Source organism: Marinobacter excellens LAMA 842 (assembly GCF_001574445.1).
GTDB classification, from domain to species: Bacteria; Pseudomonadota; Gammaproteobacteria; order Pseudomonadales; family Oleiphilaceae; genus Marinobacter; species Marinobacter shengliensis.
This window is the reverse complement of sequence record NZ_LOCO01000025.1, coordinates 1-57,671: the sequence shown is the minus strand read 5'-3', so window position 1 is coordinate 57,671 and position 57,671 is coordinate 1. Positions and strand designations below refer to the sequence as shown.

The following is a 57,671-nucleotide window of genomic DNA, read 5'->3' as shown; positions in this document are numbered from 1 at the left end:
AGGTAATGCCGGCGAAAGCCTCCACCCACTCCTCAGCCTGGGTGCGGTCATTCGACAAAGCTGCAATCAGGGATTCATCTCTTTCCAGCACCCTGTCCAAAAGCGACTTACCGGCAAATGTCAGCCTTAGAAATTTATAAACATCCAGAGCGGCAGCATTTCCAACCACATCTGCATTAAACGACTCACCCAGAGAACTGGTCCCTACAAGACCGCCTGCGTTGAGCTCGCCCGGCGGTCTATAGAGACTGGAGCCTTTCGCATCCGGGTGGGTGGCTTTGAGGGAATGGGTGACTAACTGAATCTGAGCCACACGGCGTGCAGCATCGGCGACCCAGTTTTCGAATCGGAACTGTTCATTTAATTCCTGACGCTTGGGGTCGTCTTCTGAGAGCTTCTCAAGTTTTCCCTCAAGTCGGGCCTGGACAAACCTCTCCATGAGCATACGCAGACTCTGGGAAACCTCTGATTTGCTGGATTTGGACATATTTGTTGGCTCGCTGTTTTCGACACCCAGATTTGTGGAATGTCTGGTACACTTAATCTTGCTTACGGGCCTCACAACCCAAAGCATTGGGGCGGGCAAAGCCCGCCCCTGAGTATCTTCTAACAAAGTGTTTGCCAAGCACCGTTCTTCCTCCTTACCCACGCCCAATAATCCGCGGGTGATCTGAGCCCTCCAGGACTCGTATAGGAGATAGCCCCGATGATGGGTGAGAGCATCATCGGGGCCGCCAAGAACAAACTCTACTCCTGGCGCACACAACCTGTCAAATCTTTAATACCACATTATATTATCAAAGCATGAATGATTCATTCTGGATTCTGAGGTAGACTCCCGCTACTGCCGAACAGGCAGCTTAGAAATGTCACAACTTCAATACGACGTCTTCTGCCGAGCAGGCAGCAGTGGGCCGGCCACAGTGACCGGCCCACTATTTAGCTTGAGAAAACCCAAGCACCGGGTGATATCGCCACCCCTGTTCGCTTTCCCTAAGGGTGACAACCCCAAATTTCCGTGCACAGGCCTCCAACTCCATATCGAGTTCCTCAGCCAATGCGACCAAGGCTTCCATGTAATCCGACTCTCCCCAAGGCTCAACGCCAGCCCCCAGCAGTGTCTCTACTGCAATTCTGTGATTCTTCTTTTCCATAGGAATCAAAAGATCGGGACCAGCCCGGCTACTGGTATCCACCTGATGCAACTCGTAATCCTCACCGCTTTCATCGGGCATCAACACCAATTCATTCTGAACGGTCGTATTTTCCCTGAACGGCTGATGCTGTGGGCAAACACCGGTTAAGGTTCCATGGGGGAGCGACCACCATGAATAGGCCCTGAACGGCGGAAGTGGCTTTGGCGCGTCGGCCTTCATTCTTTGCCGGCGCGTAGTTGGTTTGTTTGTGGATGCCACTTCCTCCGATGAAACCTCCACAGGCAGAAGCATCAGGTCGGCAAGCCGGGCATGCTCCAGGTCGATAAGACTATCGTGGGGTGCAAGAGGTGAGCGGGCCATTATGCGAGGACGGGCATCAATGGCGGCCACTTCATCACTTGTCAGCAATTCGGTCAGGTGGTGGGAATTAAGTAGCCACTTGCCTTCCGACTCGAACCCAGGGCGGCAAAACGCCGGATCCCCCGGACTTCTCAGGTGCTTAATATTCACATCGAAGACACGAATATTGGTGGCCTCCCACTTTTCAGTACGATGTCTGCGAACCCGCCCCGCAAGCTGAATCAATGACCGCATGGAAGAAGGCTCAACAATCGCCCAGTCGTAGTCATGATCCCGACCAACCTCAGTGACAGGGGAGCCCAACACGATAAAGATATGGTCGGGTTCATCCGACGAATCCAGGCGTGACCGGATGTCGGTAATATCGAACACCCGTTGCGGCTTTCTTCTATCCAGTACGTTGTCCAATTGCTGCTCAATGGATGATCGAATCAACAATGGGTGCTGGGAATGATAAACACAGAGATGGATGCGAGGCGCCTCTGGGGAATCGCTGTTAAAAATATTGATGGCAACGTCAATCAGGGGCTCTATATTGGCCATCCGGACCAGACCGAAACTGACCCTTTTCCCGGATTTCGGATCAGAGGAATGATTGGCTTCATGCAATGCCACGGCATGGCGGACCACGTCATCAGCCACCGACCGACAGATTGCCTTCAGATCTCTTCCGTCCGCACTCAAAGGGACCACCTCGCTACGGCGCCTGACAGCGGACTCACCCAATTTTCTATATCTACTCTTCACGAATGCGCCGTGGGCTTCACTGAAACTATTACGCTCCGCGCAGTCAGCATGATGCCGGTCGAATTCATCAAACCAAGCACAGCAGATATTCACGGGCTGTCCAGGGATACCCCGGTTTTTCTGGTACTGCAACCGCCCATCCCGATAAGCATCAAACAGGCCTTCGATCAGGGCCGGGGGCAGTGTGGCGGAGGACAGCAACACGCGCGAGCCCAGAAGGCCAGCCCAATGAACCAACCGGGTCAACGCTGGTAAGTCGTTCATGTCAAAGTCGTCTGGCTCATCCAGTACCAGATCGCTACTCATCAACCGGATCATGGGAGCTATCTGGTGGCCGCCCCTTAGGCTCTCTGTAGCAGGAATCAGATGATCGACGGTACAGGTGAGAATCGGAGCCGAGATAAGCGCTCTGACGTGATTGTCCTGGCCGGTTCGGCGCAGTACCGGATGGGCCTCGAAGTTGCCCTCAAAATGCACATAGGTGTCGTCGTCCAGCAGGGGCTGGGATGAAGCCGAACCGGTTTTCTCCGCCTCGCTCTGCTGATGCTCGAACAGAGTCCGGTTAGCGGTCCCTCCAACCCGAATAGCCAGATCGTCATCACCGAGTTTCATCAGGTCCCGATAGGCCTTACCCGTTTGCAGGGTCAGTGTTCTGAGGCCCAGTGCAATGGAAAACCGAGCGCCTCGTTGCGGATCCGCCAGGGCATACATGATACGGCCATTGGCGAGAGTCTTGCCGCAACCTGTTGAGGCCATGTTAACGCCGAAGAAGCCCTGGTCCACGCTGCGACTACGCAGCCCCTCGGCAAGGTCAAAGGCCTTGTCCTGCCAGCGAAAACGGGCATGGTCACTCCTTTTACGAAACCCCTTATGGCGCGCCAGGCTAGGCAGGCTATCGGTCAGGGATGGTAGTGACCGGCAAATGGCTCCTGCATGATGCTCCACACCCAGCAAATGTTCATCCAGCGGTTGATTAAGCTCCCCTGTTTTACGGTTGGTGTTAGCGTAAAGCCGGTAGTGAGGGTCGCCTGCCGTGCGCAGCTTCGGATCTGTCAGGCTGGAGTAATGATGGTCCGCCAGCATCAGCGACATTCGAGCCACATGCATCACGTAGGGATAATCCAGCCAATCGGTTTCCAGCATTCCTTGCCGGTTCATCATTCGTATTGCTACAGAGGAAGCGCGCTCACACCATTTCCCGGTACTGACCGGAAGCCCTTCTTTAAAATTCCAGTAGGGCTCAAGTTCGCTTGGTCGTGAATCACGAACAATCTCGTTCCAGCCCGGTCCGATTTTGCTCACCACATCACGCAACAGCCCAGAGCCAAAACCTGGAACCTTTTTTCCCAGCCGATCCTGCTCACCATCAGGCCTTTGACCAGGCAGAACTGGCAGGCGATGATGGGTAAGCACAAGCCAGCCCACTGCTTTTGCTAAAGGTGGCAATTGTTGGAATGGCTTTGACGTATCGTTGTCGAGACCATCCCGTTGCAGGTTCCGCAGCCAGGAATGCTTGTCATCATCTGATGGGTTTGCGAGTCGTTTCAGCCAACCAACATCGTCGTCACTGCCAACGAACGCCTGGAATAGCCTCAGCGACAGCCACTCGTGACGATAGCGATTCTTTTCCATAGGCTTGGTGCTGATTAAGCGCTGCTGGAAAGCCTGGCAGGCTTTACCCAGGTCGTGCAGCAATGCGGCCAGAGCCGTCAGCAGTCGAATTTCCTCGCCCGTGTGCCAATCGTTTTCATCCCCTGCCCGCAGGATGTTGCGGCTGGTACTGTTGGTCGGCACCACGCCCCGGGAGCTGAATTTTTTTGCGTCCCCTACTATCCAGATCAGCTCACTATGGTCTTTTCCCCGAATCCAGTGGCACGCGACCGCTGTATTTTTTCTCGCTTTCTTTCGCAGGAGACGGCGAAGGGTGTCTAATCCTGCTTGAGTAATCGGAGTTTGCCATGTCCGCTCACCCTTGCGCTCAGCAAATTGATCCAGAATTCGGCGAGTTTCCGGCAACGCATTGCCCGAACACTGCGAAACAAACAGCACATTCATGACTTGTCCGCCTTCGTGGTAACCGCCACGTCTTTAAGAGTGTCGATCATGAAATCCAGCGATTCAGAGCGAGACAAAGCCTCTATGCATGCCTGACGAAACTCCTGCTCCTCATCCCCTCTCATGGCAGAAACAAAGGCCTGTGGCAGGATAACAGCGTCTTTAACCAGATCGGCTGCATCGAAGACAAGTCCGCCCCTACGGGTTTTTCCGTGCAGAACGGCCAAGCCGTGGGGCAGCCCGAGAACCCAGGTTGCCGTTGCACCAAGGCCGTATGCTAGGTAATTGCCGTGATCCAGGAAGCGGTTTGCCGGGTCAACACTCCCTCCGCGTTTGGCCCGCACGAAGGATCCGTAATCGACTGCCTGGGAAGCCATCTTGAACAGTTTTTTGGTCAACCTGGCCTCTTCTGTGAGTAATGCGATGTTATCCGCCGCCTCAAATACTCCATCCTTTGCTGAGTCCAGTATTGGATCAAGCGTTTCCGGCTGTATGGAAAACCCACTTTCCGAAAGTAACCGGTTATTAATCCAGTGCGCTCTTATGCGGTTCAACCTAGCGATCTGGAATGCCTTGGCTGCTATCAATCTCAGTTCATCATCAAACCAGAAGCCTACCCACGCCTGAAGGTACTCGGTTGGTCTGTACTCACTTTGTGGGGAAAACCACGCCACCTCAATATCGACTTCGTTCGCAGAGAACAATGGTGTCCCGCCCCCACCGCAGAACCCAACAAGTACACCCGCTTTGGCCAGCTCCCGCATCGCAGCCTGGGTAATCGACGTTCCGGTTCCAAGTAACACTGAAGTGGTATTGGCAATCGGAATATTCCAGTAAAGAGACCTACGTCCTTCCTCGGTGACGAACTCCACACGCCCGCCGTTAACCAATACCCGGCAGTACTCCAGGTAGTAAAGGTTGGCTCTTTTTGATTGCAAGATCGTTTTTAAGTCGCTGGAAGTCAGGTCGTCCATTTAATAATCATCCGGTCGGGCTACTTGTTTACCAAACATAACAGCAGTACTGCCCCAACCACTGCACCACCGAAAAAAATCCTCAGTAGATCTCTGCCATTCTGCGAACCCTGGTCACCACTTCACGCCTGAGGCTTTCCGGCGCAACAACCTCAACATCCGGCCCATAGCGCAATATCTCCATAACCAACTCACGCTCATCAGAGTAGGGAACATGAAGGTGGTAGCTGCCACCCTGCCACTCACTTTTTTGTTCTTCATGCCAGATTTCTTCGGCCACCCAGCGGGCCGCATGCTCGGTAAACTTCAGGTGGGCGATTTGTGTTGCTGCACCCCCGAATATTCCGAACCCAGAGCCCGCAAAGGCGTCCAGGTCATCTTTCAATGCTTTTTTGGATGGATCAGCAGAAACGGAGGGGGCAGACATTCGGTCCAGTGAAAACAACCGGAGGGCATTTGCTTCGTCACAAATAGCCAGCAAATACCAATTAGAGCGGTAATGCACTAACCGCTGGGGGTGCACGGTTCGCAGCTTGTCTGTGCCCGTGCTTCTGGAGAGGTAATGGAAGGTCAGGCATTTGCCCGCAAGCGTTGCTTCGGCAACCGGATCAAAAATCTGGTGTTCCGCTGAGCGGGTCTGGATTGGTTGGATTCGAATGCGCTCGCTGATGGTCTCTGCATCATGGCCGGATTCACCCAACAAATCCCGGATTCTTGTCCTCAGCGGAGCCAGGCGATTAGTGATAAGCCCGGGCTGGACGTTCTCCAGGAGGTACTCGCAGGCTAGCAGGGCATACAGCTCTGCTGGATTCATCCAAAACCCTGGCAGCTCAAATACAGGCGCTTCCGGTTCATAGTGGTGGCCGTTCTCTTCCCGGCAGTATTCGATTGGAGCACCCAGGGAGTCTCGCAGGTACTCGAAGTCTCGGGTGATGGTATTCCGGCTGGCCTCCAGTTCTTCCATAAACCTGCGCATGGGAACTGGCTTTTTAGCACTGCGAAGTAATTCGTGGATTCGGTAAATGCGGTAAAAGCGACTCACTTGCTCTCCTTGCTGAACATCCCTCCTCAAGCAAGATTAGCTACATATCCATTCGGGTGCCACTTTAGGTTACAAACGCTCACCAACGCCCCTGCAACGTCGCCACAATCTTCCGGCTACCGGCGTTATCCCGGTGTTCACACACATAGATACCCTGCCAGGTACCCAGGGCCAGATGGCCGTGACTGATGGGCAGCGTCAGTGACGGGCCGATCATCACACTCTTGATGTGGGCCGGCATGTCGTCCGGGCCTTCCATGGTGTGCTCATAATGCGGAGCATTCTGGGGCACCATAACGTTGAAATGGCGCTCCAGATCGCCCCGGACATCGGGATCGGCATTCTCGTTGACCGCCAGGGACGCGGAGGTATGCTGGATGAACAGGTGCAGCAGCCCCACTTCGCAGTTGGTCAGTTCCGGCGCCTGGGCCAGAATTTCATTGGTGACCAGGTGAAAACCCCTGGGCAGCGGGGCCAGTTCGATGGTGTTCTGGTGCCAAATCATAGTACCAACTCCGGTTATTTTTGCAGTTCGTCCCAGGGGTGTACGGGCACTACCGCGTCTTCCGACACTTCGCTCTCGAAGGAGCTGCGGAAGTAGTCCATGGCTTTTTCAGCTTCGCCCAGCTCGTCGAAGCGGGCGATGTGATAGATGGCCTCGCCTTCGTTCACCAGTGGCAGGTTGTTCACACAGATCACAATGCCGGAACAGGGGGACGTGATCGCCACCTCCGACTCACCAAAGGGGTCCGCCACCATGGCCAGTTTCTGACCTTTACGCACCTTCTGGCCGAGGCTGGCCACGGGGCGCATGATGCCGTCCATATCCGCCCGCACCCACTGTGAATTAGCCGCAGTTTCAGAGCGCTTTCTGGGCGCCCTCGGGCCTTTCTTGGCAGGCACCATTTCCAGTTCCCGCATCACCCGGATAATACCCTTCACACCGCTGGCGATAACAACATCATCAAAGCGCAAGGCCTCACCGCCTTCAAAGGTGATGACAGGAATATCCAGGGAATCGGCGTAGGCCCGCAGGCTGCCTTCCCGAAGACCCGCATTAATGATGATGGGGGCGCCAAAGGCATCCGCCATTCGGGAGGTTTCCGGGTTCTTCAGCTCGGCCCGGATTTGCGGCAGGTTGAAGCGGTGAATGGCGCCGGTGTGCAGGTCGATAATGTGGGTGACCTTTTCCATAATTTGGGTGCGCAACAGGTAGGCAATGCGGCCGCCCAGCGAACCGGTTTCCGAGCCCGGGAAGCAACGATTCAGGTCCCGGCGGTCCGGCAGGTAACGGGTGCGCTGCACAAATCCGAAGATGTTAACGATAGGAACTGCCACCAGCGTGCCCCGCAGGTGCCGGAGCGCGCCGTTTTTCAACACCCGGCGGATGATTTCCACACCGTTGATTTCATCGCCATGAATCGCACCACACACCATCAGCACCGGGCCGTCACGGCGGCCGTGCACCACTTCCACAGGAATGTGCAGCGGTGTATGGGTATAGAGTTTGGCCACCGGGACTTCCACAGTCTCACGGGTACCGGCTTTTACCTGTACGCCAGCGATTTCAAACGGTGCTCTTGCCATGCGCGCTTATCCCCTGCCCCGGGTTTTGGTTTTCCAGGGTTTGTAGTTCTTTTCTGTCCAGTTAATGATCATGCCTGCCACGTTCTTGCCGGTGGCATTCTCGATGCCTTCCAGGCCCGGCGAGGAGTTTACTTCCATCACCAGCGGGCCACGGCTGGAGCGCAGCAAGTCCACACCCGCCACGTTCAGGCCCATGGCCTTGGCGGCGGTAATAGCGGTGCGGCGCTCTTCCGGGGTAATGCGGACCAGCGAGGCCGTACCGCCCCGATGCAGGTTAGAGCGGAACTCACCCTCGGCGCCCTGGCGTTTCATGGCGGCAATCACCTTGTCGCCAATCACAAAACAGCGAATGTCAGCGCCGCCGGCTTCCTTGATGAACTCCTGCACCAGGATGTCTGCCTTCAGGCCCATAAAGGCCTCAATCACTGATTCTGCCGCCTTGCGGGTTTCCGCCAGCACCACGCCAATGCCCTGAGTACCCTGCAACAGCTTGATCACCACCGGCGCGCCGCCCACCATTTTCAGCAATTCCGGCACGTTGTCCGGCTTGTTGGCAAAGCCGGTGACCGGCATGCCCACGCCCTTACGGGCCAGCAGCTGCAGGGAACGCAATTTGTCCCGGGAACGGGTAATGGCCACGGATTCGTTCAGCGGAAACACCCCCATCATTTCGAACTGGCGCAGTACCGCAGTGCCGTAGAAGGTGACCGAGGCACCAATCCGGGGAATCACCACGTCGAAGTCTTCCAGCACTTCTTCGTGATAGTGGATCAACGGGTTCGCAGAAGTGATGTTCATGGAGCAATGCAAGGCATCGATCACCTTCACTTCGTGGCCACGGTTAATGCCTTCCTCCACCAGACGCCGGGTTGAGTACAGGTGACGGTTTCGCGACAGTACCGCAATTTTCATATTCAGGTCCTTAATGCCGGCTTACCGGCCAGGTAGGAAGCTTCAGGGTAGATCAGGGACCGGCCCGCCATGGCGGTACGGCCCAGCAACATCCGGAACCGCATGGAATCCCGGTTGGTCAGTGTCATTTCAATAGGCCAGCTCTGATCGCCCACCACCAGGGTGGTCTCAATCACCAGCCGCATTTCTTTGTGCCCTCCGGAATCCGATACCGTTCGCTCATCAAGCACTTTGGCATCGCATTCCACCACCTGGTGCAAATCGTTCTGAACGGGGTGTACCCAGAATTTCACCCGGCGTTCTCCGTTCTCCGTGTAGGGTTCGGTGCGAAAGGTGTGCAGGCACGATGTGCGCGCACCGGTATCCACTTTCGCCTTGATTCGGCCAATATCCAGATCCGGCAGGGCCACCCATTCCCGCCACCCCAGAGCGATCTTGTTATCCGCCTGGATGGGTTGAGTGCTCTTGATTGCTTCAGTTGTCTCGCTCGACATCCGGGGAGTCCTTATCTTTCTGTTGTTCCGGGCCCATCAGTTGCACACGGAAGGGCGCGGAATGGCTACCGGCGTATATGCTGGTATGGGGGAACGGAATCTCGATACCCTGCTGATCCAGTGTTTTCTTGATGGCCACCATCATGCCGCCACGGCCCTCGAAGAATTTGTCTTTGGGTACCCAGAAGGAAAATTGCAGATCCACGGAGGACGCGCCAAAGCCCGTTACCAGAACAAAAGGCTTGGGTTCTTCAAGGCATACCGCATTTTTCTCCGCCAGCTCCAGCAACAGATCACTGACACGCTCTACATCTTCCGCGTAGGCAATACCCACCGTCAGATCAATCCGGCGAATGGGAAAGCGGGAGCGGTTCACCAACCGGGTCTTGATCAGGGTTTCATTGGGGATTCGTACATACAGGTTGTCCGGTGTGCGCAGTTTCACACTCAGCAAGTCAATAGAAACGATTTCCCCGATAGTGGCATCCACCTCGATAAAGTCACCAATCTCGAAGGGTTTCTCAATGACCAGGAACAACCCGCTGATGATGTTGGAGGCTGAGGTTTGCGAGGCAAAACCGATGGCGACGGTCAGAATACCGGCGGCACCCAGGACAACCTCGAGAGAAAAACCAGCCTCGCGCAGCGCTGCCATGGCGAACAACATGAAGATTGCATAGAAGAACAACCGGCGAATCATCACCATGTGATGGCGAGACACCCGGCTCTCAACCATACGGCCAACGCTGCGGGCCACCAGTGAACCCAGAACGATACCCAGAGCCAGCAAGAATCCGGCGGACAACCACTGCCCCCAGGCAATCCCGTTGATCACCTGTGTTATGGTTGCCTGAATTGCTTCCAACACGTAACTGCTCCTGTAGCGGCTGTTAGCCAAACATATGGTCGAAGGCGCGAACCAGCCTTCGGCCCCGGGCAAGCTTTTCCCGGGCCGGAGCGATGGCTTCGCAAGGGCCAGCCTCAGCAACCACAGACGACGCTATCTGCAAGCTGGCAGAACTCATGTCCGTTTCGCATTCCACCGTGATACCGGGTGTCCACAGCTGCCCTTTCTCGTTGCGATACAGAGACAACAAGGGCGTAGGCATGCTGAAACGCTCCAGCAGGAGCGGTTTCTCCCGACTGTTGATAATGGTGACCGGAGTAACCGCCCGCCAGGGCCTTTTGGGTACCGCTTCCAGCGCTAATCGCCCGTATGTCGACGAGGCGTAACACAACTCGCCTTCACGGGTATTCCGGCCAAGCCAGGTCAGGGAAGGTGGCGCCAGCGGGATTTCCGCCAATTCCAACCGCTCTTCACCCACGCAGACTTTCATCCAGAGTGCGGTGCCCACATAGAGAACGCAACGGGCGCCGGGTGGAATTGTCAGGGGCTGAAAGGGACGAATCACCGTTGGCAGACTGGCCATGGCCGGATAAAAGTTCACCATACCTTTGTCACTGGCCCGAACGAAACGCTGAACCGCAATGTCGGCAGAGGGCAATGTATGGCCGATGGACTCAAGCCAGTGCTGGGGATCGGACTCGACGTCTATCTTCTGCTCCCGGATTTGCCATTCAAGGTCCAGCAAAGTCACCCATAACCGAGTGTGACCAAGCTGGTGCTGCTGTGTCTGGCCGGAAGCCAGTTGGTATGGGTGTGCCCAGACACCATCGCGCTGGCTTTCGGTAACGTCAGTCATGCCGAAGAAAAAACTCCTTTTGGGGTAACCGGCTAGTCTGCTTAACTATAATCCAATCCGGTAGTTACAGCGAATATACAAGCCAATGATTTATCGCCTGTAATTTCACCTATGCCACACACTCAAGGGTACGCATTCTGATGACAGAACTGGTCTGGTTCCGCAACGACCTCCGCCTGGCCGACAACGCCGCCCTGACTGCCGCCTGCGCCCGCAGCAAACCCGTGAAAGCCTGTTTCCTGATAACGCCACGGCAATGGCAGGAGCACGACTGGTCCGCTGCGCGGGTGCAATTCGTGCTTGAACACGCCAATGTCCTGGCCCGCCAGCTGGCCAAGCTGGGCATTACCCTGTCATTTCTTTACGCGGATACCTTTACTGAAAGCCTCGACAAGCTGGAAGCATTCTGCAAACAACACCAGATTGCAGGCCTGCACTTCAACGAAGAGTACGGCATTAATGAGCGGAGACGGGACAAGCAGGCCCATGACCGGCTGACCGCCCTCGGCATCCGGGTGGCCAAGTACCGGGATCAGACCGTGGCCCCGGTGGGCCAGATTCTGACCCAGCAAAACGAACCCTATTCCGTTTTCACCCCGTTTTCCCGCCGCTGGCGCAGCTGGATTGAGGAAACCCAGCCCACGCTGTACCCGGCACCATCGTCCATGGGGCCAGCAGTAGAACCCGAGCAAACCGATACCCTGCCGGCACCCTTCAACGATGCACCCGAGCCACTGGTGGCCACAGGCGAGGACGCTGCCCATAGTCAGCTCGAGGCATTCCTGGCCGAACGGGCGAAAGACTATAAAGACAACCGGGACCTCCCCGCAGAGGATGGCACCAGCCAACTCTCGCCCTACCTGGCCAACGGGGTGCTTTCCGGCCGCCAATGCCTGATTGCCGCAAGGCAGACAGGTATCACGGGCGATGGCATCGAAACCTGGATTAACGAAATCGCCTGGCGTGATTTCTACATCAACATCCTCTACCACTACCCGAGAGTGAGCATGGGGCGGGCGTTCAAGGAAGAAACCGAGGCACTGGTGTGGAATCAGCCGGGGGACCACTTCGAAGCCTGGAAGGAAGGCCGCACCGGTATCCCGATTGTGGATGCCGCCATGCGTCAGCTGAAAGCGACGGGGTGGATGCATAACCGCCTGCGGATGATCACCGCCATGTTCCTGACCAAGAACCTGTTTATCGACTGGCGATTGGGCGAAGCCTGGTTTATGCAGAACCTGGTGGATGGGTTTCTGGCATCCAACAATGGCGGCTGGCAGTGGAGCGCTTCAACCGGTACCGATGCAGCACCTTATTTCCGGGTGTTTAATCCGGTAACTCAGAGTGAGAGGTTTGACCCGAAGGGAGAGTTTATTCGGGAATGGGTGCCTGAGCTGGCCAGACTGGATAACAAACGGATTCACGATCCTTCCAAGGGCGGAGTTATCCCGAAAGGCTACCCAAGACCGATCGTCGATCTGAAAGAGAGCCGGAAAGAGGCCATTGCGAGATTTCAGGCTTTGAAAGATTGAGACTTTGGAGTCTTGTTGCCGGTCAGGGTTGGGGACGGCCTTTCCAAAACACGCCGTGAATACGTCCCTGTAGGCTCCGCTCCGCCATCCATGGCTCCGCAGGGTTTTGGAAAGGCCGTCCCCAACCCTAACCTACCTTTGAGCTAGCCGGCACAAACCGGGCAATCGGGGTCCTTCGCCAGCTTCATTTCCCGCCATTCCATTTGCCAGGCGTCCAGGATTAGTAAACGGCCTACCAATGGCTTACCGACTTCAGAGATCACTTTGATGGCTTCCATAGCCTGGGCTGAGCCGATCATTCCCACCAGGGGAGCAATAACACCAGCCTCGGAACAGGTCAGATCCTCATTACCTTGCTCAGGATACAAACAGTGGTAGCAAGGGCTTTCAGGATGCCGGGGATCGTAAACAGACAACTGCCCTTCACCACGAATGGCAGCACCGGATACCAGCGGGACCTTGTTGGCGACCGAGGCCCGGTTCAACGCAAAACGGGTATTGAAGTTATCAGTACAGTCCAGCACCAGCGTGGATTCAGCAACCAGCTGTTTGAGGTCGTCGCCATCCACCCTCCGATTCACCGCACTAACGGTGATCTCCGGGTTGATCGCCCTTACCCGCTCGGCCAGGCGCTCCGCTTTTGAATCGCCAAGCCAGCTCTGTTCAAACGCAATCTGCCGTTGCAGGTTGGCCAGTTCGATCTGGTCATCATCCACCAACGTCAGGTGGCCAACGCCTGCGGCGCCCAGATACAAGGCTACCGGGCAACCTAAACCACCGGCGCCGATGACCAGTACATGGGCGGCCTTGAGTTTTTCCTGGCCGGCGATGTCGAACCGGGGCATCAGAATCTGGCGGCTGTATCGGAGCAGTTCTTCATCGCTGAGCATGAGGGGTCTCGCTACTGGTCGCTGGCCGGCTTCCGGGCCAAAGTCATTCGGTCGTTTCCGCCGTAGTCTTTACGGGTTTCTATGTTGAGCCATCCGGCCCTGGCAAACAAATCCCGCACGGCATCGCCTTGATCATAGCCATGTTCCAGCAGCATCCAGCCACCGGGATTCAGGCGTTTGAAGCCTTCGGTGACCAGCAACCGGATGTCGTCCAGGCCATCGTCACCCGCCACCAAAGCGGATGACGGTTCAAAGCGTACGTCGCCTTCGTTCAGGTGACGGTCACTGGCGGGTATATAAGGAGGGTTGGAGATAAGCAGGTCAAAGCCACTCTCTGGAATCTGGTCGAACCAGTGGCTGCGCACTACGGTAATCGGCAGCTGCAGGGACCGACTGTTTTCACGGGCCAGTTCGACGGCCTCTTCAATACGATCGCTGGCCATAATCTGCCACTTAGCTTTCTCGCTGGCCAGCGCGAGCGCAATGGCGCCAGTACCGGTGCCCAGGTCCAGCACGCGGGCGTTTTCAGGCAGCGGTAGTTCCAACGCGGTTTCCACCAGGCACTCGGTGTCTGGCCGGGGAATCAGGGTGGAAGGGCTGACTTTCAGGGGCAAAGACCAGAATTCCTGCTGTCCCAGCAGGTAGGCGATGGGTAAGCCCTTGACTCGTTCAGCCACCAATTCACGAAACGCTTGCGCCTGATCAGGGGCTACTTCCCGCTCGGGCCAGGCCCGGAAGCTGGTGCGGCCCAGGCCGGTTACGTGGCTCAACAGTAATTCGGCGTCCAGTCGGGGAGAGTCGCCACCGATCCGTTCAATGGCGTTATTCAGAAGGGCTTCACAGGTCAGCGAGGACTCACTGCTCATTAGCCAGTTCTGCCAGCAATTCAGCCTGGTGTTCCTGTTGCAGGGGGACCACCACGGCGTCGAGATCGCCGGCAATCACCTCGTCCAGCTTGTACAGGGTGAGGTTGATGCGGTGGTCGGTTACCCGGCCCTGGGGGAAATTGTAGGTGCGAATACGTTCCGAGCGGTCGCCACTGCCCACCAAACTTTTGCGGGTTTCCGCCATGCTCTTCTGCTGTTTCTCCAGCTCGGCATTCTGCAGCCGGGACGCCAGCAGGCTCAGGGCCTTGGCGCGGTTCTTGTGCTGCGAACGTTCTTCCTGGCACTCCACCACTATGCCGGTGGGCAGGTGGGTAATGCGGATGGCAGAGTCGGTTTTGTTGACGTGCTGGCCACCAGCGCCGGAGGAGCGGAAGGTGTCTACCCGCAAATCAGCTTTGTTGATTTCGATGGCTTCGGATTCATCAGCCTCTGGAATCACCGCCACGGTACAGGCGGAGGTGTGAATGCGGCCCTGGGATTCGGTTTCCGGTACCCGCTGCACCCGGTGGGCTCCAGACTCAAACTTGAGCGTTCCGTAGACGCCATCTCCTGACACCCGGGCGATGACTTCTTTGTAGCCGCCGTGCTCACCCTCGTTCTCGCTCAGCACTTCCACCTGCCAACGGTGTTTTTCCGCATAACGGGAATACATGCGGAACAGGTCGCCGGCAAAAATCGCGGCTTCGTCACCGCCGGTACCGGCGCGCACTTCCAGGAACACATTCTTGGTGTCGTTCGGGTCTTTCGGCAGCATCAATCGCTGCAGTTCTTCATCAAGCTCTTCACTGCGCGCTTCGGCGGCGGCCAGCTCTTCTTCCGCCATGGCACGCATCTCGGCATCGCCGTCTTTGGCCAGCTCTTTCGCCTCCGCGATATCTTCATGGGATTGGCACCAGGCCTGGAAGCACTTCACCACCGGTTCAATCTCAGCAAATTCCCGGGACAGTTCCCGGAATTTGTCCTGGTTAGCAATCACCGAGGCATCGCTCAACAACGCGTTGACCTCCTCGAACCGTTCAACAAGCTGTTCGAGGCGGGACTGGATCGATGGCTTCATAATTTTTCCGTGGTGGTGGGCTCGTCAGCTTCCAGGGCATCAAGCTGATACAGCTCCCGCAGGCATTCGGTAACTTCGGTGCGGCCCTCGGCCATGGCTTTACGCACTTGCACAGAGGGCTGGTGAAGCAGTTTGTTGGTGAGGCCCCGCGCCAGGCTGCGCAAGACGGTCTCGGGATCAACGCCGTTGCGTAGAGCACGCAGGGCCTTTTCAGATTCGACATCCCGCAGCAGTTCGGCACGCTGGCGGAACACCTTCAGGGTAGAGACCGCATCCAGGGCCCGGAGCTGATCCAGGAATTCCTGCACGCCACTGCTGATCAGGTTCTCGGCTTCGCGGGCAGCACCTTCACGGGAGCGGATGTTTTCTTCGATTACCTGCCGCAGATCGTCGACGGTATAAAGATACACATCGGCCAGCGACCCAACCTCCGGCTCAATATCCCGGGGTACCGCAATGTCGACCATAAAGAACGGGCGATGCTTGCGCTTCTTCAACGCGCGCTCCACCGCACCCTTGCCAAGTATTGGCAACGGGCTGGCCGTGGAGGAAATGATGATGTCGACGTCCGCCAGGTGATCGGGAATTTCCGACAGCACAATGCCCTTGCCACCGTGCAGTTCGGCCAGCGCCTGGGCTCGTTCCAGGGTGCGATTGGCGACCAGGAAGTCTCTCACGCCGGCATCGGCCAGGTGGCGGGAGACCAGTTCAATGGTTTTGCCCGCGCCAATCAGCAACGCCTTGTTGCGGGACATGTCGGCAAAGATATGATGCGCCATGCTGACAGAGGCATAGGCCACTGAAACAGGGTTTTCCCCGATGGCTGTCTGGGTTCGAACCCGCTTGGCTACCGAGAACGTCTGCTCAAACAGGCGGGACAGGAAAGAGCCGGTGGCACCGTGCTCGCGGGCCAGGGAGTAGGCATCCTTTAACTGCCCGAAGATCTGCGGTTCGCCCAGCACCATGGAATCCAGCCCCGCCGCTACGCGCATCATATGGCGAACGGCCTCGGAATCCCGGTGAACGTAGAGCACTTCTTCCAGGTCGGCCACATCCAGCTCGTGAAAACCGGCCAACCAGCGCAGCACCGTGGGCGCGCAGTCGTCGTCCCCGGCCAGATAAAGCTCCGTGCGGTTGCAGGTAGACAGAATAGCCGCTTCGCTGGCACCGGACGCCGCCCGGAGTTCCGAGAAGGCTTCCGCCATCCGCTCCGGGGTAAAAGCCACACGTTCGCGGATCTCCACGGGTGCGGTTCGGTGATTGATTCCCAGTGTCAGCAATGCCATTTCGAGGTTAAAAAACCTTATGCCAGTCGTGGATCATATTGTGCCATTCTACCGGTGAGGGCCACCGCCTGCCACCCGAAAACACGCCGCCTTCGGGAACTGCGGACAGGTTGGGCAAGTTATAATGCTTATGCCATTATAGAGGCTCGGCCACGGCCTAAACCCGATCTGCCTCAATTCTACGGCAGAACAGAACATACTCTGACGTACTGCCGACAGCACACGGGAAGTTGCATGCAAAAATCCGCACCGTATCTGGTTACCAGCCTGCTGGCCTTCACCATTGCCGCCCTGCCCGGCTGCGCCAGCTTTTCCGAAACAACAGAACCAAAGGCTGATGAACCTACTCCCATAGTGGTCACCCCGACGCCACAGGAAGAGATTCGTTATGCGGATTTCGAGCCGGAAGTGCTTTACCAACTCCTGGCGGCGGAGATTGCCGCCCAGCGAGGGCGCTACGACGTAACCCTGGTCAACTACCTGCAGGCAGCCAAAACCTCAAAAGATCGCGGCGTCATCACCCGTGCCATGCGCATTGCCCAGTCCCTGAATGCCGATAACGCGCAGCAGCAACTGGCAGACCTATGGCTGCAACTGGAGCCCGACAACCTGCTGGCACACCGGGTTTCCGCGATTCAGGCGGTCAAACGCCAGGATCTTGAAACCGCTCTGGTCCACATGGAACGCATTATGGAGCAGGGAGAGGACGCGGACTTTGACAGCCTGGCGGCGATGTCTGCCAACCTGCCACCGGCCCAGCAACGGGAACTGCTGCAGCTATACGAGCGACTGGCTGAACGGCACCCGGGCAATCCCGAGCTTGAGTACAGCATTGCCCTGCTCCTGAAAATCACCGGCGCCCCGGAGCAGGCCCTGGAGCGCATTGAGCGGCTCACCAACCAGCAACCCAACTTCCAGCCCGCCATCGCACTCAAAGGCGACCTGCTGTACCAGACCGGTCAAACAAGAGAAGCCCTGACCTACCTGACCACAAACACCCGGCGATTCCCGTCCAACCGGCAACTGGGCACGCTTTACGGCCGCATCCTGATTAACGAGGGAGAACTTCAGGCTGCCCAGGACGAGTTCGAGCGACTGGTCAAACGCTATCCCCAGACCCCGGGGCTGCGGCTGTCATTCGCTCTGGTTGCCCTGGAAAATCGTCAGCCGGAGCTGGCCAGAGAGGAGCTTACGGAACTGATCGAACAGGGCCACCACACCGATGAAGCCAGCTACTACCTTGGCCGCATAGAGGAAGATGCGGGCAACATCACCCACGCCATCGGTTACTACATGAGCGTAGAAGGCGGAAACTACTTCTTCCCCGCCCTCGCCCGGGCAAGTGAACTGCAAGCCGAGACAGGGGATCTGGATAGCGCACTTGCCAAGATTGACACACTGAGGGAGTCAAACCCGGGACAGGCTGAAAATTTCTGGCTCCTTGAAGTCAACCTGCTGCTCGACCAGCAGCGCGAACAAGACGCCATGGCAGCCGCCAACCATGCCCTTGAGGCCTTTCCTGAAAACATTCAAATCCGTTATGCCCGCGCCATGCTGCACGACTCTCTCGGCAACACCGAACTGGCGGAAGAGGACCTCAGGGCCATCTTATCGAATCAACCAGACAACGCGGTGGCGCTGAATGCGCTCGGGTATATCCTGACCATTCGTACCGAGCGCCTGGATGAAGCCCGCAGTTACATCGAACAGGCACTGGCCCTGGACCCGAATAATCCCGCCATTCTCGACAGCATGGGCTGGGTACTGTTTCGCCAGGGCGACACCGAAGCCGCCCTCGAATACCTGGCTGACGCCTGGGCCGCCTACCCGGACCCTGAAGTAGCCGCCCATTACGGCGAAGCCCTCTGGGTCAGCGGAAATGAAGAACAGGCCCGCGTTATCTGGGAAGAAGGCCTGGAACAGGATCCGGACCACGACATTCTGATTGAAACCATCCAACGCCTGACCGGCAACGGAAACTCCTGATGTTGAAGAATTTGTTCGCCGCCCTGCTGGTACTGAGCCTGCTGGGCGGCTGTACCACCATTCAGCTGGAACCACTCCCGGAAGGCATGACCGACCAACCCCCAGCCAACTGGGCTGAACAGTCCCGCACACTGGGTCAATTCAATCACTGGCAGCTTTCCGGGAAACTTGCGGTGCGCCAACCATCGGACAGCGGCACCGCAGTCATTAATCACTGGGAACAGCAAGGCGAGCAATACGACCTGGCGCTATCGTCGTCCTTTCTCGGAATGGGTAGCACCAGCCTGCGCGGAACACCGGGATTTCTCGAACTGCAACTGGCTAACGGCGACACCTACCAGTCAACGAACCCGGAACAGCTCGTACAGGCCGCAACTGGCTGGCAGCTGCCCATCGACAACCTGGCCTGGTGGATTCGTGGCCTGCCGGCACCAGACGGCAATTTCCGGTTATTGTTCGATGACCAGCAACGGCTAGCCATCATTCGCCAGGACGGCTGGGAAATCCGCTACGATCGCTGGCAGGCGTTCATTGATGACCTGCCTCATCTCCCCGCCCGAATCACCGCCCTGAAGGACGACAAGCGCGTTCGAGTGGTAATCAGCGACTGGCAGAGAAAGGACTGAGCACGTGAGTAGCAGCATTACCCTGCCTTCGCCGGCCAAGCTCAACCTGTTCCTGCACATCGTGGGCAGACGACCCGATGGCTATCACGAACTGCAAACCCTGTTTCAGTTTCTCGATTACGGCGACGAGATCACCTTCACCCTGACCCCGGGGGATGCCCGCATACGCCTTGAGGAACCGGTTCCCGGGGTACCTGACAACGACAACCTCATTATTCGCGCAGCCCGTGCCCTGGCCGAACGCGCCAGCCATGCATTGCCCGGCGTGACGATCCGCATTCAAAAACGACTTCCCATGGGCGGCGGCCTCGGTGGCGGCAGCTCTAACGCCGCGACCACCCTGGTGGCACTTAACCACCTCTGGGAACTGCATCTTGATGAAGACGAGCTTGCCGAGCTGGGCCTGGATCTGGGCGCCGATGTGCCGGTGTTCGTTCGCGGCCGCTCCGCCATTGGCGAAGGGGTGGGCGAAAAGCTCACGCCCGCCAATCCGCCGGAAGACTGGTTTGTGGTCCTCAAGCCTGACTGCGAAATAAACACCCGGAAGATTTTTTCGGAAGAAGGGTTGACAAGGGACACCCCAAAAATGAAAATAGCGCCCGCTTTTGAGGGAGACGCCTCGAGGTACCGAAACGACTGTGAGGATGTAGTTCGAAAACTGTATCCTGAGGTTAACAAGAGCCTGGAATGGCTTTCACAATTCGGACCTGCAAGATTAACCGGAACCGGGGCTTGCATTTTTGGACGTTTCCCGACAGAATCCGCAGCCCGGATTATCTGGGAAAGCAAACCCTCCGGCATCACGGGGTTCGTAGCTAAAGGGGTGAACCATTCACCTCTGCACAAAAAGCTGACAGAGCTGAAATGATGCCAAGAAAGCACGATGATATTGGGGTGTCGCCAAGTGGTAAGGCAACGGGTTTTGATCCCGTCATGCGCAGGTTCGAATCCTGCCACCCCAGCCACCTTTCTCCCGCTTCTTCTGAATCAAACGCCGATACTGAGAAGGATGCTGTCGTGTCCAAATTGATGATCTTCGCTGGCAATGCCAACCCTGAACTGGCGCGCGATATTGCCAGGAAACTGCATATTCCCATGGGCCAGGCCACCGTTGGCCGTTTCAGCGATGGTGAGACCACCGTTGAGATCAATGAAAATGTTCGTGGTCACGACGTTTTCATTATCCAGCCCACCTGCTACCCCACCAACGACAACCTGATGGAACTGATCGTGATGGCCGACGCCCTGCGCCGCGCTTCCGCCACACGGATCACCGCCGTTATCCCTTACTACGGATACGCCCGCCAGGATCGTCGCGTTCGCTCTACCCGGGTAGCCATCAGCGCCAAAGTGGTTGCTGACATGATTTCCAGCATCGGCGTCGACCGTGTGCTGACCGTCGACCTCCACGCTGACCAGATTCAGGGCTTCTTCGACATCCCGGTGGACAACATCTACGCCACCCCGGTGCTGCTTGAAGACATCGAAAAGCAGCGGTTCGAAAACTTTGTCGTGGTATCTCCGGATGTAGGCGGTGTTGTACGTGCCCGCGCCGTTGCCAAGCGTCTGGATGATGCCGACCTGGCCATCATCGACAAACGCCGCCCGAAGGCCAACGTTTCCCAGGTAATGCACATCATCGGTGACGTCAAAGACAAAACCTGCATTCTGGTTGACGACATCGTCGATACCGCCGGCACCCTGTGCAAGGCAGCCAACGCCCTGAAAGAGCACGGCGCCTCCCGCGTAGTCGCCTATATTACCCACCCGGTGCTGTCCGGCCCGGCTGTCGAGAACATCAACAACTCGGAGCTGGACGAACTGGTGGTGTGCGACACCATTCCACTGGGTGACAAAGCCAAAAATTGTGCTAGAATCCGCCCCCTCAGCATGGCTGGACTGCTTGCGGAATCGATTCGTCGCGTGAGCAACGAAGAGTCCATCAGCGCCATGTTTGAGAACGTCTGAACGGGCCAAGCTCCGTAACACTCAGACTTTAAAGGCAGTTTTCGGGTCGGGAGTCCAACAGGGCTCCCGACTCTTTTAGTCGATCGGAAAAATCCGGTCATTCAAAGAACTCATCTGTCCCGAGCCTGGTCGCGGGCCGTTCAGATGAACAACGAGGTACAAACCATGTCTCAGGAATTCCTTATTGAAGCATTTCCTCGTGACGATCAGGGGAAAGGTGCGAGCCGCCGCCTGCGTCGCGAAGAGCGTAAAATCCCGGCCATCATCTACGGTGGCGGAAAAGACGCAACGCCGGTCTCCATCTGGCACAACGAGCTGAAAAAGGCCCTCGAAAACGAAGCCTTCTTCTCTCACATTCTGACCATCGACATTCAGGGCAAAAAAGAAAGCGTGATCCTGAAGGATCTGCAGCGCCACCCGTACAAGCTGCTGCTGACCCACGCCGACTTCCTGCGCGTAGACAAGGATCACGAGATCCACGTTAACGTACCGCTGCACTTCCTGAACGAAGACACAGCGCCGGCGGTTAAGCTTCAGGGTGGTATTGTTTCCCACACCATGACCGAAGTGGAAGTTATCTGCCTGCCGCAGAACCTGCCTGAGTTCATCGAAGTTGACCTGACTGACGTCGCCATGGACCAGGTTGTCCACCTGAGCGACCTGAAACTGCCGAAAGGCGTTCGTGTTGCTGCCCTGCTGCAGGGTGAAGACCACGACCAGCCGGTTGCCTCTATCCACAAGCCGAAAGGTGCCAAGGCGGACGACGCTGCGGACGCCGAAGGCGAGGAAGGCGGCGAGGAGTAATCACTCCGGGGGCAAAGGCGAATGGCACAGGATATTGTCATGGTGGTTGGCCTGGGAAATCCCGGCGCCGACTACGAGAATACCCGCCACAACGCCGGCGCCCTGTTCGTCGAAGCGCTGGCCCGCCATGCGGGCCAGACGCTACGCCCCGAACGGAAGTACCACGGGCTTTACGCCCGCATTCAGTGGCAGGGTCTCGACCTGCACCTCCTGAACCCCAGCACGTTCATGAACCGCAGCGGCATTGCCATCAAGGCCCTCGCGGACTTCTTCAAGATCTCTCCTGAACAGATTCTGGTTGCCCACGACGAGCTCGACCTGCCTCCCGGCACGGCCAAACTCAAAAAAGGCGGCGGTCACGGTGGTCATAATGGCCTGCGGGACACCATTGCCCACCTCGGCACCAACGACTTCCAGCGACTACGCCTTGGCATCGGCCATCCCGGCGACAGCCGTAAGGTCACCGGTTTTGTACTGGGCCGGCTCGGCAAACAGGAAGCCGAGCAGCTGAGCGCCGTGTTCGACGAAGTCATGCGGGTTTTGCCAGACGCCGCCAACGGCAAACTGGCTGCCGCTATGAACAGGTTACACAGTTTCAAACCGACCCCCTGAGCAAGGCACATCCCCTTACTCGCACCCGTACCGATACCCCGGTATAATCCGCCCAAATTTTTCAGTTCCAGCAGAGGCATTCCATGGGATTTAACTGCGGCATCGTCGGCCTTCCCAACGTCGGCAAATCTACCCTGTTCAACGCACTGACCAAAGCAGGCATCGGCGCAGAGAACTTCCCGTTCTGCACCATCGAACCCAACGCCGGCGTGGTGGCCATGCCCGACCCACGCCTGACCAAACTGGCCGAAATCGTAAAGCCCGAGCGAGTCGTGCCCACCACCATGGAATTTGTCGACATCGCCGGCCTGGTCGCCGGCGCCTCCAAAGGCGAAGGCCTGGGCAACCAGTTCCTGGCCAACATCCGCCAGACCGACGCCATTGCCCATGTAGTGCGCTGCTTCGAAGACGGCAACGTCATCCACGTGGCCAACAAAGTTGACCCGGCATCTGACATTGAAGTGATCAACACCGAGCTGGCGCTGGCCGACCTGGACACCGTCGAGAAAGCCATCAAGCGCGTGCAGCGGGTAGCCAAGAGCGGCGACAAAGAGGCCAAGGCCCAGCTGGAAATGTTCGAGAAGCTGCTGCCGGTGCTGAATGAAGGCAAACCGGTGCGCAGCATGGGCCTGGACAAAGACCAGATGGCCCTGGTACGCGAGCTGTGCCTGCTCACCGTCAAGCCCACCATGTACATCGCCAACGTGAATGAAGACGGCTTCGAGAACAACCCACACCTGGACAAGGTTCGCGAAATTGCCGCCTCCGAGAACGCGGTGGTAGTACCCATCTGCAACAAGATGGAAGCCGAAATCTCTGAACTAGAAGACGAAGAAAAGGCCATGTTCCTCGATGAAATGGGCATGGAAGAGCCCGGCCTGGACCGCGTGATCCGCGCCGGTTACGGCCTGCTGGGCCTGCAAACCTACTTCACCGCAGGCGTAAAGGAAGTGCGCGCCTGGACGGTTAAAATCGGCGCTACCGCCCCCCAGGCTGCCGGAGTTATTCACACCGACTTCGAACGCGGCTTCATCCGCGCCGAAGTCATCAGCTACGACGATTTCGTGCAGTACAACGGCGAAGCCGGCGCCAAGGATGCCGGCAAATGGCGCCTGGAAGGCAAGGAATACATCGTTAAGGATGGCGACGTAATTCACTTCCGGTTTAACGTGTAATTTTTCCGGATTTTTGGCCCCAAAGCCTTGACACCTTGGGCCCAAATACCGAAAATACGCGCCTCGCTTGGGGCATGCCCTGAAACGAAATGGCAAGGTAGCTCAGTTGGTTAGAGCACAGCACTCATAATGCTGGGGTCGGCGGTTCGACTCCGCCCCTTGCTACCAGTATTCTTAAAAGCCCGGTTCGAAAGATCCGGGCTTTTTTTCGTTCTGGCCCAACCCCGTTGAGAGCCCGATTGCGTGTTTTACAGCACAGGATAGCAGCCATGCCGGAATCCCTCGTGTCAGGACTGTCGCTGGATCGCCTCGAGCGCATCAGCCGGCACTTTGAACAGAACTATATCCAGCCCGGCAAGCTACCCGGTTTTGCGGCACTGGTTGCGCGACACAGCAAGATTGTCTGGAGTGAGGCCAGAGGGCTGAGAGATATAGAGCGCAACCTGCCCATGGAACGGGATACGGTATTCCGCATCTACTCCATGACCAAACCCATCACCAGCATCGCGATGATGCAGCTGTACGAGCAGGGCAAGTTCCTGCTGAATGACCCGGTGCACAAGTATATTCCGGCCTGGCGCAACCTGCGAGTGTACAAGAGTGGCAGCTACCCGGATTTCAAAACAGAACCGGCAGCTACCACCATGACCATCCGGGATCTGATGACCCACACTTCCGGGTTGACCTACGGTTTCACCGAGCGAACCGAAGTGGATGCCGCCTACCGTCAGCTGAAGCTGGATGGCAGCTCCATCCTGACTCTGGAGAAGCTGGTGGATCGGCTGGCCGACCTGCCACTGGAGTTTTCCCCCGGGACCGCCTGGAACTACTCGGTGTCTACAGATGTGATCGGCTATCTGGTCCAGCTGCTCTCCGGCCAACCGCTGGATGACTATTTCCAGGAGCATATATTTAAACCACTGGGTATGACCGAGACAGGCTTCCAGGTGCGCCCGGACCAGCAAGACAGGTTTGCCGCTTGCTACCTGCATCAACCCGGCGACACCATGAAACTGCAGGATGACCCGCAGCGCTCGAAATATCTCAAGCAGCCCCGCTTCCTCTCTGGCGGTGGCGGGTTGGTCTCCACCATTGATGACTATTACCGGTTTGCCCAGGCCTTGTGCCAGGGTGGCGAGTATCAGGGCCAGCGGATTATCGGGCGAAAGACCCTTGAGTTCATGCGCCTGAACCATTTGCCCGGGGGCAAGGATCTGCCGGCGCTCTCAATTGGTGGCTTCAGCGAAACGCCCTACGCGGGCAGCGGCTTCGGCCTGGGCTTTTCGGTCAAAACCGATGTCGCCAGGTCAGCCACCATCAGCTCAGAAGGTGAATTCGGCTGGGGCGGGCTGGCCAGCACCAGCTTCTTTGTCGATCCGGTAGAGGACATGGTAGTGATCTTTATGACTCAGCTAATGCCCTCCTCCTCTTATGCAATTCGTCAGGAACTCCGAGCTCTGGTTTATGGAGCCCTGGACTGATCTGTGGCGATTGACAGGCATCATCCTCTTCAGGAAACCTCTGTGCCATACTTCAGGGCCTGAAACCAATAACGAACAATCCACCAGCAAGGAACGTTGTGATGAAACCAGCTACTCTCGCACTGCACGCCGGCTTCAAGAGCGACCCGACCACGAAGGCCGCCACCACGCCCATTTACCAGACCACCTCTTACACCTTCGACGACACCCAGCACGGTGCTGACCTGTTTGACCTGAAGGTACAGGGCAACATCTACACCCGCATCATGAACCCCACCAACGCGGTTCTGGAAGAGCGCATGGCCGCGCTGGAAGGCGGTATTGGCGCGCTGGCCGTGGCCTCCGGCATGGCCGCGATCACCTATGCCCTGCAGACTATCTGCAAGGTGGGCAACAACATTGTCAGCACCAGCCAGCTGTACGGCGGCACCTACAACCTGTTTGCCCACTCCCTGCCGAACCAGGGCATCGAGTGCAAAATGGTGCCCCACGATGATTTCGCGGCGGTAGAGAACGCCATCGACGACCAGACCCGCGCGCTGTTCTGCGAGTCTATCGGCAACCCGGCCGGTAACGTGGTGGACATCCAGAAGTGGGCCGAGATCGCCCACAAGCACGGCATTCCACTGATTGTCGATAACACCGTGGCCACGCCGTTCCTGTGCCGTCCGTTCGAGCATGGCGCAGACATTGTGGTGCACTCGCTGACCAAGTACATCGGCGGCCATGGCACCACCGTAGCGGGCATTGTGGTGGATTCCGGAAAATTCGACTGGAAGGCCAGCGCCGACAAGTTCCCGATGATGAACCAGCCAGACCCGTCCTACCACGGCGTAGTTTACACCGAAGCCCTGGGCGAAGCCGCCTTTATCGGCCGCTGCCGGGTTGTTCCGCTGCGCAACACCGGCTCTGCCCTGTCGCCGTTCAACTCGTTCCTGATTATGCAGGGTCTGGAAACTCTGGCACTGCGCATGGAACGTCACTGCGAAAACACCGAAAAAGTTGCGCAATTCTTGCAAGATCACCCGGCCGTTGAATGGGTGAACTATGCAACTCTGGCCAACAGCCCTTACAAGGCCACCTGCGACAAAATCTGTGGCGGCAAGGCTTCCGGCATTCTGAGTTTCGGCATTAAAGGCGGCCGCGAAGCCGGCGCGAAGTTCATCGATGCGCTGGACATGATCGTGCGCCTTGTAAACATTGGCGATGCCAAGTCCCTGGCCTGCCACCCGGCCACCACTACCCACCGCCAGCTCAATGCTGACGAGCTGAAAAGTGCGGGGGTCAGCGAAGACCTTGTACGGCTGTCGATCGGCATTGAAGATGCCGACGATATCATCGCCGATATCACTCAGGCCCTGGAAAAATCCCAGGCTTGATTTCCCTCAACCGGGTACGACCAAAGTCGTGCCCGGTAACCCCGTGATTGCCCCTACCTGCCTTGTAACTGCCCTGCCTGCCGATTACTCTTAAAGGTTCACCACACCCTTATCCGAGAGTTCCTGGCCAATGAGCGAAAGCGCAAAGCCCCGCATTACCAGTGGTTCCAAATTCCGTAACGAACACGGTTTTTCCGCCATCAAGGACGGCGTGAAGCGTTCTTCATCACACACGGAAGACAAACCCCTGGAGCGCAAGCCGAAATGGCTGCGGGCGCGCATGCCCGGCGGCGAGCGCTACGATGCCGTGCGCCGCAATGTCTCAGAGCATCGCCTGAGCACCGTGTGCCAGGAATCCCATTGCCCGAACATTGGCGAATGCTGGACCAACGGCACCGCCACCATCATGGTGATGGGCTCGGTGTGTACCCGCGCCTGCAAATTCTGCGCAGTCGATACCGGCAACCCCAAAGGCTGGCTGGACCCGGAAGAGCCGGAGAACACCGCCAAGTCTGTGGAACTGATGGGCCTGCGCTACATCGTACTGACCTCGGTAGACCGGGATGACCTGGACGACGGCGGTGCCGCGCATTACGCCGCGTGTGTCTCTGCCATCAAACAGCGCACCCCGGAAGTAGCCGTTGAAGCTCTGACTCCGGACTTTGATGCGGTGATGAGCGATGTGGAAAAGGTGGTGGATTCCGGCCTGGACGTCTTCGCCCAGAATGTGGAAACCGTCAAACGCCTGACCAGCCGTGTGCGCGACCCCCGCGCCGGTTACGAGAAAACCCTGAGCGTACTGGCCCACGCCAAGAAACACCGGCCAGACGCACTCACCAAGACCAGCCTGATGGTCGGCCTGGGTGAAACCGAAGAAGAAATTCTGGAAACCATGGATGACCTGCGTGCGATCGGCGTAGACATCCTCACCATCGGCCAATACCTGCGCCCCACCCCGAACCACCTGCCGGTGGAACGCTATGTGACTCCGGAAGAGTTCAACCGCTACCGTGAAATCGGCCTGGAAAAGGGCTTTATGGAAGTGCCATCCGGCCCCATGGTGCGCTCCAGTTACCGGGCTGACCGGGTATTCGACAAGAATAACCTGGGGCTGGCCGTGCCCGACGTTCCGCAGGCGAGCAACGCCATGCAGATTCCCGTTAAAGCCATCGACTGAGGCGCCCATGCTGACACTGCTGCGCAATGCCCGGCTGAAGTACAAGTTCTGGTTGCTGAATATTGTGGTGTTTGCTGTGCTCTGCCTGCTGGTGCTTTACGCCATGCAGCTGATCGCTGACCAATCTGGCGCGACCTTCTCACAGGTATTTGCCGACACCGCACCGGGGTTTGCCCTGGTGGTTGCCGTGCTTATGGCACTTGAGATGGCCGGTTCCCAATTGCTGATCTCCTTTATAGAGCGGCACATACACCGCCTCAAAGACACCATGGTGTCGGTTCAGGCCAGCGGCAATCTCAGCGAGCGGGCCCCGGTGGATTCCACCGATGAGATCGGCGAGATGGCTACCGCTTTTAACACCATGCAGGATCGTACCGTCGAAGTTGTTCGCAGCATGAAGGAGGCTATCGAACGTCTGAACCGGGAGGTTCAGGAACTGACGCTTGCAGCGGAATCCCGACGGGATAATCTGGCACGCCAGCAGGCCGGTGCCGACCGCTCCGCCGAAGTGATCGAAACCATGCTACAAAGCTTCATCGGCATTGCCGAGCAGTCTGGCATTGCAAAAACCCTGTCCCACGAAGCCCGCGATACGGCGCTTGCCGGCCAGGAACGGGTGGGCAGGAGCGCCGACAGCATTCGCCAGCTCGAACAGGTTATCCGCAACTCCGCCAGCAGCGTCGAATCCCTGGCCGAAAACAGCCAGGCCATTGGCCAGACGATCACCGAGATCAAGGGCATTGCTGAACAGACCAACCTGCTGGCCCTGAATGCGGCCATTGAAGCAGCCCGGGCCGGCGAGCAGGGCCGGGGCTTTGCTGTGGTCGCGGACGAAGTGCGCAAACTGGCCCAACGGGTGCAGGACTCCACCGACCAGATACAGACCAGACTGGACAAGCTGCTGGCGGCCATGAACGCCTCGGTACAGCAGATGACCGGCAGCTCAGAGAGCGCTGCCCGCTGCGTGGAGGAGTCGGAACAGGGGCGCCAGGCCCTGGAAGCGATTAATGAAGTGGTTACCCGCATTGACCGGACCAACCAGGAAATCGCGGACATGTCCGCCGAACAGACCGCCGGTACCGATGACGTGCTGGCCAATGTTCAGGGTATCCGGGACACCACTCAGAGCATGGTCACCCAGCTTTCCGACAGCGCCGAGATGACCCGCCGACTGAAACACCTGATCGAATCGCTCGAAGACGCCGCATCAAAGGTCAAAGTTCACTGAGGTTTGTGGCACACTCTGCAGTCGTTTTTCGCTGCAGAGTCCTGATCCATGAACCGCATCGGTGCCTTTTACGATCGTTTTATTCTTCCCCACCCCTGGATTGTACTGGTCCTGTTCGGAGCCATCCTGGCCCTGGCGGCCGTGCGCTTTGACCAGTTCCGGCTGGACGCCTCGGCGGAATCGCTGGTGCTTGAGAATGATCGCTCTCTGGAAGAGTACCGGCAGGTAAACCGCACCTTCACCACCTCAGACGACTTCCTGGTGGTGACCTACACGCCCCACGAGCCACTCTTCACCCTGGAAGGCCTGGGCCGCCTCAAAGCCCTGCGGGACGAATTGCAGGCGCTGGAAGCCGTCAGCTCGACCAATAGCATCCTGAATGTACCGCTACTGCACAGTCCGGACCTGACGCTGGATACCGTCGACACCGAGATCAAGACCCTGGACGAACACGAGGTTGCGCCGGAAACGGCCCGTCAGGCGCTGTTGGACAACCCCATGTACCCGAACCTGTTGCTCAGCGAAGATGCCGGCACCACCGCCATTCAGGTTAACCTGCCCACACCCGAACGCTATTTCGAACTGCTGAACCGGCGCGACGGGCTGCGGGACAAAGTGAACTCTGGCAACGCCAGCGCCGATGACCAACGGCAACTGGAACAGGTCAGCCAGGAATTCATTCGCTACACCGAGAACCTGGGCAAGGAGCGGGATGCCACCATCAGGAAGGTCCGGGTGATTCTCGATAACCACCGGGAGCACGCCAGCATTCACCTGGGTGGCGTACCGATGATTGTGGCCGATATGATCCGCTTCATTAAGAGCGATCTGTCTACCTTTGGCCTGGGTGTACTGGCATTCCTGCTGCTGACTCTGGCGATGATCTTCCGGCAATGGCGCTGGGTTCTGGTGCCCCTGTTGTGTTGCGGCTTTACCGTGTGGCTGATGATCGGCTTCCTTGGCTGGGCCCAGTGGCCCGTCACCGTCATCTCATCCAACTTTATTTCCCTGCTGCTGATCATGACCCTGTCGCTCACCATTCACCTGATTGTGCGCTACCGGGAGTTCCAGCACGACGAGCCGGATGCTGCGCCCCGGGATGTCCTGCGCCGCACCGTCATGGCCATGATCAAACCCTGCTTCTATATGGCCATCACCACCATTGTCGCCTTCGGGTCCCTGACCTTCAGCGGCATTCGACCAGTGATTGATTTCGGCTGGATGATGACCCTGGGACTATCCGTAGCCTTCATCATCACCTTCCTGGTGTTCCCTGCCCTGCTCAGCCTGCTGCCGCCACCTTTGGACAGCCGGGTAACCTCGGACAGGATTCCGTTCACCGATGCCTTTGCCCGATTCACCGAGCGGTTCGGTGGCACCGTGCTTGTGGGCTCCGGGGTAATTGCCGTGCTGTGCGTGATTGGTCTGAGCCGGCTGACCGTTGAGAACAGCTTTATTGATTACTTCAAATCCTCCACCGAAATCCACCAGGGCATGATCACCATAGACGACCGGCTTGGCGGCACCACTCCGCTGGATGTGGTGATCACCGATGAGCCGCCACCTGAGAACTACAGCGACGACCCCTTCGCCAGCGATTGCGATCCGTTTGTGGAAGACTGCGACGAAGAAGACTACCGGGACACCTGGTATACCTACCAGAAAATGCGCCAGCTTGGTGACGTGCACGACTACCTGAACAGCCTGCCAGAGACCGGTAAAGTGCTGTCGATCAGCACCACCCTGGACCTGCTCGCCCAGATCAACGGCGGTACGCCACTGAACGCCGTTGAGCTGGCGTTTGTGCCCGCCGCGGTGCCCGACGATTTGCAGGACATTCTTCTGACACCCTACATATCGGAAGAGCAGAGCCAGGCCCGGTTCAGCATTCGGATTCTGGAAACCATGCCGGATTTGCGCCGGCAGGACCTGCTGGACCGCATACACAACCACCTGACGACGGACCTTGGCTACACCCCGGAACGAGTCCAGCTCTCGGGTATGACAGTGATGTACAACAACATGCTGCAAAGCCTGTTCGACTCCCAGATCAAAACCATCGGGGTGGTTTTCGCGGCTATTATGGTGATGTTTTTGATCCTGTTCCGGTCACTCAAACTGGCGCTGATCGGCATGGCCCCGAACCTGATAGCGGCTGGCTCGGTGCTTGGGTTGATGGGCTGGCTGGGCATTCCACTGGATATGATGACCATCACCGTGGCGGCCATCACCGTGGGCATTGCCGTGGATGACACCATCCACTATATCCACCGGTTCAAAACCGAGTTAGCCAAAGACGGCGACTACGTGGCCACCATGCACCGATGCCACCGCAGCATCGGCCAGGCCATGTTCTTCACCTCGCTGACCATCATCTCCGGGTTCTCGATTCTGGTACTGTCCAACTTCATCCCGACCATCTACTTCGGCCTGTTCACCGGCTTTGCCATGTTCATGGCCCTGATGGGAGCCCTGACGCTGCTGCCAAGGCTGATCATCCTGTTCAAGCCTTTCCCTGCCCCATAATAAAAAACCCCGCCGGAGCATCGCTCGGGCGGGGTTTTTGCCGTTACCGGATCAGGCCTTGCCTGGCTCCGGGTTGTCCGGTGCGTTGATCATGTCATCATGCTCATCCATATCCCAGGGCAGTTTGCCCGGTGAGATATCCAGGAAGTGCAGGTAGTTCTCGAACTGGTCAAGAATATCCTTGATGATGTCATGCTCATCGTAGCCGTACACATCGTAGGAACGACCGCCCCGGCGCATGTACACCTCGGCCCGATAATAGACTTCCGGCTTGTCCGGGTCGCGCTTGAGCTCACCATAAACAAAGCCCGGCATCGGGTGCTCGGTCAGACGTACATCGTAGATGAAGTCGACATGGTGATCCCGGTGCACCTGCAGGTGCGAGCGCTGGTTTTCAGAATCAAACTCGGCGGTTGCATCCCAGCCCTTGGCCTTCAGTTCCTGCTCCACTTCCCGCATGGCATTCATGACCGTGTTCTTGATGAACATTTCCACTTCGTGCTTGCCCGGGAATTCCACAATCGCCGCCAGCCGGTGCTTCCACTGGGAGCCGGTCATGTGCCGGCTGCTCATCATGTGCGCCTGCAGGCTGGTTTCACGGTGCCCTTCAATCACCAGGGCCCGCCACATACCCACTGCCGCAACCAACATGATGATGGCAAACGGCAAGGCACTGGCAATGGTCATGGTCTGCAAGGCACTCAGCCCGCCCGCCAGCAACAGCACCGCGGCAACCGCACCTTCCAGCACAGCCCAGAACACCCGTTGCCAGGCCGGAGTATTGATTACGCCGCCGGAGGCCAGCGAGTCAATGACCAGCGAGCCGGAGTCAGACGAAGTTACAAAGAAGGTGATGATCAACAGCACCGTCAGCAGTGAAATAAAGAATGACCAGGGCAGCACGTCAAACAGCTGGAACAGGGCAACCGCGTGGTCAGCCTGCACATCGGCAATCAATGTATCCAGGCCTTCGTTCATGATCAGGTTCAGCGCGGTGTCGCCGAATACCGAGAACCACAGGAACGTGAACACAGACGGCACCAGCATAACGCCGAACACAAACTGGCGGATGGTGCGGCCGCGACTGATCTTGGCGATAAACATGCCCACGAACGGTGCCCAGGCAATGGTCCAGCCGAAGATGAACAGGGTCCAGTTACCGATCCAGTCACTGCGGGTGTAGGCCTGCAGGTTGAAGGTACGCTCGACAATACCGCTCAGGTAACTACCGGTGTTCTGCAGAAAGGTTTCCAGGATATGGATGGTAGGCCCGACCACAAACACGAACAGCAGCAGGGCCACCGCCAGCACCATATTCAGGATAGACAGGCGTTTTACCCCTTTATCCATACCCGCTACTACAGACACCGTCGCCGCCGCGGTAATCACCGCAATGGCAATAATCTGCACCGTGGTACTGATCGGGACACTTTCCCACAGGTAATTGATACCGGCATTGATCTGGGTAACCGACAGCCCCAGCGTAGTGGCAATACCGAACATGGTACCGAGGATGGCAAACACATCCACGGCATGGCCGATGGGGCCGTAGATTTTCTCGCCGATCAGCGGATACAGGGCGGAACGGATAGACAGCGGCAAGCCGTGGCGGAAGGCAAAGTATGCTAGCACCAGCCCCACCAGGCCGTAGATAGCCCAGATATGGAAGCCCCAGTGGAAGAAGGCTATTTGCATGGCCTGCTTGGCCGCATCCACTGTTTCGGGCGCGCCGGCCGGTGGCGTGGCATAGTGCAGCACAGGTTCGGCCACGCCGAAGAACAACAGCGCGATGCCGTAGCCGGCCGAGAACAGCATGGCAAACCATTCCGGAAAGGAATACTGGGCTTCTGCGTGGTCAGGCCCCAGTTTGATATTGCCCCACTTGGACGCGCCCACCGAGACAATAAACACCAGGAAGATAGCAACCGACAACATGTAGAACCAACCGAAGGTATCGGTGATCCAGGCCAGGGTGGCGCTGAACGCCTCTCCGGCCAGTTCAGGGTTGCTGATAGTTCCGACCACCAGCAACAGCGCTACGACAACGGCCGGGATAAAGACCGGAACGAGGATAGTGGAACGGATAGCTTTCGTATCTGAAGCCATAGAGTCCATCCATGTTATGAGTGAGTTTTGCAGGGCTTCTTGCGGGCCCTTTCGATCATTACCTTAAGTATAGGATCAAATGCATTATTTGGATGACACGAAACACTGTAACCGTGAGATAAACTTATAGACAGGTCAAGGCCATTGTGCCGAAGGTGTTGCGGAGAAAAGGCGGAACCGGAAAGGAGTAACCGGAGAGGCAATAAACCGCACCTGCGGCATCGGCAGGCGCGGTCAGGATACAACGGAGCGGGTTACTGACCAGGCTGCATCATCTGCTGTTGCTGACGCATCTGCTGCTGCATTTCCCGCATGCGACGATCCAGCTCATCACGCTGCTCTTCGGTGAATACCGCATCCACCTTTGCCTGCATCAACGCAGACAGCGCGGCGATCTCGCCTGTCACATCACCCAGCTTCTCGGCGTTGTCCCGAATGGCAGATTCGCTGTAGTCCGCCTTGATTTCAGCCTGCAGTGCCTGCTGCAGTGACTGGGCATTCTGACGCAGCGCACCAATTTCGCCCTGCATGTCGTCGATGATGCCGCGAATTTCAGTTTGCTGGTCATCAGACAAACCCACCATCTCGGCCAACTGGTCTACCTGGTCAGGCTGGCCAGGGGCGGCTTGCTGGGCAAATGCAGGCATTGACAGGCTGAAGGCCACCAAAGCAGAACCAATAATTTTTGCAATCTTCATAAATTTCTCCAAATGGCCGGTGGCCACGCTCTAACCACCGGATTTCGTTGCTTTCACTGTTCAAGGCTGTACACACTAAAACATTCCAGCCCCACTTTTCACCCCGATCACCCTTCTTTTTGTACACACTTCCGAAAAAAACTCCGTCGGCTCCCGGCACACGGGGGTCGCAGCGACTATGAAAATTTGGTCATTCCCCTGCATAATGGCGCCTTTAAACAGCGAGCGGAGCACACACCATGGCGATTAACTGGTTTCCCGGGCACATGCACAAGGCCCGAAAGGAGATCAAAAAAGTCATGCCTCAGATGGATCTGATCATCGAGGTAGTCGACGCGCGCATTCCTTTCAGCAGTGAGAACCCGCTGGTGCCCTCGCTTCGTGGTGATACCCCGCTCATCAAAGTCCTGAACAAGCGAGACTTGGCAGACCCGGCGATCACCGATCAATGGCTTCAGTGGCTGGAGCAGGAACGGGGCGTTCGTGCCATCACCCTGACCCATAACGAACGTAAGGAAGCGTTGGGTATCCTCAAGCTGGCCGAGGAACTTACCCCCGGCCATGATCGGCAAAAAAGCGCGCTTCGGGTGATGATCCTGGGCATTCCGAACGTTGGCAAGTCCACCCTGATCAACACCCTTGCTGGCCGGCCCGCCGCCAAGACCGGCAACGAGCCGGCGGTTACCCGGGCCCAGCAAGCCATCAAATTGCCAGACAACATACTGCTCTATGACACGCCCGGCTTCCTATGGCCCAAACTGTCCCCGGAACAGTGCGGTTACCGGCTGGCCATTTCCGGCGCCATTCGCAGCGCGGTGCTGGATTTCGAAGATGTGGCGATGTTTGAAGCAGACTACCTGGTCAAGGCCTACCCGGAACTGGTGATGGCCCGCTACGGCCTGGAACAGCAACCGGCCGATGGCCTGGCCCTGATGGATGCCATTGCCGCGAAACGAAAGTTCTTCCGCCGGGGCGGTGTGCCGGACCTCCACAAAGTGTCTGAGATCCTGCTCAATGAATTCAGGGCGGGAACCATCGGCCGGATTTCACTGGAAACACCTGAGATGGTGGAGAGCGAACTTCGGCAGGCCCGGGCCGAAGAGGAAGCCAGAGAAGCCGAGAAGCAGGCCCGTGCCGAGCAACGCAAGAAGAAGTCGTCCTGAGGCGATACCCACTCGGTGGGCACCCGATCAGTTAGACCAAAGCCTTCTTAAAATCCACGCATAAGACTAGACTCTTTTGCTATACTTGATTTTGATCAATGTGTGAGAATCCAGATGTTTCAGCATTGGCACCCATGGCGGTCCGCTAAATTTTAAGCGTATCCGGATTGGCCATGGTCTTGCTTCCTGAGCAGGGGCAATCCTTGCCAACCAGGAATGAGGACGGCTGCGCATAACGGCAGCCTGATATGGATCAACCCGGATGTTCGTCAATATGGCCCAGGCAATTCGACTTCACCAAGTGTCTCCCCTCAAGGCCTCCTGCCAGCAGTGCAGCCTGAGCAACCTGTGTCTTCCGCTGGCGGTGGAAGAAAACGATCTGGAGCGATTGGAAGACATTGTCCAGCAGGGACGGATTTTCAATCGCGGCGAGCACATCTTTGATCAGAGCACGCCGTTCCGCTCGTGCTTTGCGGTCAAGAGCGGTTCCATCAAAACATCCATCATTACCGAAGGTGGCGACGAGCAAGTGACTGGCTTCTTCATGCCCGGCGAACTGGTGGGGCTCGACAGTATGAGCAGCGAACACTACGCCTGCACCGCGAAAGCCCTGGAACGCACCAGCGTGTGTGAGTTCCCGGTAGACAAACTGGAGGAACTCACCGGCAAGTTGCCGGAACTGCAGCACCACATGTACCACCTGATGAGCCAGGAAATCCAGAATAGCCATCAACTGGCCATGCTGCTGAGCAAGAATACCGCCGAAGAGCGCATCGCTGCCCTTTTGCTGTCTCTATCCAGCCGGTTCCGCCGTCGCAGAATGTCGCCCACCAACTTCAGCTTGCCCATGGCGAGAAACGATATCGCCAATTTCCTGGGGCTGGCCGTGGAAACCGTGAGCCGGGTGTTCACCCGCTTCCAGAATCAGGGCATCATCCGGGCCAGGGGCCGGGAAGTAGAACTTCTTGATGTTGAGGCCCTGCAGATGGTCACCCGGGATTTCGCTCGCCAGGGCTGCCAGCAGTAAGCCCGGGGACCAACAGCGCCGGCAGCTTCAGGAGCTCGCTGGCGCCTTGTCTGCTTCTGCCTCCGGCGAGGTTTTCAGCATCGCCACCTCCTCTGACAACCAGGTTCGCCACGGCAACTGTTTAATGCCGAAGGTGTTGCGAATCTTGCTGCACACCATGGTGGTATTCACCGGCTCCAGATGCCCCCACTCGGGCACTTCATCCACTATCCTTATGTCTTCGGGAATACCGGGCATCCCGGCAATCGCCAGCCCCAGCTCATAGAGGTTGATTTCTTCAGCCCCGGCGTACTGATAGGTGCCCCATACCTCAGCGCCACAATCTACCTGCAGAACCACCGCGGTAATCACCCGTGCCAGATCCTGCACGGCCACCGGCTGGCCTTTGCAACGCCCGGGCAAATGCAGCCCTTCATTACCAGCGGTGCTTTTCTGGACCTTCTCGATAAACCGGGCGAGGCTCCAGCCGGTTCTGAGCAGGATGTGCCTGGGCAATACGGTGCGAAGCGCCTGCTCACACTCCCACTGCCAGCGGCCCAGTTCATTGACTGGTTGCCCGGGATTGGAGGCAATGTAAGCCGCCTGCTTGCGGCCATCAAAGACATAGCAAGACGACAGCTGTAAAAGGGCCATGTTGCGGTCACGGGCAAACTCCGCCAGCGCCAGGGGTAGGGAAAACGCCGCCTGGTGCGTTGCCTCGCGATTATCCTCGGCCTTTTCGGGGTCTACCAGCCACAGGGCATTCACAATCAGGTCAGTGTCTTCAGGAATCCAGTTTTCCAGAGCGTGCAAGTCGGCATTGGCCGGGTCGCTGACCAGCAAAGGGCTGACCTGAAGATGGGTTCTTCGCAGCCGCTCCAGCAACACCCTGCCAAGAGGGCCATAGTCGTGAACCACAAGTACATGCACGTTGAATCACTGCCTCCGGAATATCACTGATATGACGGGCGCTGGCAATCACTCAGGCCAATGGCCCGGGCAATCCATTTGCTGCACTATCATGCAACTTCAAGCGCCGGTGTAAAACCCATTCTCACTGACGAGCATACAACAACAGGAACCTCTATGCTGAAACAACAAAGCCATATCGTGGCCCCCATCCCGGACGAACTGCGCACCCGGGCCCTGTATACCGTAAGCGAGCTCAAGGGGCGCGGTAAAGCCGATAAGGAAGCCATCGAAAAGCTGTACAACCTGATTGTCGAGCTGACTGAACAGGGCCTGGATTTCTTCTTCCTGGAGCCCCTGCGGCGCCTGAATGCCAGCAGCATGATGATGGGCATGGCCAAAATGGGCATCAGCAGCATGCTTAAAGGCAGCAAGATGGTTGTTCACAAGGTGCTGAAAAAGCTGGATGACCGGAGCCTGGCGGCGATTCTCGACTTTATCGAAGAAATCATTCACGAACCTGAAGCCCACTAAACTCGCCCAAGAGCCCTGTGGGTCTGCCTTTTACTCGCAGACCCTGGGCACTCTGGCGGTGACCCCGGTCAGCAGCTCGTAGCCTATGGTACCGGCACAGCTTGCGACTTCGTCGACGCTGACCGTCGTACCCCACAGCTCCACGGGATCACCCTCACGGGCCTCTGGCGCACCGGTCAGATCGACTGCCAGCATATCCATGGATACCCGGCCCAACAGGCGAATGCGCTTGCCACGAATGGCTGCCGGCGTTCCGGTACCGGCATGGCGAGGATAACCATCACCATACCCGATGGCCACCATACCCATTCGGGTATCCTCCTGAGCCACCCAACCTGCACCGTAACCCACAGATTCTCCGGCGCGAACAACCCGCGTGCTGATCAATGGCGCCTCAAGAGTCATCACTGGCTGCAGTCCCAACTCCGGGCCGGTCTTGCCAATCATGGGCGAGGCCCCGTACAGCATGATACCGGGCCGACTCCAATCATAGAGCGGCTGGCCCGGCCGAAAATGGGCCGCAGAATTGCCGACACTGCGCATTAACGCTGGCCAGGCAGCCGTGGCGTTCTCAAACAAACGGGTTTGATGATCGGTCATACCGCTGGTGAGGTCATCAGCACAGGCGAAATGGGTAACAAACCCCAGCAATGGCCCCGTCGTCGCTGACGGCCTCAAGGCGGCAACCACGGAATCCAGTTCTTCCGGGCGAAACCCCAAACGGTTCATGCCAGAGTTCACTTTCAGCCAGAATCGGGGGTTTGGGCCCGCGGCCAGCCAGTCAAGTTGCCCGTGGCAATGCATCACGGGCTCAAAACCATGTTGTACGCAATCACGCAAGTCGTCAGGGGTATGCACGCCCTGCAGCAACACGACGGGCTGCCCGAGGCCGACGCTCCGGATTGCCAGCGCTTCCTCAATACAGGCTACGGCAAATTTTTCGACCTCGCCGGCCAGGGCCCGGGCAACGTTAACAATCCCGTGGCCATAACCATCCGCCTTGACCACTGCCATGGCACGCGCGCCACCGGCCCTGGCCTGAGCCAACCGATAATTATGCCTTAGAGCATCCAGGTCAACGCGGGCAACGGTACTGCGTGGCATTAATAATCACCACCGTAATCGCTGTAATCGCCGTGGGCCAGATCTTCAAACTTGGTGTATTTACCGATGAACGCCAGGCGAATGGTGCCGATAGGACCATTCCGCTGCTTACCAATAATAATTTCCGCGATGCCCTTATCCTGGGTGTCTTCGTTGTAGACCTCATCCCGGTATACGAACATGATAACGTCGGCATCCTGCTCGATCGCACCGGATTCCCGCAGATCCGAGTTCACCGGCCGCTTGTTGGGCCGCTGCTCCAGGCTACGGTTAAGCTGTGACAGCGCCACCACCGGGCAGCTCAGCTCCTTGGCGATACCCTTCAGGGATCGCGATATTTCCGAAATCTCTGCCGTCCTGCCCTCGGTATTGCCAGGCACCCGCATCAACTGCAGGTAGTCGACCATGATCAGGCCGATTTTGCCGCCATTTTCCCTGGCAATCCGCCGTGCCCGTGACCGCATCTCCGTCGGGCTCAGGCCCGGCGTATCGTCAATATAGAGGGGTTTGTCCTTGAGCAGGCTCACCGCAGAGGTCAGCCGAGGCCAGTCATCTTCCTCCAGCTTACCGCTCCGGACTTTGGTCTGGTCTATCCGCCCCAGGGAAGACAGCATACGCATGGCCAGAGCGTCTGCCGGCATTTCCATACTGAACACCAGTATCGGCGTGCCGGTACTGATCAGAGCGTTCTCGACAATGTTCATGGCGAAGGTGGTCTTACCCATGGAGGGCCGGCCTGCAACGATAATCAGGTCCGCTGGCTGCATACCGGAGGTCTGGTCATCCAGATCCCGGAAGCCCGTAGTCAAACCCGTGGTCTGTTCACCGGATTCAAACAGCTCTTCAATACGGCTCAGCGTTGTCGCCAAAATGGGATTGATTGCCTTGGGGCCAGAGCCTTCCTTCGACCGGGATTCGGCGATCTGGAATACGCTGCGCTCGGCCTCGTCCAGAATCTCGCTACTCTTTCGCCCCTGGGGATTGAACGCAGAGTCGGAAATCTGGCCAGAGACCTCCACCAGTTTTCGAAGCACCGAACGCTCACGGACAATCTCGGCATAGGCACGGATGTTCGCCGCACCCGGCGTTTTCTCTGCCAGCTCGGCCAGATACGACAAGCCACCGGCATCTTCAATGTCACCGGCACGCTCCAGAAACTCGGCCAGGGTAACCACATCCAGGGGTTCACTTTCACTGGCGAGGCGCTCCACGGCACCAAAAATCAACCGGTGGTCCTGGCGGTAAAAGTCAGCAGCAGAAATGATCTCAGAGACTTCATCAAAACGCCGGTTATCCAGCATCAAACCACCGAGCACCGCCTGCTCCGCTTCAACAGAATGGGGCGGAACCTTGATACGGCTGGTTTCCGGATCAATGGATGCAGGTTTCAGAGTGGGATTGGCCATAAACACCAGACAACGTTGAATTGAATAACAGGAAACAAGAATACCAGAAAGCAACGGGCCCGAAACCGTTTCCGGCTCGGGCCCGTCTCAGAATGCTCAAGCCGTTGGCTTCAACACTCCATGCTTACATCAATCAACGATGACCGATTACTCGGCAACAACCGCCAGCTTGATGGTTACTTCTACGTCTGAGTGCAGCTGCAGTTCGATCTCGAACTCGCCAGTGGTCCGGATAGGACCTTCCGGCAGACGAACTTCGCTCTTCTCGACTTCCGTGCCACCGGCAGAAACCACGTCTGCGATGTCACGAACACCGATAGAACCAAACAGCTTGCCTTCGTCACCAGCCTTGGAGGTAATGGTGAAGGATGCACCTTCCAGAGCTTCGGCACGGGCCTGGGCAGCAGCCAGCTTCTCAGCAGCCGCTTTTTCCAGCTCAGCGCGACGCTCTTCGAACGCCTGTACGTTTGCGGCCGTGGCAGGAACAGCTTTGCCGTACGGCAGCAGGAAATTACGACCGTAACCGGCCTTAACCTTTACCTTGTCACCCAGGGAGCCAAGGTTTGCTACTTTCTCGAGCAGAATAACTTCCATCTCGTTAACCTCTTCGTGCTTTATTCAGCTGGCCCGGCGGGTTGTATACGCCCCCGGATATCCAGCCAGCTATCCACAAAAGCCAGAACCAATAACAGCAACATCAGACTCGGACCCAGCAATACCAGCGCCAGATAAAACATGGCCAGCCAGTTACCGCTCAACTGCTTACGACCAACAACACCGTGAACCAACCCCAGCGCAGCGATGAACAGCGGCGTACCCGCTGCCCAGGCCAACAGCATGGAATTGAGCCCCAACACCGGGCCAATCACCATGGTGAGTGCACAAACCACCGCAATGGCCGGCGACAACCTCAGGGCATGGAATTCCTTGCGGAATCCGCCGGGGTTATAGAGCCCCGCCTGCCAAGCCCTCGCCAGCATGGTCATACCAACCGCTGTCGCGAAGTAAGTGCCAGCCATACTGGCGTTCATGGTGTCCCGGATGATCAGCTCAAGATCGCTGCCCAATGACCGGGCCACTTCGGCGTTGTACTGCCCGTAAAAGCTGACACCGGTCTGAACCAGATCGTTCAGCAGTGCCGGATACATGACGGGCAACATCAACCCGCTCAATATCGCCAGAAAAGCACCCGACAACAGTGCTTTCTCCCAGGCCAGGGTTGTTCGCAGGATGGATGCCATCAGCATCACCTGCAGCAGTACCACCAGTGACGTTGGATCCTGGCCGTAAACGGCCCAGCCCAACGCCGGCATTAATGCCCAGAGGCCGATATTCAACCCCTGCCGGATGCCCAGTCTGAGAATGACCAGGCCAATAACCGCTGCGCCAATCCAGAACAACAGGGGCACTGCAGTGGTAACTGCTGCAACCCCGCCAGCCTGCAGGGGACCGCGCATTACATATTGTGCCAGTGCACGCATGGTCCCGGGTCCTGTCTATCTGTGCTTAGTGGTCGTGGCTGTCCGTATACGGCAGCAGTGCCAGGTAGCGGGCACGCTTGATAGCGGTAGCCAGCTGACGCTGATAACGTGCTTTGGTGCCGGTGATACGGCTGGGCACGATTTTGCCGGTTTCAGTGATGTAGCCTTTCAGGGTGTCCAGATCTTTGTAATCGATCTCTTTCACACCTTCTGCCGTGAAGCGGCAGAACTTACGACGTCTGAAAAAACGAGCCATAACGTAACTCCTAACTCCGGTTGATTACTCTTCTTCGTCCTGGGATGCGCTCTGACGATCTTCAGAGTCAGCTGAACGACGCGGACGATCGTCTCCGCCGGAACGACGGTCCTCACGGGACTCGGCAGCTTTCATCGGAGACATGTCGGTAACAGCCTCATCGCGACGCAGAATCAGGTCACGGATGATGGCATCGTTGAACCGGAAGTTATGAGTCAGCTCGTCCATAGCGGCTTGTGAACACTCAGCGTTCATCAGCACGTAGTGAGCCTTGTGGATCTTGTTGATCGGGTAAGCCAGGTGACGACGGCCCCAATCTTCCAGGCGATGTACCTTGCCGCCATCTTCAGTGATGACGCTGGTATAACGCTCGATCATTGCGGGCACCTGCTCGCTCTGATCCGGATGTACCATAAAAACGATTTCGTAGTGACGCATGAGTTCTCCCTACGGTTTAAACAGCTTTCTTCTGCGGCGGGCGCGGTTAAGCCCCGTTCCCGAGCACGAAAGCAAGGAGGTGACAGCAAAGCTGCCGGCTTCTTTTTGCTTTTATCAACAAGGCCTTAAATATAAAGACCCGATCAAAAGCCAGGTTCTGCCTGCCTGCATTCAGGCAATACAAAACCACCCCTTGGAAAAGGGGTCACGTATTCTAGGCGTATGGGCGGTGTTGTGCAAGGCTTAACCGAGCCGCTGGCGCAGGGCTTCATACAGGCAAACTCCGGTCGCCACCGACACGTTCAGGCTATCGACATGCCCCAGCATGGGAATGTTGATCAACTGGTCGCAGTGTTCCCGGGTTAAACGGCGCATACCCTTACCCTCGGCGCCCATCACCAGGGCCACCGGCCCCTTGAAGTCTGCCTGATACAGGTTTGCAGTCGCCTCTCCGGCCGTACCAATCAGCCAAACGCCGAGTTCCTTGAGCTCGCGCAGGAAGCGAGCCAGGTTGGTCACCCGAACAAACGGCACGGTCTCCGCCGCACCACAGGCAACCTTTCGGGCCACCGGGGTCAGCGAAGCGGATTTGTCCTTGGGCACAATCACCGCCTGCACTCCCACGGCATCTGCCGTACGCATACAGGCACCGAGGTTGTGCGGGTCGGTCACCCCGTCCAGCACCAGCAGGAATGGTGGTTTGCCACTGGCGGCCAGCTGGGCCAGCAAGTCCGCTTCGGTCCACTCACGGCTTTCCGCCACGGCGGCAACAATACCCTGGTGAACACCGGCGACCCGCTCATCCAGCTCACGACGATGCACCACTTTCCAACGCACACCCAGGCTATCCAGGGTGTCGGTAACCGATTTAACCCGCTTATCCTGCCGCCCGGTCTGAATCCAGACTTGCTGCAGGCGCTCCGGTTCCCGCTTGAGAACGGCATCGACGGCATGCCAGCCAAATACATATTCCTGTGACACTGACGCTTATTTCCTGTGAAACGGTTTAATTTCGGGGCTTACGGGCTTTACCGCCGGCAGAGGGCTTACCCCTGCCACCTTTTCGGGACGCCGCCCTGGCCGCCTCGGCTGCCAGCTTCTCCTTGGCACTCTCAGGCTTGGCAGATTTACCGCGCTTTCCACCCTTTCCGCCCTTACCGGCACGACCACCTTTACCGCGGGTCTCGCGTTTGGACATGTCCAGGGCGTCACGATCTGCTGTCCGCTTTCTGGGCGTACTGACCAGTTCCAGATCAATCTTGCGATCTTCCAGCCCTACCCGAACAACCCTGACGCGAACCTCATCCCCTAACCGGAAGCTCACCGCGGTGCGCTCACCGATCAGGCGGTGCTTGGCGGAATCGTGGTGAAAGTAATCGCCACTGAGGGTGGACACGTGCACCAGCCCCTCAATATAGATATCCGACAGTTCGACGAAGAAACCGAAGGGTGTGACGGCCGCAATCACACCATCGTGCTCCTCGCCCACGTGATCCCGCAGGAACTCGCACTTGAGCCAGGCCATCACGTCACGGGTGGCATCGTCGGCACGGCGCTCGATCATCGAGCAATGCTCACCCAGCTGCTCCATACGGGCATAGTCGTAGGGATACACCGCCAGCTCCGGATCGTGGCTTTTCGGCGACACCACGTCTTTCTGAACGTCCGGATTGTGAATCCGGGACTTGATGGCCCGATGAACGATCAGGTCCGGATACCGGCGAATGGGCGAGGTAAAGTGGGTATAGCTGGGAAAGCCCAGACCAAAATGGCCAGCTTCTTCCGGGCTGTATACCGCCTGACTGAGGGAACGCAGCATCACCATCTGGATCACATTGGCATCCGGACGGTCGGCAACCTGGGCCAACAGCTGCTGGTAATCCCCGGAGGTTGGCTTGTCACCGCCCCCTAACTGCAAACCGAGCTCACCCAGGAACAAGCGCAGGTTATTCAGACGCTCCTCAGAGGGCCCATCGTGCACCCGGTAAAGCGCCGGCACCTGATGCTTTTTCAACAGCCGGGCCGTGGCCACGTTGGCGCAGAGCATGCACTCTTCTACGATCTTGTGGGCATCGTTGCGGTGCACCGGCACGATTTCCTCAATCTTGCGCTCGGCATCAAAAACGATTTTGGTCTCGGTGGTCTCGAAATCAATCGCTCCACGCTCAGTCCGGGCACGGCGTAGCAGCTTATAAAGCTCATAGAGGTTATGCAGATGCGGCAGCAAATCGGCGTAATGGGCCGACAGCTTGTACCCCTGCTCCGAGTCCGGGTGCTCCAGCATGGCACTGACCTTGTTATAGGTCAGCCGGGCATGGCTGCGCATAACCGCCTGGTAGAAGGTGTAGCCACTGATATTACCGGCTGCGCTGATGGTCATATCCGCCACCATACACAACCGATCGACACCCGGGTTCAGTGAACACAAGCCATTGGAGAGCTTCTCCGGCAGCATGGGCACCACGTGGTCCGGGAAGTACACCGAGTTACCCCGACGAATCGCCTCCTCATCCAGCGGCGAGCCAGGGCGTACATAGTGCGACACATCCGCAATGGCCACGACCAGCCGGTAACCGCCACGGGGCCGGGGCTCACAGTAGATGGCGTCATCAAAATCACGGGCGGTTTCATCATCAATGGTGACCAGCCGCATGTTGCGGATATCCACCCGGTTCGCCTTGTCTTTCTCGGCAACCTCTTCGGGAATGCCCGCCGCCTGCTCGCCCACGGCGGTTGGCCAGCTGTGTGGAATCTCGTAAGAGCGGATTGCTACGTCGATTTCCATCCCCGGAGCCATATGCTCCCCGAGAACTTCAACAATACGCCCTGTTGGCTGGGTGCGCACGGTGGGCTGGCGCAGAATTTCCACCACCACGTACTGGCCGTGCACAGCCTTACCGGCGTGCTCATCCGGCACCAGAATCTCGTGATTGATGCGGGCATTCTCGGGCACCACAAATGCAATGCCACTCTCCTTGAAGAAGCGACCAACCGTCTGACTGGTGCGATGCTCCAGAACCTCGACAATTACCCCTTCACGGCGACCACGATCATCCACGCGGTCCACCCGGGCAGCCACCCGGTCACCATGAAACACCTGGCGCATCTGGCGCGCGGTGAGGAACAGGTCTGAGCCGCCGTCATCGGGAATCAGGAACCCGAAGCCATCTTTGTGCCCAGTCACCTTACCCGTGACCAGATCCGCCTCTTCAATGGGCAGGAACGCATCCCGGCGGTTACAGATCAACTGGCCATCACGGCACATGGCAATCAGCCGTCGCCGCAACGCCTCGATACCTTCCTTGGACGTTTGCCCCAGTTCCTGGCACAACGTTTCATGAGTGGCCGGCGCACCGCGCTCTTTCAGGTGCTTAAGAATAAACTCCCGGCTCTGGATGGGGTTTTCATACTTCTGGGCCTCACGTTCAGCGTGAGGATCCCGTCCTTCTTTCTTCCTGGAAACCATTCGGATCCTTGTTATCAGGCCGCAAACACTGCGGCGGAATTCATTATTCCAGCAGTATAACGTCGGTAGGCGGTACCTGCCTAACCGCGGGCTGATTTATAGGCATAAATACGGCGAAAAGATTTTTGAAAAAATATTTGACAGCGTTCGGGGGAATTATTAAAGTACGCGCCATCGGTTGAGGGGCAACGCCTCAATACTGGCAAAACGCTAGGTTTTCAACAAACTAACAGCGATTTTGCAAATCACCTGCCGAGGTGGTGAAATTGGTAGACACGCTAGCTTCAGGTGCTAGTGGGGGCAACCCCGTGGAGGTTCAAGTCCTCTCCTCGGCACCATCACTTTCCCCAAGTGGTGTAGATCAGAAACTTAATCTAGAATCAATTACTTAAGACTCTATTTTGCACACAGATATTTTGCTGTGGGTATAAGAATAACCGCAGCTCATAGTCCGTCGAATAGTGGAAACTACTTTATTCGGAAAAATATACTAGGCACTGTGCTCCATCACTAGGAAACTGCTTTAAAGTTTGCGACTTTGGGAAGCCTGCAGTAAAGCCGCCCGAGTATAAAGTGTCTCCGAAATCCAAAACTCGTCGCAATCAAGAAAACAAGATGCCTATTCTGGCTCAGCTGAGGATGGGCCCCATCAATGCAGGTGTCAGCGTCGATCAGCTTTTGGTTGCACTCGATAACCAACGTTTTTCCGGCCATAAGCTAGCTGCGTTGCTTCTGGACCAGTTTTTCATTTTGCAAATAAGTAATGACCTCCGCCCTGAATTCTCTCTCAAAGGTCAGGCTGTGCCGGGTTAAGTGAATTGTTCGCTACAGGCCCGTTTCAGCCGATCATGAATGGCCAGCCAGCGGCTTTCCCGGGGCGGAAGCTCAATCACGATCCGATCGACGTTTGCCTTGTCCATGGAGTGCATGGCGGTGTAGAGCATGCGAGCGTACTCATTTGGATCGGCGCTGAGCATGATGGATTCGGATGCCCGTTCGCCCGGTGGCGACTGCCACCAGATAACGCCAAGCTTTTCGCCTGCCGGCGTGAAGTCCGGCAGAAGCCCGGCGAACCGATCCGTGGCCACGCCAACGGTAGGTGTGACCGGCTGATAGTGGCGCTTTACGCTCCCAGGCACGGCCTGACTGGCGATTCTGCCTGGCGCGAGCGTGATGCCCAGGCAGGCTTCGATATCACGCTGTGCGATCTGTCCGGGCCTGGCAATGACTGGTGTATCGCCGGTCAGATCGATAATGGTGGACTCGATGCCTACCGAGCAGTCCCCGCCGTCCAGTACCGCCTCGATTTTGCCGGACAGGCCTGCGAGCACATGCTCTGCGGTTGTCGGACTGATCCTGCCATAGGGATTGGCGGACGGAGCAACCAGATCCCGCCCAAGCTCCTCCATGGTCGCTAGCGTGGCCGGGTGCGCCGGCATTCTTACCGCCACGCCCGGATTGCCGCCGGTAATGAAATCGCTGATGCCGCTTTTCTTTGGCAGTAGCAGCGTTAATGGGCCGGGCCAGAATTCCTTGATCAACTGCATGGCGGTTTCCGGGATATGGTCTACCCAGAGCCGGACCCTGTCCACTGAGGCAACATGCACGATCAGGGGATGTCCGACCGGGCGCTGCTTTGCTTCAAAAACTTTTATGACCGCCTGTTCGTTGCTGGCATCGGCCGCCAGTCCGTACACAGTTTCCGTGGGCACGGCGACAAGGTGGCCGGCGAGGAGCAGGTCAGCTGCTTTCTCAATGTGAGCAGATTTTGTTGCGTCTAACTTGATGGTTGCGGGCATAGGGTCTCAGGGATTACAGGTTGGGCAAAAATCGGGTTCGGTTGTCACGGCCTCCACGGGGCTTGATTCTTTGTAGTCGCATGCTTGGCAGGACCAGACATAAGTTCTGGGTCGGCTTGTAGGTGTATCGCACGCACTGCAGGGCAGTCCTCTTTCAAAATCGGTTATCCAGAAGCCGGGCAGAACACAACTGGGACACAAGCTTTCCATTTTGGCTCGGAGATTTTCTGCAGCAAGGCCAATGTTGGCCATTCTACCTGGAGAATGATGTGCGCGAAGGTCGTATTCGACGAAAACCTGTCCAGACGCCGAGTTGCCTCGAAGCGCTCTGAACCGGGTATTGATTTCATGCTGGTGATGCAGTCCCTTGTGAATGTCCGGGTGCCCTGCATGCTCGGGCCGCATTACCAGCCCCTGACCCGTGGGGCAGCGATCCATAAACCTCTTCAGTTCTTCAACAGAACTTACGGAGGCCTGTTCAAGGCCAAACGGCGCCGCGTGTTCTCCGTAAAGAGTTAGGCCGTGTTTCTGGTCAAACAAGCACACAATCTCCAGATTGATGCAGAAAAGACCACCGCCGAAGGCTCCTTCGCTGCCGAGGCCAATACGATTTTCGCCCTGCTCCGAAGCGATTTTCGCTTTCTCGAGCGCAGTCTCCCGTTGACCGGCGAAACGCTCTATTTCTCGGGTAAAGGTCCCGAGGCGATCGGTGTCGAAGCTGCTGTCGCAGGTTACTGTTAACCCCAGCTGTTCCAGTGGCCGCGCAATGGCGGGTAACTTGCCGTGCCGGGTTAGCAGGATCGCTGAACGGGCGTTCCAGTGCGACATCAAAAATAGCCTTCACGTTTTTTCCGTTCCATGGAGGCTGTTTGATCCTTGTCCAACAGACGACCGTCACGCTCACTTGTCCGCACCGACATCATTTCCAATACAATATCTGAGGCCGTCGTCGCGGTGCTCTCGACGGCACCTGTCTGCGGGTAGCATCCAAGCGTTCGGAATCTGATGGTTCGTGTTTCGAGCGAAGCCTCTTCAGAAGGCGTTAGATGAGGCAGCATTCGGTCATCATCAAGAGCCAGGATGGTTCCTGTGTCGTCGTCCAACCAGCTCAGGCGTGGGGAAGAATAGTATAGGGGCACTATCTCAACGTTTTCCCGAAGGATATACATCCATATGTCGAGCTCAGTCCAGTTTGAAAGAGGGAAGACTCGAACTGATTCGCCCTTGTTGATCTTGGTGTTGTAGATGGCCCAGGGTTCTGGACGTTGATTCTTTGGGTCCCACTGCTGGGATTCGTCTCTCACGGAGAAGATGCGCTCTTTGGCTCGGGATCTTTCCTCGTCCCGTCGAGCGCCGCCCAGTGCTGCATCGAATCGATAATGGGCAAGCGCTTGCTTCAAAGCCTGAGTTTTCATTTGGTCGTTATATACGACAGAACCGGATCGGATCGGGTGGACGCCAGCATCTAGCGCCTCCCTGTTAATCCATACCCGTAGGTCAAGGTTGAGCTTTTCCACCAAGGCGTCCCGGAACCGCCCCATCTCGGCGAATTCCCAGGTTGTATCTATATGCAGCAGGGTGAACGGCACGTTGCCGGGCCAAAAGGCCTTCCGCGCAAGGTGCAACATGACTGTTGAGTCCTTGCCGATGGAGTAGAACATGCAGGGCTTTTCGAAGCATGCGGCCACTTCCCGCATGATATGAATCGCTTCTGCTTCAAGATGGTCCAGATGGGTCAGCACGTTTTGTCACCCCGCTCCGTCAGCCAACTTTTGCGCCGGTTTCCCACTGATTCCGGTAAAAACGTTCGATCAATGTCTGCTCGTCATCGACCCGGAACAGGTATAGCCACTCATTATCGATCAGGTCCTGCACCACTTTGTGCTTTGTGGCTATCTCGGCAATGGCATCTTTGGGGGCAGCAATGTAAACGCTCAGGCGGAGTGGTTCGTGCATCCAGCGCTGGCCATCGTGTACCGACTGCAGTGGCAGCCCGATCCGCAAGTCGCCGCCGTTGCCCTCGAAAACGCCCAGGTGGCCGCCAACCACGTTATGCAGGACTTTGTTTCCGCTGCCGTAATGAAAGTTATCGGTAACGGACATGAAGTACTGCAGGTTGATCCAGTGGGTGACCACCATGGGCGCGGTCATGATCAGTTCGAGGATTCCGAAGCCCTCGTCTTCGCGCCAACGGTAGTCGTGGAGGAAGCTGCGACCTCCCAGATCCAGGTGTCGTGTGGCTGAGCGGGGCGCCACTATAAAGCTGGCGTTCCCGGCTAGCCCCCATTCTGGGCGAACTTCGGACCAGTCCTGGCTGCGTTTTCTGATGGCGCTGTCGACGTCATTTTCGGTCGCGATTCCAAGACGAACCGCTCGTTCACTGCGTGCCTGGGCACCGGCCCTGGCCAGGAAATGCCGGATGTCGTCGGGAACGTCACCGGCGCACTCTATCTCGTCGGTGGTGGTGTTATGCAGTGCTCCCACGAAACGGGTTTCCGATGGGATGGAAATTCCCTGGTCAGCCAGGGCCGCGCGTACCTCGGCGTCGTTGAGTATGCCGGCGAGCACACGAACATTCACCGAGCCGGTCTGGCCTCCGCAGGCGCCGCAGTCCAGGCCCGCGGCATGTGGGTTGTTGCGGGTACTGCTGCCGTGCCCGACCAGCAGTACGGTGGGCGCAAACTCATGAGTCAGGGTCATGGCCCGGAGAATACCGCCCGCCAGCTCTGCTTTCTCTTCAGCTCCCAACAGGGCGCCATTCTGGCGGATCTCGAACTCGGTATGTCCTTTATGGAGCTGGTCGACCGGGTTAGCCGAGGATTTGCCAAAAAAGGTCTTGCGCACCATGCGTCCCAGACCTGCCAGCCCCATGCTCTCGATAAAGCTGAAGCTGGCCGGTCCCGCGTTGGAAAACTGTGACCAGTGGGAATGGTTGGCCAGTGACTGCCGACTGAAGCGTCCAGACGGCTCGGCCTCTGTGACCTCTAGCGCGGGCGCCAGCAAACCCGGTAGTTGGGGCCGGGAAAACCCGGTGCCTTTGGGGCGGTACGAAATCGGTAGCCCGAAGAAACCCGCAAACCCAAGAGTCTGGATCGCGGAGTCCTGGGCTTCCAGCGCACGGCGAAAAACCTCCGAGCGAACATCAATGCAGAAGGCGGCCTGAAGTTTGGGTGGCTGGTCGTTCGTCCATTGCTTTTCAGATTTTGACAGAAGTTTATCGGCCAGCTGTGCCTGGTAGGCCGTCTCGGCTTCTGTAAGTTGGCGCCACCCCATGGTTTGGGATTTTTCATGGATCTCCAGCATTTCGGGCCAGGTGTCCCACTGTTGAAGCCAACCCCGTTTCAGCTCGGCGAAGATGGCACCGCCAATGTGTTGAACATGCCGCCAGATGGCCAGTTCCCAGGCCAGCCGGATGGCTAACAGGCCCGGCAGTAAATCTTCCTCGCTGCCACGCAGTCTTGATTGCCAACGGAGGTAGGCGGCCCAGGATGACCATCCGTTGATATCCAGCAGGAGCGCGTGGGCATAATCCGCCGTGTAGGAAGGCTCTGCCGCGAGGGCGTTGAAGGCGTCTGTGATCAGCTTATCGTGCTGATCGGGCAGGACCTGAAATTGGGAAGGCAATGATGGCTCTTCCATGACGATGGCAATGCCACGGTCTGCCCGGGTCATTTCCAGCCAGCTTTGATACAGATCCTGGGCATCCGCCCTGAAATCTCCCGCATCCAGGCGCTGGAAGTAGTCGCCGCAGAACTGACTGATCTGGTGAATAACCTCGTCCTGCCAGCCCACGTGATGGGCGGTATCGCGGTTGCGATCCAGTTGGGCGCTGAGATTCTGCCAGTGCTCCGGCATGCTGGCAGTTTCGGCCGGGACAGCACCATTACCCTGGTGTAGAAGCGCGGCCTGATTCTGACAGCCGATACCGTTGAGTGCCGCCATGCGTGAGGCTACCTTGGTAAACGGCAGATCCCGCATTTCCCAGAACGGGTTAACCGCGATCATCTGATCCAGCGGCCAGGACGGCGCAATCCGATTGCAGGCATCGGTGACGGCTTCCTGCCAATCCGGCGTGTCGGTGTTTGCTTCGGTGGTGGCATTAAGATTGGACGCTAACATTACACGGACTCCCTGGAACCAGAAGTTGAGGACACGCTGACCACGGCCCGGGGCCGCACAACATCGGGCAGTTTCGCCGGCCAGATTTTCAGGGTCAGGCGCGTGGACCACTCATCGAGATAGCCTGCGGCAAACAGGAATCGGTAAAGCCTGGCGCCGGCGGGTGAGAAACGGTGATAGCGAATCTGGTAGTAGCCGCGCACGAGCAGGGCGATCAGGATAGCGACGAAACCCACGGCTACCAGTCCTGCCTGGCTATCCGGTGGCGTCAGCACCAGACTGAAGAAGGTTTTCTGAAGCCAGTACAGAGCCCAGAAAACGGCACCAAGAATCAAGCCTCTGCCAAGGGTGAAAACGCCACCGCCCGCAGCCAAGAATTCTGAAAGCAAAATCGTCAACGCGATGCCAGGCACGACCCATGAAAAAAGATCTGCCGGTCTTGCCTCGTTGGCCAGGAAGATGGTCGGCAGCATGAACAGGGCCGAAAAACAAACAGCGGTCAGCCACTGCCCAGGGCCGGGCTGGTTGATTTCAACCAGACGTTTTTTCATCGACAGCTCGACTGTGTTGCCCGCGTTAAGGAAGGTGTGTGCCTTGTAGGCGGAATGGGCCACGAGGTGCAGGAGCGCCAGCTCGTAAAGGCCTAGAGCGCACTCAACCAGCATCCAGCCCATTTGGGCGCAGGTTGACCAGGCCAGCCTCACCTTGATGGAGATGCGCGTCATCATGACGAGGCTGGCAAACACAGCAGTAGGTCCCGCCACCAACAATAAAAGCCATTGGGCAGCGCTTGCCTGGACAATCAGCGGCGCCATCAGAATCATCAGGAAGCCGCCAAGGTTAACAACGCCAGCGTGAAGCAGCGCAGACACCGGGGTGGGTGATTCCACCACCTGGATCAGCCAGCCGTGGAAAGGCATCTGGGCGCATTTAAAGAGGGCAGCCGCTGCCATCAGGATCGCAGCAATTTGCGCTGCGGCGGGCAGTTCTGATGAAGTGGATACCTGGGCCAGGATCCGATCAATAAATGGTGTGTCGTACTGGACATAAAGCAGGAGGAACGCCAGTGCCAGGCAGAACTCCGCAATTCGCGCAAAGATGAATTTTTTGTGCGCGGCCAGGGCGGCGCGTGGGCGATCAGGAAAGAACATCAGCAACTGGTGCAGGCTTGCGCTGATGGCAATCCAGCTAACTAGAAACACCAGCAAATGATTGGTGATGGCGATCATGGAAACGCTGGCAAGGATCCCCTGAAGCCAAATCATGAAGCGGCGCTGGCCCGGTTCCCCTGCAAGATACCTCTCCGAGAAACGTCCCAGCACCATTCCCAGCAAAGTGGTCAGCAGCAACATGATCGACGCCAGAGGCGCTTGACTGAACCAGACGCCATCGACCGGCCACCACCAACTTCCGATTGCAGCGGCCACAGCAGATACAAAGGCAAGCTTGAAGGTCAATGACCGTGCGAGAAGGCTGTTCTGGTTGGTTGCCAATCCGGTCGCGACTGCTCCAACACCGAAAAGCAGCGGTACCAGCAGTGAGAAGGAGAATTCGATCGCCTGAACATCGAGCATGCGAGGACCTCGGGATCAGAAGTATTTAGTCCGCGTAGTATCCAAGGCTTTTGCTGCAAACAAAAATATATATATCTTATTAGATTGTTCGATATTAAAGAACGGACTAGGCGATTTACAAACACACTGCAAGACAGCCATCTCAACCACTTTGATGACCATGTGACGATCGTGCCTCGGCTGTCGCTGTGGATCCCTCTGATAGATGACAGTATGAGCTGAGTCACCTCTGCCCATGCAGGCTCAGGGCGAGATATCCAAGCTTAACAACCGCTGGCTGACAGTTTCAAAAATCGGCACATAAGACGTGTGGGGAAAGGACTACAGCAGCTTTGAATCGTCTGACACCTCAGAATTGCTCCTTTGCAAAGAACACCACCGCTTCGCACAAAAAAGCCGCTCACTGGGCACAATGAGCTTTATCGAAATGTTCACCGCAACTGGATAAAGCCCAATTGAAGGTCAAGACAGAAACAACAAGTGGGCGCCAAAGTAGCGCCCACTTGTTTTCATGTAACAGATCTTCTCAAATACTACCCGTTTAGGGCAGCGGCGCTGCAATCAACGCCAACCTACCCTATCAAAGATCTTAACCGCTTCAGGATTGTTGGTACCCAGTACACTGACATTGATGTCATCAATGTTCAGGTTACCCCAGGAATCCAGCACCGGGTTCTTCAGAACACCCTCTACTGCCGGGTACTCGTGATTGCTCTCGGCGAAGATCTGCTGGGCCGTATCGGAAGCCAGGAACTCCAGGAACCGCACCGCGTTGTCTTTGTTCGGTGCAGTGGCTACGACGCCCGCACCGCCGATGTTGGCGTGCACGCCACGGCCGTCCTGGTTCGGGAAGATGATGCCGACTTCACGGGCCACTTCACGATCAGCAACATCGTCGGAGTTCAGCAGGCGGGCATAGTAGTAGTGGTTGCCAACGGCCAGGTTGCATTCACCGGCGGCTACGGCGCGAATCTGGTCGGTATCGCCACCCTGGGGATCACGAGCCATGTTGTCGACAACACCCTGGGCCCACTCCTGTGACCCTTCTTCACCATGGTGCTCGACCAGGCTGGCCAGCAGAGACTGGTTGTAGATGTTGCTGGATGAACGGATGCAGATTTCGCCCTTGAACTCGGGCTTCGCCAGATCTTCGTACTGGCTGATCTGGGCCGGATCGAAATCAGAGCGATCGTAGTAGATCACACGCAGGCGCTGACTGAAACCAAACCAGTGGCCTTCAGGGTGACGCAGGGTATCCGGCAGTCGGCTGTTCAGGGTTTCAGAATTGACCGGCTGGAAAATGCCTTCCTGGTCGGCACGCCAGAGGTTGCCCGCATCGACTGTGATCAGGATATCCGCCGGGCTGGCGACGCCCTCGCGCTTGATCCGCTGGATCAGTGCATCCGACTTGCCTTCGATCAGGTTAACCTTGATGCCGGTTTCCTCAGTGAAAGCATTGTAAATGGCCTGGTCGGAATCATAGTGGCGTGCGGAGTACAGATTCACTTCACTCGCAGATACACTGGTTGCCGCCAGGGTGGTTGCCAGTACAGAAGCTGCCAATTTCGCTTTATGAGATACCACGGGATCAATCTCCTTGGTTGTTGAGCGTTATTAAGGGTGATAACGATTTGTATTTACCGCAATTAGACCCAACTTCTTTGTGGAAGTCAATAAATGGGAATCAGTCGCTTTTACGTATTCAATACACAATTAGATGCAAGAAGATTACAATCTCATTTTCACCACAGTTTGTACCGGAAGGTTGGATTGGCAACATGAGCATTTACCAGCAAAGCCCCACCTACAACGACCAACTTGAAAACGGTCTGTCGGGCCCGTCACTCATGCTTGACCGGGTGCATTGCCAGTTTCATGGCGATAGCGTTGTCAGAGACATCAACCTCCACCTGGAGGCGGGCGAGGTGGTGTGTCTGCTCGGGCCATCGGGTTGTGGTAAAACGACCCTTTTACGGATCGCAGCAGGGCTTCAGGTACCTTCCAGTGGCAAGGTGTTTCTGGGGCGGTCGCTGGTCTCGGCCCCCGGTGGCGTCCAGGTGCCACCTGAGAAACGCAACGTGGGCCTGGCCTTCCAGGAATCTGCACTTTTCCCGCACCTGACTGTGCTTGAAAACGTCTGCTTTGGCATCAGCACTCTGCCCAAGAAGCAGAAACAATCCAGGGCGCTGGATCTGTTGGAACGCCTGGGCATGGCGGGTGCCGCCAATGTTTACCCACATACACTGTCGGGTGGTCAACAGCAGAGGGTCGCCCTGGCCAGAGCTCTTGCGCCGTCTCCGAGGGTGATGCTACTGGATGAGCCTTTTTCCAGCCTCGATGCCCGCCTGCGCGATCAGATCCGCGACGACACCTTGCATGTGCTCAAGGAACTGAACACGGCAACCCTTCTGGTTACCCATGATCCCGAGGAAGCCATGTTCATGGCCGATCGAATCGCTCTGATGCGTGATGGCGAGATCGTGCAAACTGGCTCGCCCACGGAACTCTACTGCAACCCGGCCGAGCCCTTCGTGGTCAATTTCTTCGGTCAGGTGAATGAACACGTCGGGATTGTGCATGACGGCCAGGTAGCGACGCCTCTGGGCCGACTGGACGCGTCAGGATTCGACGAAGGCGCCAATGTCAGAATTCTGATTCGACCTGAGGCGGTCAAAGTGACGCCCCTGGAGGGGAAGGTCGCTGATGATCGCACCAGCCATGTCATTATGTCCCGCCTACTGGGGCCCACCAGCCTGTTGCATATTTGCGCCCATGGACCAGACGGTCAGGAGATGCACCTGCACGCCAAAGTGCCGGGTGTGTTTCTGCCAGAAGAAGGTCAGGCAGTCTCCCTTGAGCTGGATATGTCCCAGGTTTTCCTGTTTGAGGCAGAAACCTGGCGTTAACCCCGGTCATTGCCCGGACGGGATCGGCGCATCGCCAGGCTGAGAATCACTACAGGAATGATGCCCACGGCAACAATGGTCAGGGAGGACATGGCGGATTCTGCCAGCCGCTCGTCAGAGGCCAGACTGTAGGCACGCACCGCCAGCGTATCAAAGTTGAACGGCCTGAGAATGATGGTGGCCGGCAGTTCCTTCATCACATCCACGAACACCAGAATACCTGCTGCCAGCAGACTGCTGCGCATGATGGGCGTGTGCACCTTGCGCAGAGTCCCACCCGCTGTTTGGCCCAGCGTGCGGGCCGCTGCGTCCATGGACGGCGTCACTTTCCCGAGACTGGCCTCGACGGTGTTGAACGACACCGCCAGGAAACGCACGGTATAGGCATAGATTAGGACAAATGCACTGCCACTGAGCACCAACCCCACCATAAAGCCAAAGCTGTCCCTCAGAAAAAGGTTCAACTGCTGGTCTGCCCAGGCCAGGGGGATCATGATGCCAACCGCAACAACCGACCCCGGGATGGCATAGCCCATGGCTGCAATCCGATTGGCGCCCCTGACCCAGGAACTGGGATTCAGGCGTGCGCCATAGCTCAGCATAACTGCAAGACCAACGGCCACTAGCGCCGCGCTCGACGCCAGGATGAAGCTGTTGAACGCGAACTCCAGGAAGCGGGTACCGAAAAGGGCATCGCCGGTGGTCATGGCCATTTCCAGGAGGATCAGCGCTGGCACAATGAACCCGATCAGAATGGGCAGGAAGCAGACCAGAAAGGCCAGGGCGGCCTGTCGGGATTTGAGCGAATACTCCGGCAGAGCCTGGTAGCGCGCCGAGGTATGGTATTGCTTGCCTCCGCGGGAAACCCTTTCAAGAACCACAACTAATACCACGAACACCAGCAGACAGGCCGCCAGCTGCGCAGCCGCCACCGGCTCACCCAGACCAAACCAGGTACGATAGATGCCGGTCGTGAAGGTATCCACACCAAAGAACTGGACCGCCCCGAACTCGTTCAGCGTTTCCATCAGTACCAGTGTGACCCCGCCGATAATGGCGGG

Annotated in this window: 50 protein-coding genes, 3 tRNA genes and 1 pseudogene (1 of these 54 running past the window's edge); 22 read left to right on the top strand and 32 right to left on the bottom strand. The window is 57.3% G+C overall.

All coding sequences use genetic code 11. The annotated features are described in order from the left end of the window. The 10 genes from csy1 to J122_RS16835 form a co-directional block, all read right to left on the bottom strand. Positions 1–649 carry the beginning of a type I-F CRISPR-associated protein Csy1 gene (gene csy1, locus J122_RS16880; RefSeq protein WP_227510256.1) on the bottom strand. Its footprint begins 863 nt before the window's first position, so only the first 649 of its 1,512 coding nucleotides appear in the window; the start codon lies at positions 647–649; its stop codon lies beyond the left edge, outside the window. A 286-nt stretch (positions 650–935) separates the two neighbouring features. After that, a complete protein-coding gene (cas3f, locus tag J122_RS16875) occupies positions 936–4,319 on the bottom strand; it encodes a type I-F CRISPR-associated helicase Cas3f (RefSeq protein ID WP_061333307.1) in 3,384 nt (1,127 codons plus the stop codon). Continuing rightward, positions 4,316–5,293: a type I-F CRISPR-associated endonuclease Cas1f gene (gene cas1f / locus J122_RS16870; RefSeq protein ID WP_061333306.1), complete on the bottom strand. Its 978-nt coding sequence runs from the start codon at positions 5,291–5,293 to the stop codon at positions 4,316–4,318. The genes cas3f and cas1f overlap by 4 nt, the downstream gene beginning before the upstream one ends. An 82-nt stretch (positions 5,294–5,375) precedes the next feature. After that, positions 5,376–6,335, bottom strand: coding sequence for a helix-turn-helix transcriptional regulator (locus J122_RS16865; protein WP_061333305.1), 960 nt, complete (start codon positions 6,333–6,335; stop codon positions 5,376–5,378). A gap of 79 nt (positions 6,336–6,414) precedes the next feature. Beyond that, positions 6,415–6,840 carry a secondary thiamine-phosphate synthase enzyme YjbQ gene (locus J122_RS16860; RefSeq protein WP_058091873.1) on the bottom strand — a complete coding sequence of 142 codons (426 nt, stop codon included), beginning with the start codon at positions 6,838–6,840 and terminating at the stop codon, positions 6,415–6,417. Between the two features lie 14 nt (positions 6,841–6,854). Continuing rightward, complete coding sequence (locus tag J122_RS16855) at positions 6,855–7,922, bottom strand: succinylglutamate desuccinylase/aspartoacylase family protein (protein WP_061333304.1); 1,068 nt, start codon at positions 7,920–7,922, stop codon at positions 6,855–6,857. A gap of 6 nt (positions 7,923–7,928) precedes the next feature. Further along, positions 7,929–8,834: a 30S ribosomal protein S6--L-glutamate ligase gene (gene rimK / locus J122_RS16850; RefSeq protein ID WP_058091875.1), complete on the bottom strand. Its 906-nt coding sequence runs from the start codon at positions 8,832–8,834 to the stop codon at positions 7,929–7,931. Between the two features lie 2 nt (positions 8,835–8,836). Then, positions 8,837–9,328, bottom strand: a complete 492-nt coding sequence (locus J122_RS16845) for an ATP-dependent zinc protease (protein ID WP_061333303.1) — start codon at positions 9,326–9,328, stop codon at positions 8,837–8,839. After that, on the bottom strand, positions 9,309–10,196 hold the full coding sequence (locus J122_RS16840) for a mechanosensitive ion channel family protein (RefSeq protein ID WP_061333302.1): 888 nt from the start codon (positions 10,194–10,196) through the stop codon (positions 9,309–9,311). Before J122_RS16840 ends, J122_RS16845 begins: the two co-directional genes overlap by 20 nt. A 22-nt stretch (positions 10,197–10,218) precedes the next feature. Further along, positions 10,219–11,031 carry a hypothetical protein gene (locus J122_RS16835; RefSeq protein ID WP_061333301.1) on the bottom strand — a complete coding sequence of 271 codons (813 nt, stop codon included), beginning with the start codon at positions 11,029–11,031 and terminating at the stop codon, positions 10,219–10,221. A 140-nt stretch (positions 11,032–11,171) separates the two neighbouring features. On the opposite strand from J122_RS16835, the gene phrB reads away from it, so the two are divergent. Beyond that, positions 11,172–12,563 (top strand): deoxyribodipyrimidine photo-lyase, encoded by a 1,392-nt coding sequence (phrB, locus tag J122_RS16830; RefSeq protein ID WP_061333300.1) that lies wholly within the window; start codon positions 11,172–11,174, stop codon positions 12,561–12,563. Positions 12,564–12,706: 143 nt separating this feature from the next. Here phrB and J122_RS16825 read toward each other — a convergent pair whose 3' ends face one another. The 4 genes from J122_RS16825 to hemA are packed head-to-tail and all read right to left on the bottom strand — an operon-like array spanning position 12,707 to position 16,683. Continuing rightward, positions 12,707–13,453, bottom strand: coding sequence for a HesA/MoeB/ThiF family protein (locus tag J122_RS16825; RefSeq protein ID WP_061333299.1), 747 nt, complete (start codon positions 13,451–13,453; stop codon positions 12,707–12,709). A gap of 11 nt (positions 13,454–13,464) precedes the next feature. Then, positions 13,465–14,319, bottom strand: a complete 855-nt coding sequence (prmC, locus tag J122_RS16820) for a peptide chain release factor N(5)-glutamine methyltransferase (RefSeq protein WP_061333298.1) — start codon at positions 14,317–14,319, stop codon at positions 13,465–13,467. Further along, positions 14,309–15,397: a peptide chain release factor 1 gene (gene prfA / locus J122_RS16815; RefSeq protein WP_061333297.1), complete on the bottom strand. Its 1,089-nt coding sequence runs from the start codon at positions 15,395–15,397 to the stop codon at positions 14,309–14,311. The genes prmC and prfA overlap by 11 nt, the downstream gene beginning before the upstream one ends. Continuing rightward, on the bottom strand, positions 15,394–16,683 hold the full coding sequence (hemA, locus tag J122_RS16810; protein WP_061333296.1) for a glutamyl-tRNA reductase: 1,290 nt from the start codon (positions 16,681–16,683) through the stop codon (positions 15,394–15,396). Before hemA ends, prfA begins: the two co-directional genes overlap by 4 nt. A gap of 234 nt (positions 16,684–16,917) precedes the next feature. On the opposite strand from hemA, the gene J122_RS16805 reads away from it, so the two are divergent. From J122_RS16805 to J122_RS16740, 14 genes are all read left to right on the top strand, one after another. Beyond that, positions 16,918–18,669, top strand: a complete 1,752-nt coding sequence (locus J122_RS16805; RefSeq protein WP_061333295.1) for a tetratricopeptide repeat protein — start codon at positions 16,918–16,920, stop codon at positions 18,667–18,669. Then, positions 18,669–19,295 (top strand): lipoprotein insertase outer membrane protein LolB, encoded by a 627-nt coding sequence (lolB, locus tag J122_RS16800; RefSeq protein WP_061333294.1) that lies wholly within the window; start codon positions 18,669–18,671, stop codon positions 19,293–19,295. Before J122_RS16805 ends, lolB begins: the two co-directional genes overlap by 1 nt. Before the next feature lie 4 nt (positions 19,296–19,299). Beyond that, entirely contained in the window at positions 19,300–20,163 is an 864-nt protein-coding gene (gene ispE / locus J122_RS16795) for a 4-(cytidine 5'-diphospho)-2-C-methyl-D-erythritol kinase (RefSeq protein ID WP_061333293.1), read from the top strand. A 22-nt stretch (positions 20,164–20,185) separates the two neighbouring features. After that, a tRNA-Gln gene (locus tag J122_RS16790) sits at positions 20,186–20,260 on the top strand. Positions 20,261–20,312: 52 nt separating this feature from the next. After that, entirely contained in the window at positions 20,313–21,263 is a 951-nt protein-coding gene (locus J122_RS16785) for a ribose-phosphate diphosphokinase (protein WP_061333292.1), read from the top strand. 165 nt (positions 21,264–21,428) lie between these two features. Then, entirely contained in the window at positions 21,429–22,067 is a 639-nt protein-coding gene (locus tag J122_RS16780; protein WP_061333314.1) for a 50S ribosomal protein L25/general stress protein Ctc, read from the top strand. A gap of 21 nt (positions 22,068–22,088) precedes the next feature. Next, positions 22,089–22,679 carry an aminoacyl-tRNA hydrolase gene (gene pth / locus J122_RS16775; RefSeq protein ID WP_061333291.1) on the top strand — a complete coding sequence of 197 codons (591 nt, stop codon included), beginning with the start codon at positions 22,089–22,091 and terminating at the stop codon, positions 22,677–22,679. Positions 22,680–22,762: 83 nt separating this feature from the next. Then, positions 22,763–23,854 (top strand): redox-regulated ATPase YchF, encoded by a 1,092-nt coding sequence (gene ychF, locus J122_RS16770; protein WP_061333290.1) that lies wholly within the window; start codon positions 22,763–22,765, stop codon positions 23,852–23,854. Positions 23,855–23,945: 91 nt separating this feature from the next. Further along, positions 23,946–24,022, top strand: a tRNA-Met gene (locus J122_RS16765). Positions 24,023–24,123: 101 nt separating this feature from the next. Further along, positions 24,124–25,335, top strand: a complete 1,212-nt coding sequence (locus tag J122_RS16760) for a serine hydrolase domain-containing protein (protein ID WP_058091889.1) — start codon at positions 24,124–24,126, stop codon at positions 25,333–25,335. 101 nt (positions 25,336–25,436) lie between these two features. Further along, positions 25,437–26,714, top strand: coding sequence for an O-acetylhomoserine aminocarboxypropyltransferase/cysteine synthase family protein (locus J122_RS16755; RefSeq protein WP_061333289.1), 1,278 nt, complete (start codon positions 25,437–25,439; stop codon positions 26,712–26,714). Between the two features lie 130 nt (positions 26,715–26,844). Next, complete coding sequence (gene lipA, locus J122_RS16750) at positions 26,845–27,891, top strand: lipoyl synthase (RefSeq protein ID WP_061333288.1); 1,047 nt, start codon at positions 26,845–26,847, stop codon at positions 27,889–27,891. A gap of 7 nt (positions 27,892–27,898) precedes the next feature. Beyond that, complete coding sequence (locus J122_RS16745; RefSeq protein ID WP_061333287.1) at positions 27,899–29,119, top strand: methyl-accepting chemotaxis protein; 1,221 nt, start codon at positions 27,899–27,901, stop codon at positions 29,117–29,119. 48 nt (positions 29,120–29,167) lie between these two features. Continuing rightward, positions 29,168–31,645, top strand: a complete 2,478-nt coding sequence (locus J122_RS16740; protein ID WP_061333286.1) for an efflux RND transporter permease subunit — start codon at positions 29,168–29,170, stop codon at positions 31,643–31,645. A 51-nt stretch (positions 31,646–31,696) separates the two neighbouring features. Here J122_RS16740 and J122_RS16735 read toward each other — a convergent pair whose 3' ends face one another. After that, complete coding sequence (locus tag J122_RS16735; protein WP_061333285.1) at positions 31,697–33,751, bottom strand: BCCT family transporter; 2,055 nt, start codon at positions 33,749–33,751, stop codon at positions 31,697–31,699. Between the two features lie 254 nt (positions 33,752–34,005). After that, on the bottom strand, positions 34,006–34,449 hold the full coding sequence (locus J122_RS16730; protein WP_061333313.1) for a Spy/CpxP family protein refolding chaperone: 444 nt from the start codon (positions 34,447–34,449) through the stop codon (positions 34,006–34,008). A 239-nt stretch (positions 34,450–34,688) separates the two neighbouring features. On the opposite strand from J122_RS16730, the gene ylqF reads away from it, so the two are divergent. Further along, positions 34,689–35,612 (top strand): ribosome biogenesis GTPase YlqF, encoded by a 924-nt coding sequence (gene ylqF, locus J122_RS16725; RefSeq protein ID WP_061333284.1) that lies wholly within the window; start codon positions 34,689–34,691, stop codon positions 35,610–35,612. A gap of 274 nt (positions 35,613–35,886) precedes the next feature. Next, positions 35,887–36,639: a fumarate/nitrate reduction transcriptional regulator Fnr gene (gene fnr, locus J122_RS16720; RefSeq protein ID WP_061333312.1), complete on the top strand. Its 753-nt coding sequence runs from the start codon at positions 35,887–35,889 to the stop codon at positions 36,637–36,639. Positions 36,640–36,666: 27 nt separating this feature from the next. Here the strand turns inward: fnr and J122_RS16715 are convergent, their stop codons facing one another. Further along, positions 36,667–37,548, bottom strand: a complete 882-nt coding sequence (locus tag J122_RS16715) for an SDR family oxidoreductase (RefSeq protein ID WP_061333283.1) — start codon at positions 37,546–37,548, stop codon at positions 36,667–36,669. A gap of 156 nt (positions 37,549–37,704) precedes the next feature. Between J122_RS16715 and J122_RS16710 the strand changes: the two genes are divergently transcribed. Continuing rightward, on the top strand, positions 37,705–38,061 hold the full coding sequence (locus J122_RS16710) for a hypothetical protein (protein WP_058092233.1): 357 nt from the start codon (positions 37,705–37,707) through the stop codon (positions 38,059–38,061). Between the two features lie 30 nt (positions 38,062–38,091). Here the strand turns inward: J122_RS16710 and alr are convergent, their stop codons facing one another. The 8 genes from alr to rnr all read right to left on the bottom strand — a co-directional run bounded on the left by alr (position 38,092) and on the right by rnr (position 46,212). After that, a complete protein-coding gene (alr, locus tag J122_RS16705) occupies positions 38,092–39,165 on the bottom strand; it encodes an alanine racemase (RefSeq protein ID WP_061333282.1) in 1,074 nt (357 codons plus the stop codon). Next, positions 39,165–40,571, bottom strand: a complete 1,407-nt coding sequence (dnaB, locus tag J122_RS16700) for a replicative DNA helicase (protein ID WP_058092235.1) — start codon at positions 40,569–40,571, stop codon at positions 39,165–39,167. Before dnaB ends, alr begins: the two co-directional genes overlap by 1 nt. 147 nt (positions 40,572–40,718) lie before the next feature. Beyond that, complete coding sequence (gene rplI, locus J122_RS16695) at positions 40,719–41,165, bottom strand: 50S ribosomal protein L9 (RefSeq protein ID WP_058092236.1); 447 nt, start codon at positions 41,163–41,165, stop codon at positions 40,719–40,721. A 20-nt stretch (positions 41,166–41,185) separates the two neighbouring features. Next, on the bottom strand, positions 41,186–42,052 hold the full coding sequence (locus J122_RS16690) for a hypothetical protein (RefSeq protein ID WP_061333281.1): 867 nt from the start codon (positions 42,050–42,052) through the stop codon (positions 41,186–41,188). Positions 42,053–42,077: 25 nt separating this feature from the next. Further along, positions 42,078–42,308 carry a 30S ribosomal protein S18 gene (gene rpsR, locus J122_RS16685; RefSeq protein WP_008937282.1) on the bottom strand — a complete coding sequence of 77 codons (231 nt, stop codon included), beginning with the start codon at positions 42,306–42,308 and terminating at the stop codon, positions 42,078–42,080. Positions 42,309–42,332: 24 nt separating this feature from the next. After that, positions 42,333–42,746 (bottom strand): 30S ribosomal protein S6, encoded by a 414-nt coding sequence (gene rpsF / locus J122_RS16680; protein ID WP_061333280.1) that lies wholly within the window; start codon positions 42,744–42,746, stop codon positions 42,333–42,335. Between the two features lie 243 nt (positions 42,747–42,989). Next, on the bottom strand, positions 42,990–43,727 hold the full coding sequence (gene rlmB, locus J122_RS16670) for a 23S rRNA (guanosine(2251)-2'-O)-methyltransferase RlmB (protein ID WP_061333278.1): 738 nt from the start codon (positions 43,725–43,727) through the stop codon (positions 42,990–42,992). Positions 43,728–43,752: 25 nt separating this feature from the next. Further along, positions 43,753–46,212 carry a ribonuclease R gene (gene rnr / locus J122_RS16665; protein WP_061333277.1) on the bottom strand — a complete coding sequence of 820 codons (2,460 nt, stop codon included), beginning with the start codon at positions 46,210–46,212 and terminating at the stop codon, positions 43,753–43,755. Between the two features lie 251 nt (positions 46,213–46,463). Here rnr and J122_RS16660 point away from each other — a divergent pair. Then, positions 46,464–46,550, top strand: a tRNA-Leu gene (locus J122_RS16660). Positions 46,551–46,827: 277 nt separating this feature from the next. Continuing rightward, positions 46,828–47,025: a hypothetical protein gene (locus J122_RS16655; protein ID WP_058092241.1), complete on the top strand. Its 198-nt coding sequence runs from the start codon at positions 46,828–46,830 to the stop codon at positions 47,023–47,025. Here the strand turns inward: J122_RS16655 and J122_RS16650 are convergent. Both J122_RS16650 and J122_RS28060 read right to left on the bottom strand, forming a co-directional pair. Beyond that, positions 47,022–48,011: an L-threonylcarbamoyladenylate synthase gene (locus J122_RS16650; protein ID WP_061333276.1), complete on the bottom strand. Its 990-nt coding sequence runs from the start codon at positions 48,009–48,011 to the stop codon at positions 47,022–47,024. The two genes, J122_RS16655 and J122_RS16650, sit on opposite strands and share 4 nt — an antisense overlap. A gap of 6 nt (positions 48,012–48,017) precedes the next feature. Further along, a complete protein-coding gene (locus J122_RS28060) occupies positions 48,018–48,617 on the bottom strand; it encodes a DUF6671 family protein (RefSeq protein ID WP_374787633.1) in 600 nt (199 codons plus the stop codon). On the opposite strand from J122_RS28060, the gene J122_RS16640 reads away from it, so the two are divergent. Further along, positions 48,534–48,752, top strand: coding sequence for a hypothetical protein (locus J122_RS16640; RefSeq protein ID WP_058092244.1), 219 nt, complete (start codon positions 48,534–48,536; stop codon positions 48,750–48,752). The genes J122_RS28060 and J122_RS16640 overlap by 84 nt on opposite strands. Positions 48,753–48,838: 86 nt before the next feature. On the opposite strand, the gene cysD is transcribed toward J122_RS16640, so the two are convergent. From cysD to J122_RS16620, 4 genes are all read right to left on the bottom strand, one after another. Then, on the bottom strand, positions 48,839–49,753 hold the full coding sequence (gene cysD / locus J122_RS16635; protein ID WP_227510255.1) for a sulfate adenylyltransferase subunit CysD: 915 nt from the start codon (positions 49,751–49,753) through the stop codon (positions 48,839–48,841). Between the two features lie 19 nt (positions 49,754–49,772). Further along, positions 49,773–52,130: a YbcC family protein gene (locus J122_RS16630; protein WP_061333275.1), complete on the bottom strand. Its 2,358-nt coding sequence runs from the start codon at positions 52,128–52,130 to the stop codon at positions 49,773–49,775. After that, positions 52,130–53,704, bottom strand: coding sequence for an NADH-quinone oxidoreductase subunit L (locus J122_RS16625; protein WP_061333274.1), 1,575 nt, complete (start codon positions 53,702–53,704; stop codon positions 52,130–52,132). The genes J122_RS16630 and J122_RS16625 overlap by 1 nt, the downstream gene beginning before the upstream one ends. A 561-nt stretch (positions 53,705–54,265) precedes the next feature. Then, entirely contained in the window at positions 54,266–55,288 is a 1,023-nt protein-coding gene (locus J122_RS16620; RefSeq protein WP_061333273.1) for a Fe(3+) ABC transporter substrate-binding protein, read from the bottom strand. 194 nt (positions 55,289–55,482) lie between these two features. Here J122_RS16620 and J122_RS16615 point away from each other — a divergent pair, with 194 nt between their 5' ends. After that, the gene (locus J122_RS16615) at positions 55,483–56,610 is read left to right on the top strand and encodes an ABC transporter ATP-binding protein (RefSeq protein WP_058092254.1); all 1,128 of its coding nucleotides are present in this window, start codon (positions 55,483–55,485) and stop codon (positions 56,608–56,610) included. Here the strand turns inward: J122_RS16615 and J122_RS16610 are convergent. Then, positions 56,607–57,671: pseudogene (locus tag J122_RS16610) on the bottom strand (iron ABC transporter permease); the annotation flags it as partial. The gene J122_RS16615 and the pseudogene J122_RS16610 overlap by 4 nt on opposite strands.

Coding starts and splice junctions, on each gene's coding strand:
- J122_RS16690 (WP_061333281.1), bottom strand. CDS start 42,052: ATGCGTGCACTGGCACAATATGTAATGCGCGGTCCCCTGCAGGCTGGC.
- rimK (WP_058091875.1), bottom strand. CDS start 8,834: ATGAAAATTGCGGTACTGTCGCGAAACCGTCACCTGTACTCAACCCGG.
- J122_RS16825 (WP_061333299.1), bottom strand. CDS start 13,453: ATGCTCAGCGATGAAGAACTGCTCCGATACAGCCGCCAGATTCTGATG.
- cas3f (WP_061333307.1), bottom strand. CDS start 4,319: ATGAATGTGCTGTTTGTTTCGCAGTGTTCGGGCAATGCGTTGCCGGAA.
- J122_RS16730 (WP_061333313.1), bottom strand. CDS start 34,449: ATGAAGATTGCAAAAATTATTGGTTCTGCTTTGGTGGCCTTCAGCCTG.
- rpsR (WP_008937282.1), bottom strand. CDS start 42,308: ATGGCTCGTTTTTTCAGACGTCGTAAGTTCTGCCGCTTCACGGCAGAA.
- alr (WP_061333282.1), bottom strand. CDS start 39,165: ATGCCACGCAGTACCGTTGCCCGCGTTGACCTGGATGCTCTAAGGCAT.
- J122_RS16755 (WP_061333289.1), top strand. CDS start 25,437: ATGAAACCAGCTACTCTCGCACTGCACGCCGGCTTCAAGAGCGACCCG.
- J122_RS16615 (WP_058092254.1), top strand. CDS start 55,483: ATGAGCATTTACCAGCAAAGCCCCACCTACAACGACCAACTTGAAAAC.
- lipA (WP_061333288.1), top strand. CDS start 26,845: ATGAGCGAAAGCGCAAAGCCCCGCATTACCAGTGGTTCCAAATTCCGT.
- J122_RS16745 (WP_061333287.1), top strand. CDS start 27,899: ATGCTGACACTGCTGCGCAATGCCCGGCTGAAGTACAAGTTCTGGTTG.
- prmC (WP_061333298.1), bottom strand. CDS start 14,319: ATGAGCAGTGAGTCCTCGCTGACCTGTGAAGCCCTTCTGAATAACGCC.
- J122_RS16855 (WP_061333304.1), bottom strand. CDS start 7,922: ATGGCAAGAGCACCGTTTGAAATCGCTGGCGTACAGGTAAAAGCCGGT.
- J122_RS16835 (WP_061333301.1), bottom strand. CDS start 11,031: ATGACTGACGTTACCGAAAGCCAGCGCGATGGTGTCTGGGCACACCCA.
- prfA (WP_061333297.1), bottom strand. CDS start 15,397: ATGAAGCCATCGATCCAGTCCCGCCTCGAACAGCTTGTTGAACGGTTC.
- rpsF (WP_061333280.1), bottom strand. CDS start 42,746: ATGCGTCACTACGAAATCGTTTTTATGGTACATCCGGATCAGAGCGAG.
- J122_RS16710 (WP_058092233.1), top strand. CDS start 37,705: ATGCTGAAACAACAAAGCCATATCGTGGCCCCCATCCCGGACGAACTG.
- J122_RS16845 (WP_061333303.1), bottom strand. CDS start 9,328: ATGTCGAGCGAGACAACTGAAGCAATCAAGAGCACTCAACCCATCCAG.
- J122_RS16630 (WP_061333275.1), bottom strand. CDS start 52,130: ATGTTAGCGTCCAATCTTAATGCCACCACCGAAGCAAACACCGACACG.
- hemA (WP_061333296.1), bottom strand. CDS start 16,683: ATGGCATTGCTGACACTGGGAATCAATCACCGAACCGCACCCGTGGAG.
- rplI (WP_058092236.1), bottom strand. CDS start 41,165: ATGGAAGTTATTCTGCTCGAGAAAGTAGCAAACCTTGGCTCCCTGGGT.
- fnr (WP_061333312.1), top strand. CDS start 35,887: ATGGCCCAGGCAATTCGACTTCACCAAGTGTCTCCCCTCAAGGCCTCC.
- ylqF (WP_061333284.1), top strand. CDS start 34,689: ATGGCGATTAACTGGTTTCCCGGGCACATGCACAAGGCCCGAAAGGAG.
- J122_RS16760 (WP_058091889.1), top strand. CDS start 24,124: ATGCCGGAATCCCTCGTGTCAGGACTGTCGCTGGATCGCCTCGAGCGC.
- J122_RS16860 (WP_058091873.1), bottom strand. CDS start 6,840: ATGATTTGGCACCAGAACACCATCGAACTGGCCCCGCTGCCCAGGGGT.
- rnr (WP_061333277.1), bottom strand. CDS start 46,212: ATGGTTTCCAGGAAGAAAGAAGGACGGGATCCTCACGCTGAACGTGAG.
- phrB (WP_061333300.1), top strand. CDS start 11,172: ATGACAGAACTGGTCTGGTTCCGCAACGACCTCCGCCTGGCCGACAAC.
- J122_RS16805 (WP_061333295.1), top strand. CDS start 16,918: ATGCAAAAATCCGCACCGTATCTGGTTACCAGCCTGCTGGCCTTCACC.
- J122_RS16650 (WP_061333276.1), bottom strand. CDS start 48,011: ATGCCCGCAACCATCAAGTTAGACGCAACAAAATCTGCTCACATTGAG.
- cas1f (WP_061333306.1), bottom strand. CDS start 5,293: ATGGACGACCTGACTTCCAGCGACTTAAAAACGATCTTGCAATCAAAA.
- J122_RS16735 (WP_061333285.1), bottom strand. CDS start 33,751: ATGGCTTCAGATACGAAAGCTATCCGTTCCACTATCCTCGTTCCGGTC.
- J122_RS16655 (WP_058092241.1), top strand. CDS start 46,828: ATGCCTATTCTGGCTCAGCTGAGGATGGGCCCCATCAATGCAGGTGTC.
- ychF (WP_061333290.1), top strand. CDS start 22,763: ATGGGATTTAACTGCGGCATCGTCGGCCTTCCCAACGTCGGCAAATCT.
- lolB (WP_061333294.1), top strand. CDS start 18,669: ATGTTGAAGAATTTGTTCGCCGCCCTGCTGGTACTGAGCCTGCTGGGC.
- J122_RS16625 (WP_061333274.1), bottom strand. CDS start 53,704: ATGCTCGATGTTCAGGCGATCGAATTCTCCTTCTCACTGCTGGTACCG.
- J122_RS16780 (WP_061333314.1), top strand. CDS start 21,429: ATGTCTCAGGAATTCCTTATTGAAGCATTTCCTCGTGACGATCAGGGG.
- pth (WP_061333291.1), top strand. CDS start 22,089: ATGGCACAGGATATTGTCATGGTGGTTGGCCTGGGAAATCCCGGCGCC.
- dnaB (WP_058092235.1), bottom strand. CDS start 40,571: ATGGCCAATCCCACTCTGAAACCTGCATCCATTGATCCGGAAACCAGC.
- J122_RS16740 (WP_061333286.1), top strand. CDS start 29,168: ATGAACCGCATCGGTGCCTTTTACGATCGTTTTATTCTTCCCCACCCC.